The sequence below is a fragment of the Planotetraspora kaengkrachanensis genome, from assembly GCF_016862895.1.
GTDB lineage: Bacteria > Actinomycetota > Actinomycetes > Streptosporangiales > Streptosporangiaceae > Planotetraspora > Planotetraspora kaengkrachanensis.
In genome coordinates this window covers 1-57,671 of sequence record NZ_BONV01000037.1, presented here as the reverse complement: position 1 = coordinate 57,671, position 57,671 = coordinate 1, and the positions used below count along the sequence as shown (strand labels likewise).

45 protein-coding genes (1 of these 45 running past the window's edge) are annotated in these 57,671 nt (G+C 70.4%); 27 read left to right on the top strand and 18 right to left on the bottom strand.

What is annotated here, in order from left to right; translation table 11 throughout:
- The 3 genes in view from Pka01_RS31490 to Pka01_RS31480 are tightly spaced (at most 13 nt apart) and all read left to right on the top strand, a layout consistent with a single transcriptional unit that may run on beyond the window.
- Positions 1 to 1,763 carry the 3' portion of an N-acetylneuraminate synthase family protein gene (locus Pka01_RS31490; RefSeq protein WP_239115639.1) on the top strand. 310 nt of this gene lie to the left of the window's left edge, so only the last 1,763 of its 2,073 coding nucleotides appear in the window; the start codon falls outside the window, past its left edge; it ends in the stop codon at positions 1,761 to 1,763.
- Between the two features lie 13 nt (positions 1,764 to 1,776).
- A complete protein-coding gene (locus tag Pka01_RS31485) occupies positions 1,777 to 2,718 on the top strand; it encodes a glycosyltransferase family 2 protein (protein WP_203886581.1) in 942 nt (313 codons plus the stop codon).
- Positions 2,715 to 4,013: an alpha-2,8-polysialyltransferase family protein gene (locus Pka01_RS31480; protein WP_203886580.1), complete on the top strand. Its 1,299-nt coding sequence runs from the start codon at positions 2,715 to 2,717 to the stop codon at positions 4,011 to 4,013. Before Pka01_RS31485 ends, Pka01_RS31480 begins: the two co-directional genes overlap by 4 nt.
- 97 nt (positions 4,014 to 4,110) lie before the next feature.
- Here Pka01_RS31480 and Pka01_RS31475 read toward each other — a convergent pair whose 3' ends face one another.
- Positions 4,111 to 5,322, bottom strand: a complete 1,212-nt coding sequence (locus Pka01_RS31475) for a DUF6716 putative glycosyltransferase (RefSeq protein ID WP_239115654.1) — start codon at positions 5,320 to 5,322, stop codon at positions 4,111 to 4,113.
- Positions 5,323 to 5,327: 5 nt separating this feature from the next.
- Positions 5,328 to 6,470, bottom strand: coding sequence for a hypothetical protein (locus Pka01_RS31470; RefSeq protein WP_203886578.1), 1,143 nt, complete (start codon positions 6,468 to 6,470; stop codon positions 5,328 to 5,330).
- A 255-nt stretch (positions 6,471 to 6,725) separates the two neighbouring features.
- Between Pka01_RS31470 and Pka01_RS31465 the strand changes: the two genes are divergently transcribed.
- The 6 genes from Pka01_RS31465 (at position 6,726) to Pka01_RS31440 (ending at position 14,536) form a co-directional block, all read left to right on the top strand.
- A complete protein-coding gene (locus tag Pka01_RS31465; RefSeq protein WP_239115637.1) occupies positions 6,726 to 8,222 on the top strand; it encodes a sulfatase family protein in 1,497 nt (498 codons plus the stop codon).
- A 529-nt stretch (positions 8,223 to 8,751) separates the two neighbouring features.
- Positions 8,752 to 10,092 carry an ABC transporter substrate-binding protein gene (locus Pka01_RS31460; protein WP_203886577.1) on the top strand — a complete coding sequence of 447 codons (1,341 nt, stop codon included), beginning with the start codon at positions 8,752 to 8,754 and terminating at the stop codon, positions 10,090 to 10,092.
- Positions 10,093 to 10,179: 87 nt separating this feature from the next.
- Entirely contained in the window at positions 10,180 to 11,154 is a 975-nt protein-coding gene (locus tag Pka01_RS31455) for a carbohydrate ABC transporter permease (protein ID WP_203886576.1), read from the top strand.
- Complete coding sequence (locus Pka01_RS31450; protein WP_239115636.1) at positions 11,151 to 12,041, top strand: carbohydrate ABC transporter permease; 891 nt, start codon at positions 11,151 to 11,153, stop codon at positions 12,039 to 12,041. Before Pka01_RS31455 ends, Pka01_RS31450 begins: the two co-directional genes overlap by 4 nt.
- On the top strand, positions 12,038 to 13,471 hold the full coding sequence (locus Pka01_RS31445; RefSeq protein WP_203886575.1) for a GH1 family beta-glucosidase: 1,434 nt from the start codon (positions 12,038 to 12,040) through the stop codon (positions 13,469 to 13,471). Before Pka01_RS31450 ends, Pka01_RS31445 begins: the two co-directional genes overlap by 4 nt.
- A gap of 45 nt (positions 13,472 to 13,516) precedes the next feature.
- Positions 13,517 to 14,536: a LacI family DNA-binding transcriptional regulator gene (locus Pka01_RS31440; RefSeq protein WP_203886574.1), complete on the top strand. Its 1,020-nt coding sequence runs from the start codon at positions 13,517 to 13,519 to the stop codon at positions 14,534 to 14,536.
- 48 nt (positions 14,537 to 14,584) lie between these two features.
- Here the strand turns inward: Pka01_RS31440 and Pka01_RS31435 are convergent, their stop codons facing one another.
- The gene (locus tag Pka01_RS31435) at positions 14,585 to 15,880 is read right to left on the bottom strand and encodes a condensation domain-containing protein (RefSeq protein WP_203886573.1); all 1,296 of its coding nucleotides are present in this window, start codon (positions 15,878 to 15,880) and stop codon (positions 14,585 to 14,587) included.
- 492 nt (positions 15,881 to 16,372) lie between these two features.
- On the opposite strand from Pka01_RS31435, the gene Pka01_RS31430 reads away from it, so the two are divergent.
- From Pka01_RS31430 to Pka01_RS31405, 6 genes are all read left to right on the top strand, one after another.
- A complete protein-coding gene (locus Pka01_RS31430) occupies positions 16,373 to 17,692 on the top strand; it encodes a GH1 family beta-glucosidase (protein WP_203886572.1) in 1,320 nt (439 codons plus the stop codon).
- A 123-nt stretch (positions 17,693 to 17,815) separates the two neighbouring features.
- Positions 17,816 to 18,706: an aldose 1-epimerase family protein gene (locus Pka01_RS31425; protein WP_239115634.1), complete on the top strand. Its 891-nt coding sequence runs from the start codon at positions 17,816 to 17,818 to the stop codon at positions 18,704 to 18,706.
- 5 nt (positions 18,707 to 18,711) lie between these two features.
- Positions 18,712 to 19,704, top strand: coding sequence for a phosphotransferase family protein (locus Pka01_RS31420; protein ID WP_203886570.1), 993 nt, complete (start codon positions 18,712 to 18,714; stop codon positions 19,702 to 19,704).
- 77 nt (positions 19,705 to 19,781) lie between these two features.
- Entirely contained in the window at positions 19,782 to 20,990 is a 1,209-nt protein-coding gene (locus Pka01_RS31415) for an FAD-dependent oxidoreductase (protein WP_203886569.1), read from the top strand.
- Between the two features lie 59 nt (positions 20,991 to 21,049).
- The gene (locus tag Pka01_RS31410; RefSeq protein ID WP_203886568.1) at positions 21,050 to 22,384 is read left to right on the top strand and encodes a class II 3-deoxy-7-phosphoheptulonate synthase; all 1,335 of its coding nucleotides are present in this window, start codon (positions 21,050 to 21,052) and stop codon (positions 22,382 to 22,384) included.
- Positions 22,385 to 22,443: 59 nt separating this feature from the next.
- Positions 22,444 to 23,238 carry an SAM-dependent methyltransferase gene (locus Pka01_RS31405; protein ID WP_203886567.1) on the top strand — a complete coding sequence of 265 codons (795 nt, stop codon included), beginning with the start codon at positions 22,444 to 22,446 and terminating at the stop codon, positions 23,236 to 23,238.
- Between the two features lie 34 nt (positions 23,239 to 23,272).
- Here the strand turns inward: Pka01_RS31405 and trxA are convergent, their stop codons facing one another.
- Positions 23,273 to 23,641 (bottom strand): thioredoxin, encoded by a 369-nt coding sequence (gene trxA, locus Pka01_RS31400; RefSeq protein WP_203886566.1) that lies wholly within the window; start codon positions 23,639 to 23,641, stop codon positions 23,273 to 23,275.
- A gap of 118 nt (positions 23,642 to 23,759) precedes the next feature.
- Here trxA and ctaD point away from each other — a divergent pair, with 118 nt between their 5' ends.
- The gene (gene ctaD, locus Pka01_RS31395; protein ID WP_203886565.1) at positions 23,760 to 25,442 is read left to right on the top strand and encodes an aa3-type cytochrome oxidase subunit I; all 1,683 of its coding nucleotides are present in this window, start codon (positions 23,760 to 23,762) and stop codon (positions 25,440 to 25,442) included.
- A gap of 10 nt (positions 25,443 to 25,452) precedes the next feature.
- Here the strand turns inward: ctaD and Pka01_RS31390 are convergent, their stop codons facing one another.
- Complete coding sequence (locus Pka01_RS31390; protein WP_239115632.1) at positions 25,453 to 27,828, bottom strand: ExeM/NucH family extracellular endonuclease; 2,376 nt, start codon at positions 27,826 to 27,828, stop codon at positions 25,453 to 25,455.
- 281 nt (positions 27,829 to 28,109) lie between these two features.
- A complete protein-coding gene (locus Pka01_RS31385; protein ID WP_203886563.1) occupies positions 28,110 to 28,565 on the bottom strand; it encodes a universal stress protein in 456 nt (151 codons plus the stop codon).
- Between the two features lie 221 nt (positions 28,566 to 28,786).
- Between Pka01_RS31385 and Pka01_RS31380 the strand changes: the two genes are divergently transcribed.
- Positions 28,787 to 29,563, top strand: coding sequence for a permease prefix domain 1-containing protein (locus Pka01_RS31380; protein ID WP_203886562.1), 777 nt, complete (start codon positions 28,787 to 28,789; stop codon positions 29,561 to 29,563).
- On the opposite strand, the gene Pka01_RS31375 is transcribed toward Pka01_RS31380, so the two are convergent.
- On the bottom strand, positions 29,461 to 29,784 hold the full coding sequence (locus tag Pka01_RS31375; protein WP_203886561.1) for a PadR family transcriptional regulator: 324 nt from the start codon (positions 29,782 to 29,784) through the stop codon (positions 29,461 to 29,463). The two genes, Pka01_RS31380 and Pka01_RS31375, sit on opposite strands and share 103 nt — an antisense overlap.
- An 86-nt stretch (positions 29,785 to 29,870) precedes the next feature.
- Here Pka01_RS31375 and Pka01_RS31370 point away from each other — a divergent pair, with 86 nt between their 5' ends.
- From Pka01_RS31370 to cydC, 4 genes are read left to right on the top strand one after another with little or no spacing between them, the layout of a single operon-like run.
- Complete coding sequence (locus tag Pka01_RS31370) at positions 29,871 to 31,055, top strand: cytochrome ubiquinol oxidase subunit I (protein ID WP_203886560.1); 1,185 nt, start codon at positions 29,871 to 29,873, stop codon at positions 31,053 to 31,055.
- Positions 31,056 to 31,066: 11 nt separating this feature from the next.
- Positions 31,067 to 31,828 carry a cytochrome d ubiquinol oxidase subunit II gene (locus Pka01_RS31365; RefSeq protein WP_203886559.1) on the top strand — a complete coding sequence of 254 codons (762 nt, stop codon included), beginning with the start codon at positions 31,067 to 31,069 and terminating at the stop codon, positions 31,826 to 31,828.
- Between the two features lie 32 nt (positions 31,829 to 31,860).
- Complete coding sequence (gene cydD, locus Pka01_RS31360; protein WP_203886558.1) at positions 31,861 to 33,579, top strand: thiol reductant ABC exporter subunit CydD; 1,719 nt, start codon at positions 31,861 to 31,863, stop codon at positions 33,577 to 33,579.
- Positions 33,576 to 35,276 (top strand): thiol reductant ABC exporter subunit CydC, encoded by a 1,701-nt coding sequence (gene cydC, locus Pka01_RS31355; RefSeq protein ID WP_239115630.1) that lies wholly within the window; start codon positions 33,576 to 33,578, stop codon positions 35,274 to 35,276. The genes cydD and cydC overlap by 4 nt, the downstream gene beginning before the upstream one ends.
- Before the next feature lie 195 nt (positions 35,277 to 35,471).
- Here the strand turns inward: cydC and Pka01_RS31350 are convergent, their stop codons facing one another.
- From Pka01_RS31350 to lon, 3 genes are all read right to left on the bottom strand, one after another.
- The gene (locus Pka01_RS31350; RefSeq protein ID WP_203886557.1) at positions 35,472 to 36,761 is read right to left on the bottom strand and encodes a S1C family serine protease; all 1,290 of its coding nucleotides are present in this window, start codon (positions 36,759 to 36,761) and stop codon (positions 35,472 to 35,474) included.
- A gap of 134 nt (positions 36,762 to 36,895) precedes the next feature.
- Entirely contained in the window at positions 36,896 to 38,431 is a 1,536-nt protein-coding gene (locus Pka01_RS31345) for an acyl-CoA synthetase (RefSeq protein WP_203886556.1), read from the bottom strand.
- A 163-nt stretch (positions 38,432 to 38,594) separates the two neighbouring features.
- Positions 38,595 to 40,958 (bottom strand): endopeptidase La, encoded by a 2,364-nt coding sequence (gene lon / locus Pka01_RS31340; RefSeq protein WP_203886555.1) that lies wholly within the window; start codon positions 40,956 to 40,958, stop codon positions 38,595 to 38,597.
- A gap of 269 nt (positions 40,959 to 41,227) precedes the next feature.
- Here lon and Pka01_RS31335 point away from each other — a divergent pair, with 269 nt between their 5' ends.
- Both Pka01_RS31335 and Pka01_RS31330 read left to right on the top strand, forming a co-directional pair.
- Positions 41,228 to 41,554 (top strand): DUF8820 family protein, encoded by a 327-nt coding sequence (locus tag Pka01_RS31335; protein WP_203886554.1) that lies wholly within the window; start codon positions 41,228 to 41,230, stop codon positions 41,552 to 41,554.
- Positions 41,554 to 42,810, top strand: coding sequence for a DUF6745 domain-containing protein (locus Pka01_RS31330; RefSeq protein WP_203886553.1), 1,257 nt, complete (start codon positions 41,554 to 41,556; stop codon positions 42,808 to 42,810). Before Pka01_RS31335 ends, Pka01_RS31330 begins: the two co-directional genes overlap by 1 nt.
- Here Pka01_RS31330 and Pka01_RS31325 read toward each other — a convergent pair.
- The 5 genes from Pka01_RS31325 to Pka01_RS31305 all read right to left on the bottom strand — a co-directional run bounded on the left by Pka01_RS31325 (position 42,786) and on the right by Pka01_RS31305 (position 48,076).
- Positions 42,786 to 43,676 (bottom strand): STM4011 family radical SAM protein, encoded by an 891-nt coding sequence (locus Pka01_RS31325; RefSeq protein WP_203886552.1) that lies wholly within the window; start codon positions 43,674 to 43,676, stop codon positions 42,786 to 42,788. The two genes, Pka01_RS31330 and Pka01_RS31325, sit on opposite strands and share 25 nt — an antisense overlap.
- A gap of 89 nt (positions 43,677 to 43,765) precedes the next feature.
- Positions 43,766 to 45,076: an STM4012 family radical SAM protein gene (locus tag Pka01_RS31320; protein WP_203886551.1), complete on the bottom strand. Its 1,311-nt coding sequence runs from the start codon at positions 45,074 to 45,076 to the stop codon at positions 43,766 to 43,768.
- Positions 45,073 to 45,927, bottom strand: coding sequence for an STM4013/SEN3800 family hydrolase (locus tag Pka01_RS31315; RefSeq protein ID WP_203886649.1), 855 nt, complete (start codon positions 45,925 to 45,927; stop codon positions 45,073 to 45,075). Before Pka01_RS31315 ends, Pka01_RS31320 begins: the two co-directional genes overlap by 4 nt.
- Positions 45,924 to 47,120 carry an STM4014 family protein gene (locus tag Pka01_RS31310; RefSeq protein WP_203886550.1) on the bottom strand — a complete coding sequence of 399 codons (1,197 nt, stop codon included), beginning with the start codon at positions 47,118 to 47,120 and terminating at the stop codon, positions 45,924 to 45,926. The genes Pka01_RS31315 and Pka01_RS31310 overlap by 4 nt, the downstream gene beginning before the upstream one ends.
- Positions 47,117 to 48,076, bottom strand: a complete 960-nt coding sequence (locus Pka01_RS31305; protein ID WP_239115627.1) for an STM4015 family protein — start codon at positions 48,074 to 48,076, stop codon at positions 47,117 to 47,119. The genes Pka01_RS31310 and Pka01_RS31305 overlap by 4 nt, the downstream gene beginning before the upstream one ends.
- Before the next feature lie 125 nt (positions 48,077 to 48,201).
- Here Pka01_RS31305 and Pka01_RS31300 point away from each other — a divergent pair, with 125 nt between their 5' ends.
- Positions 48,202 to 49,662 (top strand): MFS transporter, encoded by a 1,461-nt coding sequence (locus tag Pka01_RS31300; protein ID WP_239115625.1) that lies wholly within the window; start codon positions 48,202 to 48,204, stop codon positions 49,660 to 49,662.
- A gap of 94 nt (positions 49,663 to 49,756) precedes the next feature.
- Positions 49,757 to 51,343: an FG-GAP repeat protein gene (locus tag Pka01_RS31295; RefSeq protein WP_203886547.1), complete on the top strand. Its 1,587-nt coding sequence runs from the start codon at positions 49,757 to 49,759 to the stop codon at positions 51,341 to 51,343.
- Here the strand turns inward: Pka01_RS31295 and Pka01_RS31290 are convergent.
- The 3 genes from Pka01_RS31290 to Pka01_RS31280 all read right to left on the bottom strand — a co-directional run bounded on the left by Pka01_RS31290 (position 51,328) and on the right by Pka01_RS31280 (position 54,610).
- Complete coding sequence (locus Pka01_RS31290; RefSeq protein WP_203886546.1) at positions 51,328 to 52,884, bottom strand: alkaline phosphatase D family protein; 1,557 nt, start codon at positions 52,882 to 52,884, stop codon at positions 51,328 to 51,330. The two genes, Pka01_RS31295 and Pka01_RS31290, sit on opposite strands and share 16 nt — an antisense overlap.
- Before the next feature lie 275 nt (positions 52,885 to 53,159).
- The gene (locus Pka01_RS31285; RefSeq protein ID WP_203886545.1) at positions 53,160 to 53,735 is read right to left on the bottom strand and encodes an HAD family hydrolase; all 576 of its coding nucleotides are present in this window, start codon (positions 53,733 to 53,735) and stop codon (positions 53,160 to 53,162) included.
- 35 nt (positions 53,736 to 53,770) lie between these two features.
- Positions 53,771 to 54,610, bottom strand: coding sequence for a hypothetical protein (locus tag Pka01_RS31280; protein WP_203886544.1), 840 nt, complete (start codon positions 54,608 to 54,610; stop codon positions 53,771 to 53,773).
- Between the two features lie 325 nt (positions 54,611 to 54,935).
- Here Pka01_RS31280 and arfB point away from each other — a divergent pair, with 325 nt between their 5' ends.
- Together arfB and Pka01_RS40945 are read left to right on the top strand one after the other, a co-directional pair.
- Positions 54,936 to 55,358, top strand: a complete 423-nt coding sequence (gene arfB, locus Pka01_RS31275; protein WP_203886543.1) for an alternative ribosome rescue aminoacyl-tRNA hydrolase ArfB — start codon at positions 54,936 to 54,938, stop codon at positions 55,356 to 55,358.
- Between the two features lie 1,141 nt (positions 55,359 to 56,499).
- Positions 56,500 to 57,671, top strand: a 1,172-nt coding sequence (locus Pka01_RS40945) for a DUF222 domain-containing protein (RefSeq protein WP_239115623.1), incomplete at its 3' end; no start/stop codon positions are given.

The following is a 57,671-nucleotide window of genomic DNA, read 5'->3' as shown; positions in this document are numbered from 1 at the left end:
GCACCAGCGCCTTCATCGACCCGGCGGACCTCGACGCGGCCATCGCGAAGGTCGTCGCGGGCGAGGCGGACTCGGTGTTCTCCGGCACCGAGACCTACGAGTTCGTCTGGACCGGCGACGGCCACGGCGTCAACCACGACCCCGCGATCCGTCCCCGCCGCCAGGACCGCGAGGCCCAGTTCCGCGAGACCGGCGCGTTCTACGTCATGCGCACCGCGGGCCTGCGTGAGCACGGCCACCGCTTCTTCGGCCGGATCGCCGTGCAGCAGGTCCCCGCGGAGCACGCGGTCGAGGTGGACACCCCCGAGGACCTGAAGATCGTCCGGGCCCTCGCCCCCGTCGTGGACAGGCCGCTGCCGATCGACGTCGACGCCGTGGTGACCGACTTCGACGGCGTGCACACCGACGACCGCGCGTTCGTCGACTCCGAGGGCCGCGAGCTCGTCGCCGTCAGCCGCGCCGACGGCATGGGCGTCTCGCTCCTCAAGCGGGCCGGCGTCAAGGTGCTGGTGCTTTCGTCCGAGCAGAACCCCGTGGTCGCCGCCCGCGCCGCCAAGCTCGGCGTACCGGTCGTCCAGGGCCTGACCACCAAGCACGAGGCGCTCAGCGAGTGGATCGCGGCCGAGGGCATCGACCCCGAGCGGGTCGCCTACATCGGCAACGACGTCAACGACCTCGCCGCGATGTCCCTCGTCGGCTGGCCGGTCACGGTTCCCGACGCCCACCCCCGCGCCCGTGCCGCCGCGCGCGTCGTGTTGTCGACCCCCGGTGGGGCCGGAGCCGTCCGCGAGCTGTCGGACCGCGTGCTCGCCGCCCGGCCCGAGGGCGACGCCGCCGCCCCTGCCGCCAGGCCGACCGTCACCGTCTCCTCGGTCGCGTCGCGGCCCCAGCCCGCGCCGGTCCAGATCGGCGACGCGCTGGTCGGCGCCGGCCAGCCGGTCTACATGATCGCCGAGATCGGAATCAACCACAACGGCGACGTCGACATCGCCCGCAGGCTGATCGACGTCGCGGCCGACGCCGGCTGCCAGGCCGTCAAGTTCCAGAAGCGGACTCCCGAGATCTGCGTGCCGATGGAGCAGCGCAGCCAGATCCGGCAGACTCCGTGGGGCGAGATGACCTACATGGAGTACAAGATCCGGACCGAGTTCGGCTACGACGAGTACTCGCAGATCGCCAAGCACTCCGAGGAGCGCGGGCTCGCCTGGTTCGCCTCCCCCTGGGACGTGCCCTCGGTCGAGTTCCTCGAGGCGATGGACGTTCCCACGCACAAGGTCGCGTCCGCGTCGATCACCGACCACGAGCTGCTCCGGGCGCTCGCGAGCACCGGCAAGCCGATCATCCTGTCGACCGGCATGTCGACGCTCGAGGAGATCGACAAGGCGGTGGAGATCCTCGGGACCTCCAAGCTCGTGATGATGCACGCCACCTCGACCTACCCGCTGCCTCCTGAGGAGGCCAACCTCCGCACGATCGTCACCCTCCAGGAGAGGTACGGCGTGCCGGTCGGTTACTCGGGTCACGAGCGCGGCCTGCAGATCTCGCTCGCGGCGGTCACGCTCGGCGCGGTCACCGTCGAGCGGCACATCACGCTCGACCGGACCATGTGGGGTTCGGACCACGCCGCCTCCCTCGAGCCGAGCGGCCTGGAGCACCTGGTCCGGGACATCCGCATCATCGAGAGCGCGCTCGGCGACGGCGTCAAGCGCGTCTTCCCGGGCGAGGAGGCCCCTCGCGCCCGCCTGCGCCGCACCACCGCGTGATCACGGAGGGCTGGTGATCACACTTTCGGTCGTCGTGCCGGTCCGTGACGGGGAACCTTACCTCGCCGACGCACTGACCTCCCTGGTCCGCAACGTGTCGAGCACGTTCAGGACCGAGGTCATCGTCGTCGACGACGGGTCGGCCGACGCCACCCCGGAGGTCATCGAGGACTTCCGGGGCGACCTGCCGGGGCTGGCGGTCATCAGGAACCCGGCTCCTGTCGGCCTCGCCGACGCCAGGAACCGGGGGCTGCAGCTCGCCACCGGCAGGTATGTGACGTTCCTTGACGGCGACGACTGGCTCGCGCCGGGCTACCTGGCCCAGCTGGTGTCGGCCATCGAGGGATTCGGCTGCGACTTCGTCCGGGTGGACCACATCCGGGCGGAGGGCCGCAAGCGGGAGATCTTCCGCGCGCCGGAGGCCCGCAGGAACGTCGTCCTCGACCCGCGGGAGTCCATCCTGCCCGCGGGCGCCAAGACGCTGGTCGACTATCCCTTCGCGTGGGCCGGCATCTACCGCCGCGAGTTGGGCGAGCTGCTCACCTTCCCGAGCGGCCTGCACACGGCCGAGGACCGTCCGTGGATCTGGCGGCTGCACCAGCGGACGCGGTCGTTCGCGATGGTGTCGCTCGCGGGGGTGTTCTACCGCCGGGGGTTGCCCGGCTCCCTCACCCAGGTGGGCGACGACCGGCAACTGCACTTCTTCGATGCTTTCGAGCAGGTCTTCGCTGAGGTCGAGGACAGGTTCCGGCCGAAGGCGATCCGGACGTTCTGCGCGTTGCTCGTCAACCATCTCGAGGCGGGGCAACGGTTCACCCCGGAGACGGCGGCCCGCTTCTCGGCCCGGGCCACGGAGGTGCTCGCCACCCTCCCGGAGAACCTCCTCGCCGAGGCCATCGCGACAAACGAGCCCGAGCGGCAGGCTACGCTGCTGCGCCTGAAGGAGGGCTCATGAACCAGGTGTTCCACGCCTCGCGGTTCTTCGGGGCGATGACCATCGCGGCCGCGATCGACGCGGGCGCGTTCGGCACCGCGGACCGGCGGGTGCTGCTCGTCACCAACAACGCGGACATCCCCGAGGTCGCCCAGTCTCTGGACGAGACGCCTGGTTTCGCCGCGCTGCGGGACAGGTTCGACGAGATACGTTCGTGGAACGAGATCATCGCGCCGCTGCACCCGTCCGAGTGGAAGGCCCGCGCGGTCGAGGCTCCTCTGTTCGCGCGGCTGCTGGAATCCCACCTGGGCGTCGACAGCGTGGACGAGCTGGTCCTGGAGTCGGTCATCGTCTCGCCGGCCCGCACGCTGCCCGGGTTGTTCAAGGACTGCCGGCTGACGGTCTACTCCGACGGCCTGATGGCCCACAGCCCGACCAGGGACCCGCTTCCTGCGGAGATCTCCGCGAGGATCGCCAGGCTCGTCCACCTCGACCTGGTTCCCGGGCTGACTCCGCTGCTGCTCACCGAGCACGGCGTGCCGTCCCAGGCGCTGCCGGTCGAGGCCTTCCGGCAGGTCGTCGCCCAGGTCGCGGCGGCGGAGCCCGACGAACTCCAGGGCGACGCGGTCGTGCTCGGGCAGTATCTGGCGGCCCTCGGCATCGTCACCCCGCAGGAGGAGGCCGAACTGCACGCCTCCATGTTGCGGGCACTGGTCGCCAGGGGACACGAGCGGATCGTGTTCAAACCGCACCCGGCCGCGGGGCGGCGGCAGAGCATGCAGCTCAAGCGGATCGCGGCGGACGTCGGCGCGCACCTGGTCCTCGCGGGTGAGCACACCCCCGCCGAGGTCCTGTTCGCCAGGGTTCGCCCGGCGCTCGTCGTCAGCTGCTTCTCCACGGCGCTGATGACGGCGCGGAAGTTCTTCGGCCTGCCCGTGGCGTCGACGGGCACCGATCTGCTGCTGGAGCGGCTCAAGCCGTTCGAGAACAGCAACAGGATCCCGGTCACCATCGTCGACGCGAGTGTTCCCAGGCTGGCGGCGGACGGGTCCCTGTCCGAGCCTCCGCCCGTCGACCTCGGCGGACTGGTCGGCGCGGTCGCGTACTGCATGCAGAGTGACCGTCACCCGGAGCTGCGCGAGACCGCGCGGGCGTACGTCGAGGCGAACGGGCATGCGCGGTACTTCAAGAAGCGCAGGCTGGAGGTGCTGGACCTGCTGCCGGAGCCTGAGCCCGTCCCCGAACGCGAGCCGGAGCCTGAGCCCGCGGCGGCGCCGGCGCCTGCGTCACGGCTGCGCCGCCTCATCGGGCGGTAGACCCCGGAAGGCGCTGAAAGAATCCCGGAAAGCAACCCTGGAGAACAAAAAATGCCCGCCGCTGCCCATGCGGCGGGCATTCGCGTTCTTCAGTCCGTCAGAACGCCTTGAGGTAGCGGCGCATCCGGCGCTTGGCGCGATAGCCGTACTTGAGCACCTTGGGCGGGACCTCGAGACGGAGCCGGGCCCGGCGGCGGGCCGTGGCGTGTTCGGGCCCGTCGAGGACGGAGCGGGCCGCGACGAGGGCGCCCGCCTGGGCCGCCGCCACGAGCCCCGACACCCGGTCGACCCAGTCGCTGGCCGAGGCGTCGTGGAAGTAGTTGGCCTGGCACCACGCTTCCGTCGGCATGCGGAAGTCGGCCTTGGCCAGTTCCTCCATCGTGCCGAGGCAGCCGCTGCCCTCGAAGACGAGGTTGATCATCTCCGCGCTGACCCCGAAGTCGGACAGCACGAGCAGCGGCACCCGCTGGGCGATCGCCTCGAGCGCGGCCGTCGAGCTGACGGTGACGAAGCCCGCGGCGTGGGTGAGGTGCTCGTGCATCGGGCCCGCGGCGAAGCGCACGGCATCCTCGCGCACCCGGCCCTCCGCCGCCATCGCCGTCCAGAGCCGCTCGTAGTGATGGCGCTCGTTGTGCGTCTGACGCTCCGAGTCGCGGGCCCGCAACTTCACCACGACGTCGAGGTCGGGCCGGTTCGCGGCGAGTTCGGCGAGGGCGAGCAGCACCTGCTCGCGCTCCTCGCGGCGCCGCGGCACCTTGGCCTGGGTCGCGAAGATCACGCGATCGCGGGCCCCCTGCGGTGCGGGGGCGCCGAGGTCGAGGTACGGCAGGCGCGCCAGCGCGACTCCGCCGCCTCCGCCGAGCTCACGGCCGATCGCGGAGAACTCGGCGACCTCGCGGCCGCTGTGGACGACGAACAGGTCGCAGCCGCTGCGGAACAGCCAGGCCTTCTCCGTGGCGGGGACCGAGATGCCGGGCAGTCCCGACACGAACACCGGCCGGGGCCGCAGGTCGGCGAGGATCTCCGCGGCGAGGACGTCGACGACGGGGCCGGTGCAGGCGAGCAGGATGACGTCGGGGCGGAACCGTTCGGCGGTCTTGCGCAACTGCCTGGACGACATGACCGCGGGGAGCCGGTCATGTCCGGCGCCGGCGATTCTGGTGCCGCTCACGGCGGCGGCGATCTGGCTCTCCGAGGGGGCGATGGGCGTCCGGACGACCGCCATTTCCGTCGGCCATGACGCCGGGAGCGTGTCGAGCAGGCCCGCGGCCCACTTCAGATAGGAATCAGCGTCGGCGACGGCGAGCACGCGGGTCAAGAAGCAACCTTTCCGGGGTCCGGGGTCGTCCCCGGATGAACACTGCCGGGGTCCGTGGTCGCCCCCGGATGAACACTGCCGGGGTTCGAGATCGCCCCCGGATGAACACTGCCGGCGCCGGGGGTCGCCCCGGTCCGGCCTGCGCCGGAGCCCGGCTCGGCTTCCGGCGAGGTGTGGTGGGCGAACTGCTGCAGGTGAGTGCGCAGCGAGGGTCCGGCCGAGGCGGTCCACCAGTCGTCGGGGACCTCGACGGTCTCGACGGGGACGCCGCGGGCGGCGAGCAGCACGCGCAAGGAGGTCACCGCGGTGGAGGGCATGCTCAGCACGCGCTGGTCGGGGCGGAGGTCCCGCAAAGTCATCTCAACGGGGATGCCGACGTCGTTGATGGTGAGACCGGGGATTTCGCTGACCCGCTCGAGGTCACGGGGGTCCTCACGCCGGTGCGGGTAGTAGGCCACCGGCTCTCCGAGGCCCTCCAGCCAGTTCAGGTAACGGTCCCGGTGGACCAGGCCGTTCCTGACGAGGGAGGTGCCGAGCACGATCGTGCGCTCCTGCGGCGGACGCTCGCTGGGTTGGGACCGCAACCAGGCGAAGTCGTGCATGACGAGCCGGGTGCCGGTCTTCCGCACGCCTGCGGCGAGGTCCTCGGGCACGGGTAACGCGGTGAAGACGGTGAGCCTGCGGCCGCGGAGGCGGAAGCCGGCGGTCGCGCCGAGCACCGACCGGCCGAAGCCCGGCTTGCCCCTGGCCCGCAGGAGCGGACGGCGGGAGCTGAGCAACTGCAGCAGATGAATGGTGGCGAGGCCGTCGTCGACCAGGATCGTGCGGCCGGGGATCGAGGTGACGAGCGCGAACTGGACCCGCCCGGAGAAGGCGTCGCCCACCGCCCAGGTGCGGCCCGGGCGCGGCATGCGCCCTGACGGCTCCTCGAAGGAGAGCCCTGCGGGGAGGCGCAGGCCGTTGAGAGCCTTACGGGTGAGCCTCAGCGCGGGCAGCCCGGCGCGCGGCACGACCCGGGTCTCAGCCCCGAGGAGCCCCGCGTGGTGGGCTTCCACCACGCACAGGAGCTGCAGTGGGGACTCCACCCACGCGACGGCCGACCCTTGTTCATCGACGTGGTTGCGACCCTCGATATCCACGCCCCGTAATGACCCATTCACGACCTGTCCAGAATAGCCAGCTAAGGCTACAGCGGCAGGAACATGCGGTGAACACAGGTTGAAAGGATCTTCGTTCCTCGCAGGCCATACCCGGTGGGCATGACTCGCCGCCGCCCCTCCCTCGTCGCGCCGCATTCCGAATAATACGGTTTGTCCGTATATGCGAACCTTGTGTACTCATTCGATTACAGGCCGTGTGTTTTTCCTGGTGAGCGGTTGGCAATGTTCTACGCCGTGCCCCTATCGAAGAGATCCAGAGGATGGTGGCCCTGGCTCGCCGGTGCACTCGTCTTGTGCACGGCGTTCTCCAGCGCGGCGCACGGCGAACCAGCACCGGCCCAGAGGCCGAACATCGTCTTCATTCTGACCGATGACCTGAACACCACCGATCTGCAGAGATTTCCCAACATCTGGAATCTGCTCGCCCGGCAGGGGGCGTCGTTCTCGCACTTCTTCGTCACCAACCCGTGGTGCTGCCCGTCGCGGTCCTCGATTCTCCGCTCGCAATACGTGCACAGCCACGGAGTGGTGAGCAACCGGCCGCCGACGGGCGGCTTTCCCAGGTTCCGGCCGATGGAGGAATCCACGCTCGGCACCTGGATGCACGACGCGGGATATCGCACCGGCCTGATGGGCAAGTACCTCAACCAATATCCGATGGGCGCCGCCTGGTCGTACGTCCCGCCCGGCTGGGACCAGTGGGCGGTGCCGGTCACCCGTCTCTACCAGGAGTACGGCTACGCCCTCAACGAGAACGGGACGATCTTCCAGTACGGCAACACCGCCGAGGACTACCTGGAAGACGTGATCAGCGCGAAGGCGGACAGGTTCGTCTCGCAGCGCGGCACTGATCCCTTCTTCCTGTACCTCGCGCCGGTCGCCCCCCACCTGCCGGCCAACCACTCGCCCAGGCACGAGTTCGCATTCGCCGGCGAACCCGCGCCCCGGACGCTCTCGTTCGACCAGCAGGATCTGTCGGCCGAGCCGATGTGGCTGCAGCAGCGGCCGCCGCTCACCGCCAGGGCCGTGCGCCGGATCGACACCATCTACCAGAACCGCGCACGCGCCATGCTCGGTGTGGACGACATGGTCGGCAGGCTCGTCTCGTCGCTCCAGCAGTCGGGACAGCTCGACAACACCTACATCTTCTTCGCCTCGGACAACGGCTTCCATCTCGGCCAGCATCGGCTGGAGCCCGGCAAGACGACGCCGTTCGAGGAGGACATCCGGATCCCCATGATCGTCAGGGGTCCGGGCATCGCTCCCGGCAGCACGATCGACCAGATCTCGTCGACCGTCGACCTCTCCCCCACGTTCGCCGAGTTGGGGCGCGCCTCCACCCCGGGGTTCACGGAGGGCCGTTCGCTCGTCCCGCTGCTGCAGGGCCGCAAGGTCCCGTGGCGCGACGCCGCGCTGATCGAGTTCGTGCACGCGGCCTACTCGCCGCTGTGCCCGCCCACCTACAACGCGCTGCGGACCGCGCAGTACGCCTACGTGGAGTACGAGACCGGGGAGCGACAGCTCTACGACCTGTACGCCGACCCGAACGAGATGCACAACATCGCGGCGACCGCCGATCCGCAACTGGTCGCCACCCTGTCGGCACGACTGGCCGCGCTGCACGCGTGCAGCGGGGCGAGCTGCCGCATAGCCGACTCCACTCTTCCGTCCGAGGTACGCCTGGCGAGGGCGCCCCCCGCGAGGGGCGGGGGCGCCCCGCCCTTCGCTTGACCGGCCGCGAGAGCATCCGCGCGACCAGTCCGTGACCGTCCGCGACCAGTCCGTCTGAACACGGCATCAGCGGCCATCGCCCGCGCGGGCGGTGGCCGCTCACCGTCTGTGCACCCGCTCATGGTCTCCGCGGTCGCATGGGCTCGCCTCCGTGACCGCATCACCCGACGACCACCCCGGTCGCATCGCCCGGCCCCGCGGGCGGGCACCCCGCCCCGCGACCTCCCCCGTCGGACGGCACAGCCCGCCTCAGGGGTGACTACGCGTGCCCAGAGGGACACCGTACGCCTTCTCTCATGGTTTTCGCCCAGATGAGACTGGGAGCGCTCCCACTCCCCATTATGCCTGGATATACGCATTTGAGATGATCAACTTCGGCTCGGTGTAACGGTTATGTTTCGGCATATTGACGCTGACGTCGCTGATGGACGACTCTTCGTGGGAGCGCTCCCATAGTGCTGTGGTCGGGGATCGGCCATGGGATGCCACCTCCCACGAGATTCGGGATACCACCTGAGAGGGGTCCGGAATGATTGACAGATCGCGCCGCGGCAGGATGCTCGCGGTCGCAACGGCCACGGCCCTCGCCCTCAGCGTCACGGCGGCGTGCGGCGGTGACGCCGACGAGGCGCCGTCGGGCGGTTCCTCGGCTGCGGCGCCGGTCACCATCAAGGTCCAGACGTTCGGCGGCGGCAAGAACTTCGGGTACAAGGAGGCGATCGACAAGTGGAACGCCTCCCACACCGACATCAAGATCCAGGAAGAGCACCTCACCGACCAGTTCGAGCAGGTCTACTGGCCGCAGATGATCCAGTGGCTGCAGTCCGGCTCAGGAGCAGGTGACGTCGTCGGCATCGACGAGGGCGGCATGGGCCTGGCCAAGGCGCACCCCGAGTGGTGGGCCGACCTCGGCGAGTACGGCCTGTCGAGCCGCCAGGGCGACTTCGCCCCGTGGAAGTGGGACGGCGGGCTCACGGCGGACGGCAAGCTCTTCGGCCTGGGCACCGACCTCGGCGGCATGAGCCTGTGTTACCGGCGCGACCTGTTCGAGAAGGCGGGCCTGCCCGCCGACCGCGACGAGGTCGGCAAGCTCTGGCCCACCTGGGACGACTTCATCAAGGTCGGCCAGGAGTTCCAGTCGAAGGTGAAGGACACCAAGTTCGTCGACGGCACCAACACGCTCTACAACGTGGTCCTGGTGCAGGAGGCCGCCAAGAACGGGGGCGTGTCCTACTTCGACAAGAGCAACAACCTCATCGTCGACAAGAACCCCGCGATCAAGACCGCCTACGACTTCGCAGTGAAGATCAGCCAGGACGGCCTGACGGCCAAGCTTCGCAACTTCACCCCCGAGTGGAACACCGGCATGAAGAAGTCGCAGTTCGCGACGCTCGGCTGCCCCTCGTGGATGCTCGGCGCGGTCAGCGGTGACGACGGCGCGGGACCGGAGTTCTCCGGCAAGTGGGACGTCGCGGCGGTGCCGGGCGGCGGCGGCAACTGGGGCGGCTCCTGGCTCGCGGTGCCCAAGCAGTCGAAACACCCGAAGGAGGCGGCCGCGGTCGCCGACTACCTGACGGGCAAGGAAGGCGAGATCAGCGTGTTCACCTACAGCGGGAACATGCCGAGCAATACGCAGGCCCAGCAGGACCCGGCCGTTCAGGGCGCCAAGAACGAGTACTTCAACGACGCCCCGGTCGGCGACATCTTCGCCAAGTCGGCGTCCGCGCTCCAGCCCGTCTTCCTCGGAGTCAAGCACGCTCAGGTGAAGAACGCGGTGGAGTCGGTCATCTCGGCGCTGGACGACGGCTCGGTGCCGTACGACCAGGCGTGGCAGAAGCTGCTCGACGACGCGGTCAAGGCAGCGGGCTGATCCACCCGCCCGTCAAATGAGCACCGGCCCGCCCCGGAGGCACACCGCAGGGCGGGCCGGTCGCCTGCTTCCGCTGAAAGGTGACCCATGAGCCTGCACGTCGACTCGGGACCGTCCACTCGGGCGCCGGTCCCGCCTTCGAGAAGGCACGGGCGACCGCGGCCGGGGCGGACCTTCCTGTCCTGGCTGGATCTGAAGGCCGCTCCGTACCTCCTCATCTCGCCGTACTATCTGCTGTTCCTCCTGTTCGGGATCTTCCCGCTCGGCTTCACCCTGTGGTACTCGCTCTACGACTACGACCTCGCGGGGACGGTGGAGTGGACCGGGCTGGGGAACTACACCGCGCTCCTGGCCGACTCGGCGTTCTGGAACGCGGTCGTCAACACGCTCGGGATGTTCGTCATCGCGACCGTCCCGCAGATCCTCCTGGCGCTGCTCCTCGCCAACGCGCTGAACAAGCGGATCAGGGGCCGGTTGTTCGTCCGGCTGGGCGTCCTGCTCCCCCTGGTCACCTCGGTCGTCGCGGTGGCCGTGGTGTTCACCCAGCTGTACGGACGCGACTGGGGACTTTTCAACTGGATCCTGGGATCAGTGGGCGTCGATCCGGTCGACTGGAAGGCCGAGCGGCTGCCGTCCTGGCTGGCGATCTCCACCATGATCGACTGGCGGTGGACCGGCTACAACGCGATCATCTTCCTGGCCGCGATGCAGACGATCCCGAAGGACCTCTATGAGGCCGCCGCCATCGACGGCGCCTCACGCCGCCGGCAGTTCTGGCAGATCACCATCCCGATGTTGCGGCCGACCATGATCTTCGTGGTGCTGAACTCCACGATCGGCGGCCTGACGCTGTTCGCGGAGCCCACCACCTTCTACGGAGGCAACGTCCACGGCGGCAGCAACAGCCAGTTCCAGACCGTGTCGATGTTCATCGTCGAACAGGGCTTCCGGGAGTTCGACTACGGCTACGCGGCGGGTGCGGCGTGGCTGCTCTTCCTCATGATCCTCATTGGATCTCTCATCAACTTCCTGCTCATCCGCCGGATCGGGGGTAGAAAGTGACCACGCTCTCAGCGCCGGCCGAGACTCGGAAGCCCCGGGTGAAGCGGACCGGCGGCTCCGACCTCTGGAAGGCCACGCCGCTCACGAGGATCGTGCTGATCGTCACGATCGTCATCTCGGCCTTCCCGCTGTACTGGATGGTCGTCATCGCCTCGCGGTCCAACCGAGAGGCCACCGACATCCCGCCGCCCTTCCTGCCCGGCGGCAACCTCGGCCAGAACATCCAGCGGGTGCTCACCAACGAGGACGCCCACTACCTGGCCGGCCTGACCAACTCGGTGATCATCGCGTCGACCGTGACGATCTCCGTGGTGCTGATCTCCACCTTCGCGGGCTTCGCCTTCGCCCGGCTGCGCTTCAAGGGCGGCCGGATCCTCCTGCTGCTCGTGCTGGTGACGATGATGGTCCCGCTGCAGCAGATGGGCATGGTCCCGCTCTACCGGATGATGGTCAGCCTCGAATGGATCGGCACGCTCAAGGCCGTGATCCTGCCGTACCTGCTGAACGGCTTCGGCGTCTTCCTCATGACGCAGTACACCGAGCAGGCGGTGCCGAACGAACTGGTCGAGGCCGCCCGCGTCGACGGCGCGTCGACCCTGCGGATCTGGTGGAACGTCATCCTGCCCGCCGTACGGCCGGGCATGGCGGTGCTGGGGATCAACACGTTCATGCTGACGTGGAACGACTTCCTGTGGCCGCTGATCGTGCTGACTCCGGACAACCCGACGGTCCAGGTCGCCATCAACTCCCTCAACGCCAAGTACGGCACGGACTACGTCCTCATCTTCAGCGGGACCGCGATGTCCGTCCTCCCCCTCATCGTCGTTTTCGTCGTGTTCGGCCGACAGATCATCGGCGGACTCATGGAAGGTGCAGTCAAAGCGTGACCACGCAAGGTACACGAGCAGAAGCCGAGGCGGCAGGGCTGACGTTCCCCACCGGGTTCGTCTGGGGCGCCGCGACCTCGGCCTACCAGATCGAGGGCTCGGTCACCGCCGACGGGCGCGGGCCCTCCGTCTGGGACACCTTCTGCCGCCGGCCGGGCAGCATCGTGGGAGGCCAGAACGCCGACATCGCGATCGACCACTACAACCGCCACCAGGAGGACGTCGCGCTGATGGCCGGCCTCGGCCTCACGGCGTACCGCTTCTCCGTCTCGTGGCCGCGCGTCCAGCCGGACGGCGCGGGCGCGATCAACGCCAGGGGCCTCGACTTCTACAAGCGACTGGTCGACGAACTGCTCGGCCGCGGCATCGACCCCTGGCTCACGCTCTACCACTGGGACCTCCCCCAGGCCCTCGAGGACGCGGGAGGCTGGCCCGCGCGTGACACGTCGAAGCGCTTCGCCGACTACGCGGCCGCCGTGCACGCCGCGTTGAGCGACCGGGTTCGGAACTGGAGCACAGTCAACGAGCCCTGGTGCGCGGCCTTCCTGGGTTACGCCTCGGGCGAGCACGCCCCCGGGCGCCGCGACCCGGCGGCCGCGATCCGGGCCGCGCACCACCTGAACCTCGCGCACGGCCTGGCCACGCGGGCGATGCGGGCCCAGAACCCGGCCTCGCGGATCGGCGGATGCGTGAACCTCTACGCGATCTCCCCGGCCACCGGGAGCGAGGCCGACCTGGACGCGGCCCGCCGCATCGACGGCCTGCAGAACCGGTTCTTCCTCGACGCGCTGCTGAAGGGCGCCTACCCGGAGGACGTGCTGGCCGACGTCGCCCACCTGACCGATGGCGGGTTCGTCGAGGACGGCGACCTGGCCACGATCTCCGCGCCGCTGGACATGCTGCTGATCAACTACTACAGCCGGTTCACCGTGTCCGGGGCGCCCGGAGGCGCGACGTCGGCCGCCGCGGCTCCGACCGACTCGGGCTCCCCGTGGGTGGGCAGCGAGCACGTGGGGTTCGTGAACGGGGGCCGCCCCGTCACCGGCATGGGCTGGGAGATCGACGACGCCGGGCTGTACGAGATCCTCACCCGGGTGCACGAGGAGTATCCGGCGATCCCGATGGTGATCTCGGAGAACGGCGCCGCCTTCGACGACGTGGTCGTCGACGGCTCGGTCCACGACCCCGAGCGGACGGCCTACATCGAGGCGCACCTGCGGGTCTGCCACGCCGCGATCGAGGCGGGGCTGCCACTCCAGGGATACTTCGCGTGGTCGCTGATGGACAACTTCGAGTGGGCGTGGGGGTACGGCAAGCGGTTCGGGCTCGTGCACGTGGACTACGAGACCCAGGTCAGGACGCCCAAGTCCAGCGCGTTGTGGTATGCCGACACCATCAGGCGCGGTGGTCTGCCGAGTCCGGCAGAATAAACGCGTTCGCGATCAGCGGTACGTGCAGATGAGGGGGCGCCGGAGATGAACGGGGACCGTCGCGTGGGAGGGCGCCCAACCCTGGAGGCCGTCGCCGCTCGCGCCGGCGTGGGCAGGGGCACCGTCTCGCGGGTCGTCAACGGCTCGTCGAAGGTGAGCGACAAGGCCAGGGACGCCGTCCTGCTCGCGATCGAAGAGCTCGGGTACGTGCCCAACCGCGCGGCCCGCACCCTCGTGACCAACCGGACCGACACCATCGCCCTCGTGGTGTCGGAGTCGGAGCAGCGCGTCTTCGACGAGCCCTACTTCGCGGGGCTGATCCGCGGGATCGGATCGGCCCTGTCGGAGACCGGGCTGCAGCTGATCCTCACGATGGCGCAGAACCGGCAGGAGCACGACCGGCTGGAGGGCTACCTGACCGGGCAGCACGTCGACGGCGTCCTGCTGACGTCGGTTCACGGGGCCGATCCGTTACCTGGCCGGCTGGAGGAGCTGGGCGTGCCGACCGTACTCGGCGGCCGCCCGGTGGGGCTGAACCCGTACAGCTACGTCGACATGGACAACCGGGCCGGTGCCAGGCAGGCGGTGAAGTACCTGGTCTCCAACGGGAGGACCGACATCGCCACCATCGCCGGCCCCCAGGACATGGGCGTGGGCGTGGACAGGCTGGCCGGCTACCGTGACGCGCTGCTCGCCACCGGCATGCCGGAACTGGTCTCCTACGGCGACTTCTCCGAGGAGAGCGGCGAGGCGGCGATGCGGGAACTGCTGGAGCGGCATCCCGGTCTCGACGCCGTCTTCACCGCCTCGGATCCGATGGCCGCCGGGGCGCTGCGGGTGTTGCGCGAGCGCGGCAGGTCGGTCCCGGGAGACGTGGCGATCATCGGATTCGAGGACTCGAAGGTCGCTCTGCACACCGATCCGCCGCTCACGAGCGTGCACCAGCCGACGGAGGCCATGGGCAGGCAGATGGTGAAGCTGCTGATCGCCCGGATCAACGGAGAGGCCCTGGAGCAGCCCGTCGTCATCCTCGACACGCACCTGGTGCTCCGCGCCTCCGCCTGAGCAGCCCCGGCCCGGCGCTCACGACGGGTCGACCAGGGACTCCATCGCTCACACTCCCCCGACGACCAGGGACTCCATCCCCAGGAGGAACGTCTCCAGGTCGCGGGGGGCGACATGCCGGGAGTCCGCCGTGACCATGACGCTGAGCCGGTCGGGCTCCCCGGTCACGTGGACGCAGAACCTGCAGTTGAGCTCGTCGAGCCCGCTCTGGGGGACGATCTCCGTGCGCGGGAGGGCCGCGCTGATCTCGGCGCCGCCCGGCACCTCCCCCACCGGTGTGACGGCCTCCACCGGCCGCTGGTCGTTGAAGCAGCAGAGCGGATCGGCCCCGGCCAGCCGCCGGTTCAGCTCGGCCTGGTCGTAGTACGCGTGCCGGTAGGCGCGCAGTGCCGCCGCCCGCGCGGCCACCATGAGCTCGTGGAAACCGGCGCGCCCGCCCTCTCCGCGCTCGTGCCCGGGCGGGAGCGCGAACAGGCCGAGCTGCGCGAGCGAGGTCACCACGTCCTGGTCCTTCCGGCGGAACCGGTTGTTGACCAGCGGGGTCATCGCGGCGGACGGCCGTCCCGCGATGCGCGCGGCCTCCACGCAGGCGGCGGCGAGCAGCACGGTCGAGGTGCTCACGCCGTACCGTGCGGAAAGGACCTGGCCGGCCCGGTCGAGCGCCGGCGAGACCATCGTGAGCCGCTGGTAGCGAGGGGCGGCGGACGGCTCCCGCCGCGTCGGCTCGAACACGGGTCCCCCGAGCTCGGCCATGCCGCGTTCCCAGAACGCGACCGAGCGCGCACCGCGGGCGGCGTCGTGGCCCTCCTGCCTGCCGACGAGATCCCGCAGTTGCTCGGACCTGCCGGGCAGCGTGCCTCTGAGCAGGGCCACGCGCAGATCGCGCGCGACGACGTCGCCCGCGTAGCCGTCCGCTGCCGTGTGGCAGAACGCGAGGATCACCTGCTCCACGACGCCGTCGCGGGTGACCAGACCCGCGCGGACCGGCCAGTCCTCCGCCGGGTCGAACCTCTTCTCCGCCACGGTCCGCGCGTCGAGATCCGCGCCCATCCGGGCCTCGATGCCGCCGCCGACCCCCACGACCTGGTACGGCTCGCCGTCCGCGCCGACCCTGACCCGGGTGCGCAGCGAGTCGTGCCGTTCCACGACCATGGCCAGCGCGCGGGCGACCCGCTCCGGGCCGGGTGATCTCGCGCCGCGGGGCACGGTGACCGTCCGCGTGAAGTTGAAGTAGCGGTCGCCGGGAGCGCCGACGAGCCGCATCGCCTCCCAGATGGACCGCTGTCCCCAGGCGAGGGGACCCGTCCACTCGCGATCGGCCGCGCGGAACGCCACCTGGATCATCGCGCCCCCCGGCCGGCGTCCCGCCCGCGAAAGCGCTCTCGCGCCCGGATGGTATGAGTAGGCCGCACAGATGCCGAGTCGTCGTGAGCCATTCGTCCGATAACTCCCCGTCAGGCGATGATTCGTGATCGACGTCCATCCGCCGCGTATCTCGCGCGTATCTCACCGGCCGGCCGCGCCGCGTCCCCTGCCGCGCGACATCCCATGACCGATGAGGAAACACCGAGGTGGTACGGCCCGGCGGGCCCGTGGACGCCGGCCGGATGGGCGGTTCATGCGCGATCAGGCTAAGGATTATGACTGGTTGGCGTCAAGATATTCAGCTTATTCTCCTGACATATACGACTTTGCGGATCGCCATTTTCGAAAATGCCTCCAATACTCTTCCGCCGGTCGCGCCATTGACGATTGCGGGTGAATTCTGTACGCTCCTGGGAGCGCTCCCATCAGATGGTCCCGAGGCCCAAGGGGGCGGCCTCGACGAGGAGAGACATGGACGGCCTGCGGTTCCCTGACGGTTTCGTGTGGGGGGCGGCCACCTCGGCCTACCAGGTGGAGGGGGCGACCACGGAGGACGGGCGGGGCAGATCCGTCTGGGACACCTTCGCCGCCGTCCCCGGAAACGTCGAGTTCGGCGAGACCGGCGATCCCGGCGCCGGCCACTACCACCGCTACGTCGAGGACCTCGACCTGATGGCCGACCTCGGGCTGCACAGCTACCGCTTCTCGATCGCCTGGCCGCGGATCCAGCCGTCAGGATCGGGCGCGCCCGACCAGAGGGGCCTCGACTTCTACCGCCGTCTGATCGAGGGCCTGGCCGAGCGCGGCATCCGCCCGATGGCCACGCTGTTCCACTGGGACCTGCCCCAGGACCTCCAGGACCGGGGCGGCTGGGAGAACAGGGACACCGCGTCGCGGTTCGCCGACTACGCCTCGATCGTCTTCGAGGCCCTCGAGATCGGCGACTGGCTGACGATCAACGAACCGAAGACGGTGGTCGAGAGCGGCTACCGATACGGGGTGCACGCGCCGGGCATCAAGGACGACGCGCGCGCCTACGTCGCCTGCCACCACCTGCTGCTCGCCCACGGCATGGCCACCCGGGCCCTGCGCGCCCTGCGCCCGGACGCGCGGATCGGCCCCGCCCTGAACCTGCACCCCACCTACCCCGCGGACGACACCGCCGAGGCACGGGAGGCCGCCCGGCACCGCGACGGCCTGGAGAACCGCCTCTACCTCGACCCGATCTTCAAGGGCCGCTACCCGGAGGACACCCTGGACTGGCTGGCCGCGCGCGGGCCGATCAGGGACCACATCCTCGACGGCGACCTCGCGATCATCAGCACGCCCGTCGACCTGCTCGGCGTGCAGTACTACACGCCCGTCTTCGTGGACGGCGCGGGAGAGCGGGTGTTCCTGCATTCCAGGGCGCAGGCCGAGTGGCTGGAGATCTACCCGGAGGGCTTCCACGACATCCTCGTGCGGCTGAGGGACGACATCCCCGGCGTGCCCCTGGTCGTCACCGAGAACGGGATGCCGGCCCTCGGCCAGCCCGGCCCCGGCGGGCGGGTCCGCGACGACGACCGCATCGCCTTCCTGCGCGACCATCTCGCCGCCATGCACCGCGCGATCGAGGAGGGGGCCCGCGTCGAGGGCTACCACGTCTGGTCGCTGCTCGACAACTTCGAGTGGGCCGAGGGATACGGCCAGCGCTTCGGCATCGTGTACGTCGACTACCCGACCCTGCGCAGGCATCCCAAGGACAGCGCGCTCTGGTACCGCGACGTCATCAAGAACGGCGAGCTGCGCTGACCCGGGCGGGGCGCCCCTCCGCTCCCCCCGATTCTGGATCAAGCCTTCCGAACTGGGATGATTGCCAGCATACGATTACGTGACCAGGTTGATGTTGACGTGGCGTCAGCGAGAGGACTCCCCGTGCCCGAGTACACCATCATCGGCGGCGGCTACGAAGCGGTGATCAGCGAAAGGGGCGGGGCGGTCCGCGTCCTGCGCCACCAGGGCCGCGACCTCGTGACGAGCTGGCCCGCCGAGGGGCCGATCCCCTACTTCAGCGGGACCGTCCTCGCCCCCTGGCCTAACCGGGTCGTCGGGAGCGTCTACACCTTCGAAGGCGTCCGCCACGATCTGCCCATCACCGAGCCCGCCCGCGGGCACGCCCTGCACGGCCTGGTCAGCGACCAGCTCTGGACCCGCGCCGAGGATCCCGACGTGGACGGCGACCACGGCCTCGTCCGGCTGACGCACACGATCGAGCCGACCGACGGCTACCCGTTCAGGATCGCGCTCGAGGTCCGCCACGCCGTGTCCGGCCGGGGCCTCACGACGACGCTGACCGCCCGCAACACGGGTGAGGAGGCCGCCCCCTACGGCTGCGGACCGCACCCGTGGCTGCTCGCCGGACCCCGGGTTCAGGAGTACGAGCTGGACCTGCCCGCCGGCCAGGTCCTGCTCACCGACGAGGTGCTCGCCCCCCGCGCCCTGGAGGACGTGGCCGCGACGCCGTACGACTTCAGGACGCCCCGCGTGGTGGAGGACACCGCGATCGACCACGCCTTCACCGGCCTCACCGAGGGGCGGGTACGCCTGCGCGGGCCCGACGGCGGGGTGGACGTCTCCTGGGACCCGGCCGCGATGCCCTGGGTCCAGATCTGCACCGGCTCGGCGCTCGACCACCACGGGCTGGCGATCGAGCCGATGACCTGCCCGCCCGACGCGTTCAACTCGGGCACCGACCTGATCGTGCTGAAGCCGGGAGACACCCACGAGGCGAGCTGGACCATCGCCGCCTCGGGCCCGCAGGGGTAGGGCCGGTGGACAGCCGGACCAAGCGGCGGTTGTCGGACGCCCAGCTCGACGCGACCCTCCGGGGCGCGCTGGGCGCGGGCGTCCTGTCGGCGGAGGAGCTGGAGGACGGCTTCGCCAACGCCGTGTACCGGCTCGGCCTCGAGGACGGCCGCCGGGTCGTACTCAAGGTCGGCCCTCCCCCCGGCCTGCGGCTGCTGACCTACGAACGGCACCTGCTGCGCACCGAGGCCATGGTGTACCGGCTGGCCGAGCCGGCGGGGCTCCCGCTGCCTTCCCTGCTGCACGCGGCGTTCGACGATCCCGCCCTCGGCGGGGACTACCTCGTCCTGTCGGCTCTCGACGGCGTGCCGTGGAACCAGGCCGCGCTCGGTCCCGGCGAGGACGCCTCGCTCAGGCACGAACTCGGCCGCCACCTGGCCCGTCTGCACACGATCCCCGGCACCGGTGTCTTCGGCTATCCCTTCGCCGGGCTCACCGGGGACGGCTGGCGGGAGGCGTTCCTCGTCATCGTCGGCGCGCTGCTCGACGACGCGGTCCACTACGGGACCCCGCTGCCTGCGCCGGTCGCGGAGATCTCCGCGCTGGTCGGCGCCGCCGCGCACACCCTGGACGAAGTCGTCACGCCCTCGCTCGTCCACTTCGACATCTGGCCGGGCAACGTGTTCCTGACCGGAGAGGGCCCGGGCAGGCGGATCCAGGCGCTGATCGACCACGAGCGGGCCTTCTGGGGCGACCCGCTGGCCGACTTCATCACGCCGACCATCTTCGGCGAGATCAGGGAGGACGACCCGCTGGTCGCCGGCTACCGCGAGGCCGGCGGGGCGATCCTGCTGACCCCGGCCGCACGGGTGCGCGCCGACCTCTACCGCACGTACCTGTACCTGATCCTCCTCGTGGAGAACGGTCCCCGGCAGTATCCCGAGGAGGCCTACGCACGGCTTCGCGACCTCGCCACCTCTTCCCTCGGGCGGAGCCTGGACGCGCTGCGCGTCCTGTAGCCCCGGGGCTCACCGGGAACCCCGACGACTGGAGCCGGGCCCGGGTGCCGTGCGACAATTTCATGGGGTGATGAATTATGCGGACGACATGTGCGATCGCAGGCGGGGGCCCGGCGGGGGCCGTACTCGCCCTCCTCCTGGCCCGAGCGGGCGTCGACGTCACACTGCTCGAAAAGCACGGCGACTTCCTCCGCGACTTCCGCGGGGACACCATCCACCCGTCGACCCTCCAGATCCTCGACGAGCTCGGTCTCGCCGAGAAGTTCCACCGGCTCCCCCATCGCAAGGTGCACTCCCTGTCGATGGTCACCGACGACGGCGCCGTGCCCATGGCGGACCTGAGCCGGCTGCCCGGCAGGTACAAGTACATCGCCTTCGTGCCGCAGTGGGACTTCCTCAACCTCATCACGGCGGAGGCTTCCAAGCACCCGAACTTCCACCTGCTGATGGACTCCACGGTCACCGACCTCATCCGGGGGGACGGCGCGATCCGCGGGCTCCGCTACCGCGACGAGGCGGGCCGGGAGCACGAGATCCACGCGACGCTGACCGTGGGCGCGGACGGGCGGGGCTCCGACGTCCGCCGGGCCGCGGGCCTGGCCCCCCGGGAGTTCGGCGCGCCGATGGACGTCGTCTGGTTCCGCCTGCCGCGGGAGGAGGGCGACCCCGGCGAGCCCTTCCTGCGCGCGTCGGCGGGCCATCTCATGGTGTCGATCAACCGGGGGACGTACTGGCAGCTCGCCTATGTGATCCCGAAGGGCGGCTTCGACGAGCTGAAGTCCGAGGGCGTCGAGTCCCTGCGCGCCACCGTCGCGCGGCTCCTGCCGTACCTCGCCGGGCGGGTGGCGGGGCTCGGCGGCTTCGACGAGGTGAGCGTCCTGCGGGTGGCGCTGAACCGGCTGCGCCGGTGGCATCTGCCCGGGCTGCTGTTCATCGGCGACGCGGCCCACGCCATGTCCCCGGTCTTCGGCGTGGGGATCAACCTCGCCGTCCAGGACGCCGTGGCCACGGCCAACATCGTGGGTCCGGCCCTGCTCCGCGGGGAGGCGCCGCGGGCGCTGCTGGCCAGGGTGGAGCGCCGCAGGAGGATCCCCACCGTGATCACCCAGGCCGCCCAGCGGACGGTGCAGAACCGCCTCATCGGCCCCACGCTGGCCGCCAGGCCCGTCTCCATGCCCCGCGGCCTGTCCCGTCTGCCGGTCCTCGGCGGGCTCGCCCGCCGCTTCATCGGCCTCGGCGTCCTTCCCGAGCACGTACGGCTGTCGCCAACGAGCGGCCAAAAGTGATCTCAATGGGCGGACGCCGAACAGGTCGCAGCCCACCGGGTGGCATAACCTAGTGTGTCGTGAGCGCTAATCACCTCGATACGTGGCGTGACCTGCCCGTGGCCCAGCAGCCGGACTGGCCCGACCGCGGCGAGCTCGTGCGGGTCGTCGACGAGCTCAAGGGCCTGCCGCCCCTGGTCTTCGCGGGCGAGTGCGACCAGCTGAAGCAGAGCCTCGCGGCCGTCGCCAGGGGCGAGGCCTTCGTGCTCCAGGGCGGCGACTGCGCGGAGACCTTCGCGGGCGCGACGGCGGAGAACGTCCGCAACAAGCTGAAGACGCTGCTGCAGATGGCGATCGTGCTCACCTATGCCGGCCGCGTCCCCGTGGTCAAGATCGGCCGGGTCGCCGGCCAGTTCGCCAAGCCCCGCTCCAAGGACACCGAGACCCGCGACGGCGTGGAGTTGCCCGCCTACCGCGGTGACATGGTCAACGGGTTCGACTTCACCCCCGAGGCGCGCCGCCCCGACCCCGCCCGCCTGCTGCGGGCCTACCACTCATCGGCGGTCACGCTGAACCTCGCCCGGGCCTTCACCAAGGGCGGCTACGCCGACCTGCGGCAGGTGCACGCCTGGAACCAGGACTTCGTCGCCGAGTCGCCGGCGGGCCGCCGTTACGAGAAGCTGGCCAGGGAGATCGACCAGGCGCTCGCCTTCATGCGCGCCTGCGGGGCCGAGCCCGAGGAGTTCCACACCGTCGAGTTCTACTCCTCGCACGAGGCGCTGATCCTCGACTACGACCGGGCGCTCACGCGGATCGACTCCCGGACCGGCCAGCCGTACGACGTGTCGGCCCACATGGTCTGGATCGGCGAGCGCACGCGGCAGCTCGACGGCGCGCACGTGGAGTTCTTCAGCAAGATCCGCAATCCCATCGGCGTGAAGCTCGGCCCGACCACGACGCCCGAAGAGGCGATCGCGCTGATCGACAAGCTCAACCCGGACAACGAGCCGGGCCGGCTGACGTTCATCAGCCGCATGGGCGCTGGCCGGGTCCGCGACGCGCTTCCGACGCTCGTCGAGAAGGTGCGGGCGAGCGGCGCCACGGTGGCGTGGATCTGCGACCCCATGCACGGCAACACCTTCGAGGCGCCGAGCGGGCACAAGACCCGCCGGGTCGACGACGTGCTCGACGAGGTGGCGGGCTTCTTCGAGGTCCATCACGCCCTGGGGACGCACCCGGGCGGGGTCCACATCGAGTTCACCGGCGACGACGTCACCGAGTGCGTCGGCGGCGGGCACGAGATCGCGGAAGAGGATCTCGCGCTGCGCTACGAGACGGCGTGTGATCCACGCCTCAACCGCGGTCAGTCCCTGGATCTGGCGTTCCGGGTGGCCGAGCTCTACCGTTCCACCTGACGCGCAGAACGCCGCGCTACCCCCCCACGCGACGCCCGCGAGCCCTGAAAGAGACGAAGATGACGGATCCCCGGCCCGCCCCCGAGGGCGTGGACCCGAACACCCCCAACGTCGCCCGGATGTACGACTACTTCCTGGGCGGGAAGAACAACTTCGCCGCGGACAGGGCGGCCGCCGAGAGCATCCTGGCGACGTTCCCCGACACCCGGTCGTCGGCCATCGAGGGCCGTGCCTTCCTGGCCAGGGCCGTGCGGACGCTCGTGGACGCCGGCGTCCGCCAGATCGTCGACATCGGCTCCGGCCTGCCCACGCAGGGCAACGTGCACGAGATCGCGCACGTGACGGCGCCGGACACGCGGGTGACCTACGTCGACTACGACCCGGTGGTGTGCTCGCACGCCCGGGCCCTGCTCGGCGGCGACCCACACGTGTCCGTCGTGCGGGCGGACTTCCGTGAGCCGGACGACCTGATCCGCCGGCTCGAGGGGCTGGTCGACTTCGACCGGCCGGTCGCCTTCCTGATGTTCGCCATACTCCATTTCATCCCCGACTCGGCGAAGCCGTACGAGGTGGTGGGGCGGCTGCGCGATCTGAGCGCCCCGGGGAGCTACCTGGCGATCTCCCATGCGCGCGACGCGCGCCCCGAGCTCACGCCCGAGGCCCTGGAGATCTACAACCGGGCGACGGCGTCGCTCGCGCTGCGGACGCACGAGGAGATCACCCGGTTCTTCGAGGGATACGAGCTGCTGGAGCCGGGGCTCGTCTACCCGGAGGACTGGCGACCCGACCCCGACGAGCCCCGGCTCGAGCAGGCGCCCTCGGCCGGTTTCAGCGCCGTCGGCCGCAAACCCTGAACCCCCCGGCGCGGGGCGGGCCGCCCGTCCCGCGTCAGTTCTGCTGGCCGGCCTCCGCCGCGATCTCGGCGCGGATGGCGTCCATGTCGAGCGCGCGCAGCTGGGTGATCAGGTCCGTCAGTGCGGGCGCGGGGAGCGCGCCGGGCTGCGAGAACACCACGATGCCGTCCCGGATGGCCATGATCGTGGGGATCGCCGTGATCTCGAATCCCTGGGACAGCGCCGGCTGAGCCTCGGTGTCGATCTTGCCGAACGTGATGTCGCCGTGCTCCTGGGACGCCTTCTCGAAAATCGGCGCGAACGTGCGGCAGGGGCCGCACCACGACGCCCAGAAGTCCAGCAGGACGATGCCGCTGTCGGCGATTTCGTTGAAGTTCTGCTCGGTCACCTCAATGGTCGCCACGGGGCGACTCCTTTCATCCGTTCCGTCACTTGCACAACCACACCTGCGATCTCAGCATTCCACCGCACGGCACCGGGTATCAGCACACGGGACCTCCTTCTCGAAAAGGAGTAACCGCATGACCACTGAAGTCGTGAGACCCGTTCCCGAACAACGGCGGCTGGGCACGGTCCTGGCCGCCTGGTTGTCGAGCACCGACCACAAGGTCATCGGGCACCTCTATCTGATCACCACGTTCGGCTTCTTCCTGGTCGGCGGCCTCATGGCGATGGTGATCAGGGCCGAGCTGCTCGAGCCGGGCCTGCAGTTCGTCAGCCTGCAGCGCTACAACGAGATGTTCACCCTCCACGGCACGATCATGCTGCTGCTGTTCGCCACGCCACTGTTCGCCGGGTTCGCCAACGAGATCATGCCGCTCCAGATCGGCGCGCCCGACGTGGCGTTCCCCCGGCTCAACATGGTCAGCTACTGGATGTTCCTGTTCGGCGGTCTCATGGTGCTCGGCAGCTTCGTGGTGGGGGGCGCGCCCGCCTTCGGCTGGACGGCCTACTCCCCCCTGTCCGGGCGGGAGTTCAGCCCCTCACCGGGCGGCGACCTGTGGATCATGGGCCTGGCGCTGTCCGGCCTCGGCACGATCCTCGGGTCCGTCAACTTCATCACCACGATCATCACGATGCGGGCGCCGGGCATGCACATGTTCCGGATGCCGATCTTCACGTGGAACGTTCTGTTCACGTCGATCCTGGTGCTGCTGGCCTTCCCCGTGCTGGCGGCGGCGCTGCTGGTGCTGGAGGCTGACCGAAAGCTCGGTGCGCGCGTCTTCGACGCCGAGACCGGCGGGGCGATGATCTGGCAGCACCTGTTCTGGTTCTTCGGGCATCCCGAGGTCTACATCATCGCGGTGCCGTTCTTCGGCATCATCACCGAGATCATCCCGGTGTTCAGCCGCAAGCCGCTGTTCGGCTACATCGGCATGGTCGGCGCGACGATCGCCATCACCGCGCTGTCGGCGACCGTGTGGGCGCACCACATGTTCGCCACCGGCCAGGTGCTCCTGCCGTTCTTCTCGGTCATGACGTTCCTGATCGCGGTGCCGACCGGGGTGAAGTTCTTCAACTGGACCGGCACGATGTGGCGAGGCCACCTCAGCTTCGAGACTCCCATGTTGTGGGCGGTCGGGTTCCTCGTCACGTTCCTGCTCGGCGGACTCACCGGCGTGATCCTCGCGTCGCCGCCGCTCGACTTCCACGTGACCGACAGCTACTTCGTCGTCGCGCACTTCCATTACGTGGTGTTCGGCACCGTGGTGTTCGCGATGTTCGGCGGGTTCTACTTCTGGTGGCCCAAGTTCACCGGCACGATGCTGAACGAGACCCTCGGGAAGATCCACTTCTGGATGCTCTTCATCGGGTTCCACCTGACGTTCCTGATTCAGCACTGGATCGGCGTGATCGGGATGCCGCGGCGCTACGGCGACTACTCCGCCGCCGATGGCTTCACGGAATTCAACGTGATCTCCAGCGCGGGGGCGTTCCTGCTGGGCGCCTCGACGCTGCCGTTCATGTACAACGTCTGGCGCACGTGGAGGCGCGGCGAGCGGGTCACCGTCAACGACCCCTGGGGCTCTGGCAATTCGCTGGAGTGGGTCACCACGTGCCCGCCGCCGCGCCACAACTTCACTCATCTCCCGCCGATCAGGTCGGAACGGCCGGCCTTCGACCTGCGCTATCCGAAAACCGGGGGGATGCCGGGAGAGCCCCCCGCCGGGAAGCGCGACGCGATCGACCCGGCGGGGGGCTAGCAGACCTGCCTCAGCCCAGGTCGAGCCCGAACAGAAGCGGATCGTGGTCCGACGAGCGGAACGCGCCCGGCGAGTACAGCGACGGCGGGTTGAACTCGGTGTTGTAGTCCATGAACCGGCCTTCGTCGGCGTTGATGTGCCAGATCGTCGCCCCGGTCACCCGCTTGAGCAGCTGCTTGCCGACCATCACGTGGTCCAGCTCGCCCGACAGGCTGTCGAAGACGTAGCTGTAGCGGTCCTGCTTGTCGATGAACTTCTTGCTCAGGCTCGTGAGCTTCCCGGCCTCCAGCGTGTGGATCGGGTCCTCCTCGCCGTAGGCGTTGAGGTCGCCGGCCACGACGGGGTTGGGCAGGTGGAAGGTGTCGATCAACCCGAGCACGGCCTGCGCCTGGCGGACGCGCTCGGCGTTGAAGCAGCTCTGGCCGTCGCCCTGGTCGAGGTCGGCTCCGGTCGCGCCGTCGCAGCCCTTCGACTTGAAGTGGTTGACGATCATGGTGAAGATCCGGCCGTCGTCGTCGTCCCTGGTGCGCTGGAACATCTGGATCAGCGGCGGGCGGCGGAACACCGGGTCGGTGGAGGACTGCGGGGCTCCCACGGGCTTCACCACGGCAGGCTTGTAGATCAGGGCCACCTGGATCTCGTCGGTTCCGGGAACCGGGGAGGTGATGCCCTTGTACGTGCCCGCGCCGACCTCGGCGTTGAGCGCGTCCACCAGGGCGTTCAGCGCGGTGGCGCCGTTGTTCTCGACCTCCATGAGGCCGGCCACGTCCGGGTCCAGGCCCTTCAGCGTCGCGACCAGCTTGGCGAGCTGGCGCTGCCGCTCCTCGTCGGTGTTGGCGCCGCGCTTGTTCAGCGTCGTGAACCAGTTGAGCGTGTTGAGGCTCGCCACCTGGACGTCGCCGCCCACCTTGGCCGGCTTGGCCGGACGGGGGTTGTCGGCGGCGAAGACCACCGGCGTGGTCGGCTCCACCCGGTAGAGGTCGAAGCCGTAGGTCAGGATGCCGGTCAGCCCGGTGGTCCCGTCACCCACGCGTACCGTGTTCAGGCCGTTCGTGTGGTATGGCAGGACCGGGGGGTTCTGCACGTTGGACGCGTCGTCCAGCAGGATCCGGCGGGCCTGGTTGGCGGCGGGGTCGACGTTGTCGCGGTCGGTCGGCTGGAAGAGCCGGCCGTTCGCGGACAGGGTGACCTCACCGAAGCGGCCCAGGTTGTAGACCTCGGAGACGGTGAGCTCCTGGGGGAAGGTGACGAGCACGCCTTCCAGCGATTCGAGGGTCCTGTCGGAGGCGAGCGGCAGCCTCACCGTGGCGGTCTTGACCTTCCCGGTGCCGCAGACGTCCACGGCGGAGACCGGGGACAGCTCCGTGAGGCCGTTGAACTCGACGACGGTGCCGGTGACCCGCACCCGGTCACCGATGGCGGCGGGCCTCGGGGTGAACACGAACACCGCGTCGGAGGTGGCCGGGTTCGCGTCCGGCGTCGGGTCCTGGACGTAGAAGCCGCTCAGCTGGTTCGTGCCCTGGAAGTCCGCGGTCACCACACCCTCGATGCGGACCGCCTGGCCGACGAGGGGCGAGGCGTCGCCCGCGCCCTGGACGTCGGCGATCTGGTGGGTCACCGGCACGGCGCACGAGGAGGGAGCCGTGGGGGTCGGGGTGGGAGTCGGGGTCGGCGTGTCCGACGGAGTGGGGGTCGGCGTCGGAGTGTCCGAGGGGGTTGGGCTCGGAGTGGTCCCCCCGCACGGCGCGGCGGCCGTCGCGCTGTTGCGCGGCGCGGGGGCGCCGGCGTCGAAGTCCGCGGCGTTGCTGTCGGTGTCGGCGCAGCCGCCGTCCTTGCGGATCGCGGCGGTGGTGTTGGTCAGCGCCGGCGCTGCGGCGCCCTCGAAGTAGTTGGCCGAGCCGTAGCCGACGAGGTCGGCGATGTCGGCGGCCTGCTCGGGGGTGCACGGGATGGAGCCGCCGTTGCAGGCCAGGCCCGTGGCGGACCGGACCAGCGCGACCTTTCCCGCCGTGCCGCTCAGGGCGAGGTTCCCCGTGGTGTCAGGGGCCGGGAGCGCTCCACTCGGAGTGGTGCCCGCCCCGAGCTGGACGAGGTGGTAGCGCCCCGGAGCCAGGGAGCCCGCGAGGTCCACCTTGTTGGAGGAGAAGGGGCCGGTGCCGGTGGCGCTGGCGTACTGGACCGACCAGCCGTCCAGGGAGACCGTCGCGGCGCTGCGGTTGAACAGCTCGACGTAGTCGTTGGTCAGCGGGGCGCCGGTGTTGCCTCCTCCGCCGTACACCTGGCTGATCACCACGGTGCCGGGCTCCGCCGATGCCGGGGTCAACGACAGTGTGGTGACGCCGGCCACCACGACGCCGACGGCCACGAATGCGGCGGCGGCACGCACGGCCTTTCTCGGCGTGGACCTGAGACGACCACGGACATGGTCATAAGCACGGGATAAAGGGAGCATGACCCGGACTTTATGAGGATATGACCGGGTCAGTCGGTCCTATAGGTGACTACAGAATGAAATCGTATGAACTTGCCAATCAGTGAAGTCTCAGGCCGTACGGGTCCTGCCGTTGCGTTCCGTTCCGATTTCCGACGTGATCTTCCGACGGCACCCGGCAAACGGAAAGGCGCACGCGACCGGGAAAAATCCCCGGCGGAAATCGTCGTCCGGGACTAGGAAACGCTCCCTGCGAGCATCTCCCCCGTGGAACGGCCGTGCAGCATCCCCGGCAGCACGACCACGACCGGGCAGTTCGCCCGGAGCAGGCAGGCGGCCACGACGGGATTGATCACCGGGTACCGCTCCGCGTCGGCGTCGTCGGCTCCGAGCACCAGCAGGTCGGCGTCGGCGGCCGCCTCCAGCAGGACCCGTGCGGGCGGCCCCTCCACGACGGCCGACTCCACATGGTCCTCGCCGAGCTCGTCCACGGCCCGCATGGCCAGTTCGGCCGCGGCACGACGCTCGTCGTCACGCGAACTCCGGCCGGCCAGCGGCGCGTAGGGGGCGTGCAGCCCGCCGGACCACTCCCAGGCGTACACCGCCTCGACGTCGGCGCCGCGCAGGCGGCCCTCCGCCGCCGCCCAGCGCAGTGCGGCCGACGAGGCCGCCGAGCCGTTGATACCAACCACGATCTTCGCCTGATGCACTGTCCCGCCTCGCTCTCCCCCCGAAGTATCTCCTACCAGGATTAATCAGGTGTTGCTGGCGCGAAACGTCAGAAAGACAAAATCGTCGACGGAAAGAGCTCCGGGGTCGGGTCAGGGTTCCCCCTGATGGCGAGTCATGAGAACGGCCAATACCCTGGCGGCGATCCTGTCATGTCCGGAAATCCACGCGGGGAGGGCCGACGGTGCCGACGAGTCCGATCGACGACTACGTGGCCGGGCTCCGCCGACTTCTCCACGGCCCGGTCCGGGCCAGGCGGGACCTGCTCGCCGAGGCGCGGGACGGGCTGCTCGACGCGGCCGAGGCGTACGAGGCCGAGGGACACACCAGAGCCGAGGCCGAGCGCCTGGCGATCGAGGACTTCGGACATCCGGCGGAGATCGCCCCGGGCTACCAGGAGGAACTGGCGGTGGGCCAGGCCCGCAGGACCGCCGCGCTGCTGTTCGTGAGCGTGCCGCTCACCACGCTGATGTGGAGCGTGATCTGGCGGTTCTATCCGCTGCCGGCCTCGGCTGCCACTCCGCCCGAGTGGTTCTGGACGGTCAGCAGGCTTCTCGACTACATACAGCTCGCGACCGGGGTCGCGGGAGGCTTCGCCCTGGTCGCCTTCGGCCGGGGGTTGCGGGTGGTGCGGCGGCCCCTGCCCCTCGCTCGCGCACTCGGCCTGCTCGTGCTGCTCCAGATCCCGGTGAGGATCGTGATGGGCATCGCCCTCGTGCGGGGCGCCGACGGCCCCCCGGGGTTCGAGGACTTCACGCCGGGCGTGGCCGTCTCCGTCATCACCTATGTGCTGGGCGCGTGGCAGCTGCTCAGCGCGGCCCTCTGCCTCCTTCACAGCCGCGTCCCCCACAGCCCCGTTCACCGCGACGGGTCGAGCACGCTCCCGATGGCCGTCGTGAACGACTTCCACGCCGACCGCTCCCCCGCGAGCGCCGCGCGGCCCGAGTCCGTCAGGCGGTAGGTGCGCCGCTTGCGCCCGCCGGCCACGGCCCACTCCCCCGCCAGGTAGCCGGCCCGCTCCAGCCTGCGCAGCGCCGGATAGACCGTCCCCGTCGGAACGTCGAGCGCGCCGTCGCTGCGCTCGCGCAGCGCCTCGATGATGGCGTATCCGTGCAGGGGCTCGCGCTCCACCACGGAGAGCAGCAGGGCGTCCATGTGCCCTCGCAGCGTGTCGGGGTTCACGGCCGCAGCTTATCCCGGTTCCACATGTAGCGAGTCTACATGTAGCCTGTCTATATGTAGACGGTCTATTTATTGAGGAGCCCCCCGTGGACGTCGTCGACCTCGCGCGGACGCAGTTCGCCGTGACCGGCAGCCTGCACTTCCTGTTCGTCGTGCTGACCCTCGGCCTCGCCCCGCTCGTGGCGATCATGCATACGCGCTACGCGGTCACCGGCGATCCCCTCCACGAGCGGATGACCCGCTTCTGGGGGCAGATCTATGTGATCAACTACGCGCTCGGCATCTTCACCGGGCTGGTCATGGAGTTCCAGTTCGGGCTGAGCTGGAGCGGCCTGTCGCGATACGCGGGCGACGTCTTCGGCGCGCCGCTCGCCATCGAGACGCTCGTGGCCTTCTTCCTCGAGTCCACGTTCCTCGGCTTGTGGATCTTCGGCTGGCATCGGCTGCCCCGGGCACTTCACGTGACCTGCATCTGGCTGGTGACGCTGACCGCCTATGCATCGGCCTTCTGGATCATGGTGGCGAACTCGTTCCTCCAGCACCCCGTCGGCTCCGTCGAACAGGGCGGCCGCCTGGTGCTGCGCGACTTCGGAGCGCTGCTCACCAATCCGAACCTCGTCTTCGCACTCCCCCATGTGATCAGCGCCGGTCTGTGGACCGGCGGGTTCGTCCTCATGGGAGCCAGCGCCTACCACCTGTTCCGGCGCACGGCCGAGCGTGAGTTCTTCACCCGGTCGCTCCGGATCGGCGTGGTCACCGCGACCATCGGCTCCGCGCTCACCGTCGGGTTCGGATACGCCCAGTTCGGCGTGATCGAGGCCACCCAGCCCGGCAAGTTCGACGCCGCCCCGGAGTCCGCGCTCGGTCTCATGATCGGGATCGGGCAACTTCTCCAGTTCGGGGTGATGTTCGTCCTGTTGCCCCTGCTGATCAGGAACCTGCTCGCCCGGTGGCGGTGGCTGCATCCGCTCCTGATGCTCATCACGCCTCTGCCGTTCGTCGCGGCGATCGCCGGATGGCTCGTGCGCGAGATGGGCCGCCAGCCGTGGCTGGTGTACGGAAAGCTCTCCGTCGCCGACGCCATGACGCCGGGACTCTCCAAGGCCGCGATCACCGGGTCGTTCATCGGCTTCGCCGGCGTGCTCGGACTGCTCGCCCTCATCGACTACCTGCTGATCGCCCGTGCCGTACGCCGTGGTCCCGGTCAGGTGTCCCTCGGCATGCCGGACCGGCCGGCCGACCCCGTTCCCCAGCCCGCCCACTCGCTCTGAGGACCACGACCATGGAGATCATCTGGTTCGGCGCCCTCGCCGTCCTCTTACTCGGCTACTTCGCCCTGGAGGGCTTCGACATCGGACTCGGCATTCTGCTGCCCGTACTCGGCAGGTCTCAGGGCGACCGGGACCGGCTCGTCGGGGCCATGGCGCCGTTCGTGCTCGCGGGCGAGGTCTGGCTCGTCGCGCTGGTCGGCGTCCTGTTCGGCGCCTTCTCCACCCTGGAAGGCGAGGTGCTCAGCGGCCTCTATCCCCTGGTGGTCGCGCTCCTCCTGACGTGGATCACACGCGACGCCGGCCTGTGGTTCCGCCGTCGCGCCGACGGCGCCGCCTGGCGGAGGGTGTGGGACGGCGCCATCAGCCTCGGCTCGGCCGGGCTGGCCCTCACCTGGGGCATGTCGCTGGTGGCGCTGGCGCGCGGGCTCTCGGCTCCCCTGCTCACCCTGGAGGGCGTCGGCGGCGGGATCGTGGTCGCGCTGGCGTTCTGCCTCCACGGCTGGACCTTCGCGGCGTGGCGGCTGCCCGGCGACCCCGTGGTCCGCGGCGCGCGGCGCACCGGGCGAGGCCTGGCGCTGACGGCTCTCGCTGCCGCGATCCCCGCCGGGCTCACCGTCGCCGTCGTGGCCTCCGCTCTCATCGAGCACGCCGCCCCGCCCGAGACACTGACCACCATGGGTGCGATCGTGTTGCCGTGCGTCCCGATCCTCATCGGCGCGCAGGCGTGGGTGTGGCGCACCTTCAGCAGGGGCCCACTGCCCACGTTCTTCTGACCGCCTGCTGACCACGTCCGATTGGGCCCGCGTTGCACAAGGATCTTCTGCGGCTCGCACGATCCGAACCGACCGTGCGGCCGCACCTCGCCGCCTGCCTGGCCGCGGCCGTGGCGGCGGGCCTCCTCGTCCTCGTGCAGGCGGAACTGCTGGCGGGCGTGCTCTCCGGCCGGTTCACCACGGCCGTCCTGATTCCGCTCGCACTCGTCGTCGCGGCGCGCGGACTGCTCGGCTGGGCACGCGGCGTCTTCGCCGGCCGCACGGCCGTCGCGGTGAAGTCGCAGCTGCGCCGGCGGCTGCTGTCACGTTTCCAGGAGCAGGACGCGGGATCCGCGCGGTCCGGCGAACTCGTCACGCTCGCCGGGCGCGGCCTCGACGCGCTGGACGCCTACCTCACCGGCTACCTGCCCGCCGTGGCCGTTGCCGGCGTCATCCCGATCGCGGTCGTCGTACGGCTCTTCGCCGCCGACCTCGGGACCGCCGTCATCGTTCTGCTCACCCTGCCGCTCATCCCGATCTTCGGGGCACTGGTCGGCTGGACCACCCGGGCGGTGACGCGGCAGCAACTGGAGGCCCTCACCCGGCTGGGCGGCCACTTCCTCGACGTCGTCCGCGGCCTTCCGACCCTGCGGGCCTTCGGCCGCGCCCGTCACCAGGCCTCGGTGATCGAGCAGGTCGCCGCGGCCCATCGGACCGCGACGATGCGGACGCTGCGGGTCGCGTTCCTGTCGTCGCTCGTGCTGGAACTCGTGGCCTCGCTGTCCCTCGCCCTGGTCGCCGTCCCCGTCGGCCTGCGCCTGCTGTCGGGCTCGCTCGACCTGCACACGGCGTTGCTGGTGCTCCTCCTGGCCCCCGAGGCCTACCTCCCCCTCCGGGCGATGGGCACCACCTTCCATGCCGCCATGGAAGGAGTCGCCGCCGCCGACCAGGCCTTCTCCCTCATCACCCCCACCCCTGGACGTGACCCTGGGCGTGATCATGCACAGATTCGCGTGCACGCCCCTGACCAGCCCACTCCTCCCCGTGATCATGCACAGATTCGGATTCAAGCCGCTGACCTGCGAATATCCGGCCGTGATCATGCACCGCCGGCGATCCGGCTCGAAGGTGTCACCGTCCGGTACCCCGGCCGCGGCGAGGACGCGCTCGACGACGTCACGCTGGAGATCGCGCCGGGCGAGAAGGTGGCCGTCATCGGCCCCAGCGGCGCGGGCAAGAGCACGCTGCTCCACGTCCTGCTCGGGTTCGTCACCCCGTCCCGTGGCCGGGTCCTGATCGACGGCGCCGACCTCGCCGGTCTGGACCTCGAGGAGTGGCGACGACGGCTCGCCTTCGTGCCCCAGCGCCCCCATCTGTTCGCCGCGACCGTCGCGGACAACATCTCCCTGGGAGCGGACGTGTCGCCGGACGAGGTCCGTACGGCTGCCGCCGCCGCGCAGGCGGCCGAGTTCGTGGAGGCCCTGCCGTACGGCTACGAGACGGAACTCGGCGAGCGCGGGGCGAACCTGTCGGCGGGCCAGCGTCAGCGGGTGGCGCTCGCCCGGGCGTTCTGCCGGCCGTCGGCGGAGGTGCTCCTGCTCGACGAGCCGACGGCGCGCCTTGACGGCCGGAGCGAGGCCGCGGTCGTCGCGGCCACGCGCACGCTCGCCGAGGGCAGGACCGCGATCATCGTCGCCCACCGCCCCGCCATGATCGAACTGGCCGACCGCGTCATCCGCCTGGGTGACCACGCCGAGAGGGGGGCCGCATGACCGGCACGCCGCTCCGGCTTCTCACGCCCGGGATGCCGCGCAGGCTCGTGCTCGCGACGCTCGCCGGGGCGGCCGCCGACCTCGCCGGAATCGCACTGATCGCGGCGGCCGCCTGGATGATCACGAGGGCGGCCGAGCAGCCTCCCCTCGCCGCACTGTCCGTCGCCATCGTGGCGGTGCGGGCCTTCGCCACCACCCGCGGGCTCTTCCGGTACGGCGAGCGTCTCGCCGGGCACGACGTCGCCCTCCGCGCCCAGGCGGGCACGCGCGAACGCCTGTACCAGGCGCTCGTCCCCGCAGGACCGCTGCCGCGCCGCGGCGCCGACCTGCTCAGCCGGATGGTCGACGACACCGACGCCGTGCAGGATCTGCTCGTCCGCTGCCTGCTGCCCGCCGTCGCCGCGCTGCTCGCCGGGACCGCCGCCGTGGTCCTCGCCGCGTTCGTCCTGCCCGCCGCGGCGCTCCTGCTCGCCGCCGGCCTGCTGGTGGCGGGCGTGGCCCTGCCGGCCGCCACGGCCGTGGCCGCCCGGAGGCGGTCGGCGCGGATCGCCCCGGCCAGGGCCGAACTCGCGGCGCGCGTGGCCGACCTCGTCCACGGCGCGGCCGACCTCGCGGCGTACGGCGCCCGCGACCGGGCCCTGTCGGCCGGAATGGAGGCGGACGCACGCCTCGCGCTGCTCGAGCGCGGCCGGTCACGGGTCGACGCCGCGGCGCTGGGGCTGGGCGTGCTCGTTCAGGGGCTGACGGTGGTGGCCGTCGTGCTCGCGGCCAGCTCAGCCGACCTGGACGGCGTCGCGACCGCCGTGCTCGCCCTGACCGCGCTGGTCTCCTTCGAGCCCGTGCTGCCGCTCGGCGCGGCGGGCGAACGCCTCGCCGGCGTGCTGGCCGCCCTGCGGAGGCTGCGGGAGATCGGCGCGACGCCAGCGGCGGTGACCGAGCCCGGAACTCCCCTGCCGTTGCCGGACGAGCCGCCGGCCCTTGAGATCGAGGATCTGGTGGTCCGCCATGGGGACCGGGCGCCCGCGCTCAACGGCGTCAGCCTGAGCATCGCGCCCGGCGACAGGGTCGCGATCGTCGGGCCGAGCGGCGCGGGGAAGAGCACCCTGCTGGCCGCGCTCATGCGGACCGTGGACATCGAGTCCGGAAACATCATGCTCAACGGGGTGGACATCCGGCGGTTCGCCTCCGACGACGTCCGCACCCGGATGACCGGGCTCATCCAGGACCCCTACGTCTTCCAGGCCACCCTGCGCGACAACCTCCGGCTCGCCGGCCCCGACGCCTCCGACGACGACCTCGCCCGTGCCGTACGGCAGGCCCGCCTGGACGACTGGACGGGCCGCACCGGATGGGACACGACGCTCGGGGAGGACGGGCGGACGGTGTCCGGCGGGCAACTCCAGCGTCTCGCCCTGGCCCGCGCCCTGCTGTACGACCCTCAGGTGCTCCTGCTTGACGAGCCCGCTGAGGCCGTCGACGAGGAGACGGCGGACGCCCTGCTCGCCGACCTGCTCGACGCCACGCGGGGCCGTACGACGCTGCTGGTCACCCACCGGCTGCGCGGGCTGGAGCAGGTGGACGAGATCGTCGTGCTGGAGGACGGGCGGGTCGTGCAGCGCGGCCCGCACCACGCCCTGGTCTCCGTGCCCGGCTACTACCGGGACCTGTGGGAGTCCGAGGCGCTCACCCGCCGCTGACACGGCTCCCACACTCCGGTGGCTCGAACGGCGCTCGAAACGGCGACGGGCCGACGGCCGCTGAGGGCCGCCGGCCGGGGACGGTCGCGAGGACGCTTCCTGGGGCCTGCCGGGGGTGTTCCGGGGAGTTCCTGGGACGTGCCGGGGACTTCCTGGGACGTGCCGGGGACTTCCTGGGACGTGCCGGTGGTGACGTCAGCTCGTCGCCGACTGCTCCGCGAGCGTGATCGAAACCGTGGACACCTTGCCGTTGCGCGAGTAGGTGATGGTGACCTTGTCGCCGGGACGGGAGCTGCGGATCTCGCCGACGAGCGTCTCCGCGCTGTCGACCACCTTCTCGTTCACCTTGGTGACCAGGTCGCCGTCCTGGAGGCCGGCCTTGGCGGCCGGGCTCCCGGCCGTGATCGAGCTGATCACGGCGCCTTCCGCGTCACCGGTGGCGTCGGCCAGGCTCACCCCGAGGAAGGCGTGGGTCGCCTTGCCCGTCTTGATGAGCTGGTCGGCGACCTGACGGGCGGTGTTGATCGGGATCGCGAAGCCCACGCCGATGTTGCCCGAGCTCTGCCCGGAGGTCGCGATGGCGGTGTTGATGCCGATGACCTGGCCGGCCGCGTTGACGAGGGCGCCGCCCGAGTTGCCCGGGTTGATCGCCGCGTCCGTCTGGACCATGCCGCCGATCGTCGTTCCCGGCTCCTGCTGCCGCTGCTGCCCGAACGGGAAGGGCTGCTGCGGCTCGTCCCCGCCCTCGGTGAGGGTGCGGTCGAGCGCGCTCACGATGCCGGACGTGACCGAGCCCTCCAGGCCCAGCGGGCTGCCGATCGCGAGCACCGCGTCGCCGACCTGGAGCTTGTCGCTGTCGCCGAGCGAGGCCGGCGTCAGGCCGGACACGCCCTGCGCCTGGATCACGGCGAGGTCGGTCGTCGGGTCCGTGCCCTTGACCGTGGCCGAGGCCGTCTTGCCGTCGCTGAACTTGACGGTGACGTCTCCGCCGCCCTGGCCCAGCTCCGCGACCACGTGATTGTTGGTCAGGATCAGGCCGTCGGCCGAGAGGATCACACCCGATCCCTCCCCGCCGCCGTTCTGCGTCGTGATCCTGATCGACACCACCGAAGGCTGGATGGCCTTGGCCACCTCGGCGATGGTGTTGACCGTGGTGTTCGACGCGGGATTCACGAGCGGGCTGGAGATCACGGTCTGGCCGTCGCTCGTGGCGTTGGCGACGAGGGCCCCCGTGACCCCACCGCCGATCGCCACGGCGGCGAGCGCGAGACCGGTGAACACCTTCTGCCTGCCGGTCATGCCGGTCTTCTGCCTCGGCGGCGGCACCGGCCCTCCGTACGGCGCGGTGTCGTACGGCCCCGGGCCGCCGTAGGCGCCGTAGGCGCCGTACTGGCCCTGCTGGGGCGGAGTCCTGCCGAACTGGCTCCAGCCGTGACCGGGGAGTACCTCGGTGTCGTTGCCGCGACCCTGCTCCTCCGAGCTCATCGCCATCCCCCTCATTTGGATCTGCCGGTGATCCGGCTCTCCGCCGGTACAACCACTACGATGGCAAATCCTCGATAAGGTCACGCTAAGCGATCAGCGGTTCCCACCGGCGGATGCCGCACGCGGCTCTTATATCACGACGTCGCGGGCCAGTATTCATCGCGCAGCAGGCGCTTGTACAACTTGCCCGTCGGATGTCTCGGAAGTTCGTCGCGGAAATCCACCGACTTCGGGCACTTGTAGTGGGCCAGCCGCGCCCGGCAGTACTCCATGAGCTCGTCGGCGAGCGCCGGCCCGGCCTCCTCCGGGTCGACCGGCTGGACGACGGCCTTAACCTGCTCGCCCATCTCCTCGTCCGGGACGCCGAAGACGGCGACGTCGGCCACCTTGGGGTGGACGGACAACACGTTCTCGGCCTCCTGGGGATAGACGTTCACCCCACCAGAGATGATCATGTAGGAGCGGCGGTCGGTGAGGTAGAGGAAGCCCTCCTCGTCGACGTATCCGATGTCACCGAGCGTCGTCCAGCCCCTGCCGAGCGGGTCCTGCGCCGAACGGGTCTTGTCCGGGTCTCCGTGATAGACGAACCGGGGGCCGTCGGCGAAGTAGACCGTCCCGTGCTCGCCCGCGGGCAGCTCGGCGCCCTGCTCGTCGCAGATGTGGACGACGCCGAGCAGCGGCCTGCCTACCGTTCCCCGGTGCTTCAGCCAGTCCTGCGAGCCGACGTAGAGGAAGCCGTTGCCCTCGGTGCCCGCGTAGTACTCGTGGATGATCGGGCCCCACCACTCGATCATCTGCTCCTTGACGGGGACGGGGCAGGGGGCGGCGGCGTGGATGGCGCACGTCAGCGAGGACAGGTCGTAGCGCTCCCGGACCTCGGGCGGCAGCTTCAGCATCTTGATGAACATCGTCGGCACCCACTGGGAATGCGTGACGCCGTACCTCTCGATGAGCTGGAGCGCCTCCTCGGGGTCGAACCTCTCCATCACGACGATGGTCGCCCCGGCCCGCTGGAAGTTCATGCAGTACCGCAGGGGGGCCGCGTGATAGAGCGGGGCCGGCGACAGGTAGACGCTGCCGGGGGTGGGGGCGAACAGGAACTGGATCAGCTGCAGGAGCGGCCCCGCAGAGTCGAGCGGCATCTTGCTCAGCGTGGGCTTGACCCCCTTCGGCCGCCCGGTGGTGCCCGACGAGTAGAGCATGTCGACGCCCTGGCACTCGTCCGCGATGGGCGTCACCGGCTGCGCGGCCGTCGCCTCCTCGTAGGACGTGAAGCCGGGCGCCGTGCCGTCGAGCATCAGCCGCACCTCGACGCCGGGCGTATCACCGGTCACGGAGGTGGCGACGGCGGCCAGCTTCGCCGAGGAGATGAACACCCGGGCGCCGCAGTTGTTCAGGACGTAGGCGAGTTCCTCCGACTGGAGGCGGGAGCTGATCGCGGTGTAGTAGAGGCCGGCGCGGTGGGCGGCCCAGGCGATGGTCAGGAAGTGCGGATGGTTCTCCAGCATGAAGGCGACGTGGTCGCCCGGCTGGAGCCCGGTGGCCCGGAACAGTTGGGCCAGGCGGTTGGACTCCTCGTCGAGTTCCCGATACGTGACCACGCGGCCGGAGCCCGCCATGATCACCGCCGGCTTGTCTGGCGTCTCGGCCGCGATGGCTCCCGGATGCATGACAGAACATTACTCGGGCGCTCGCGCCCGGCGAAAGATCTTCCCGGCCGCCTCCGCCCGGCCGGTGCGCGGGCCTTGCGAACGCCTGCGGCCCGAAAGGCCGGCCCGGGAACGCGTACGGCTCGCGCCTCGGGAAACGAGGGCGCGAGCCGTACGTGGTGGGTCAGGCGGCCGCCGTCTGGGCCACCGTCGCCGGGGTGAGGGCCAGGTCGAGGACCTCACGGACGTCGCTCACCGGGTGAACGGTGAGGTCGGCGAGCACGTCGGCCGGGACGTCGTCCAGGTCGGGCTCGTTGCGCGCCGGGATGAGCACGGTCGTGATCCCGGCCCGGTGGGCGGCGAGCAGCTTCTGCTTCACGCCGCCGATCGGGAGGACGCGCCCCGTCAGGGACACCTCCCCGGTCATCGCCACGTCGCCGCGGACCGGACGGCCTGACAGGAGCGAGGCGAGGGCGGTCGTCATGGTGACGCCCGCAGAAGGCCCGTCCTTCGGCACCGCGCCCGCCGGCACGTGGATGTGGACCTGGCGGTCCTTGAGCGACCCGACCGGCAGCTCAAGCTCCACGCCGCGTGAGCGCAGGTAGGACAGCGCGATCTGGGCCGACTCCTTCATCACGTCGCCGAGCTGGCCGGTGAGGGACACACCGGTCGAGCCCGTCTCCGGGTCGGCCAGCGAGGCCTCCACGTAGAGCACGTCGCCGCCCGCCCCCGTGACCGCGAGACCGGTGGCCACGCCCGGCACCGCCGTACGCTGCCTGGCCTCGGGGAGCGAGGACTCGGGCACGTGCCTCGGACGGCCGAGGTAGGGCACCAGGTCGTCGGCCGTGACCGCGACGGGGAGTTCGGCCTGGCCGAGCGAGACGTTGGCCGTGACCTTGCGCAGGATGCGCGCGACCGACCGCTCCAGCGACCGGACGCCCGCCTCGTGGGTGTACTCCCCCGCGAGCCGGCGCAGCGCGCCCTCGTCGATCGTCACGTCGTCGGCCGTGAGGCCCGCCTTCTCCAGCTGGCGCGGGAGCAGGTGGTCACGGGCGATGGCGACCTTCTCGTCCTCGGTGTAGCCGTCGAGCGTGACGATCTCCATGCGGTCGAGCAGCGGCCCGGGGACCTGCTCGAGCACGTTGGCCGTCGCGAGGAACAGCACGTCGCTCAGGTCGAGCTCGACCTCCAGGTAGTGGTCGCGGAACGTGTGGTTCTGCGCCGGGTCGAGCACCTCGAGCAGCGCCGCCGTGGGGTCGCCGCGGTAGTCGGAGCCCACCTTGTCGATCTCGTCGAGCAGCACGACGGGGTTCATCGAGCCCGCCTCGCGGATGGCCCGCACGATCCGGCCGGGCAGCGCGCCCACGTAGGTGCGCCGGTGCCCGCGGACCTCGGCCTCGTCCCGGATGCCGCCTAGCGCGACACGGACGAACTTGCGGCCCATCGCCCGCGCGACCGACTCGCCCAGGGAGGTCTTGCCCACTCCGGGCGGGCCCGCCAGCGCCAGGACGGCGCCGCTGCGACGTCCGCCGACGACCCCGAGCCCCTGGTCGGCCCGGCGCTTGCGGACCGCGAGGTACTCGATGATGCGGTCCTTCACGTCGGCGAGCCCCGTGTGGTCGGCGTCGAGCACCGCGCGTGCGCCGGCGATGTCGTACTCGTCGGTCGTGTGCGTGTTCCACGGGATGTCGAGGACCGTGTCCAGCCAGGTCCGGATCCAGCCCGTCTCCGGCGACTGGTCCGAGGTGCGCTCGAGCTTGTCGACCTCCTTGAGGGCGGCCTCGCGGACCTTCTCGGGCAGCTCGGCCGCCTCGATGCGGGACCGGTAGTCCTGCTCCTCGTCGGCCGGCTCGCCGTTCAGCTCGGCCAGCTCCTTGCGGACCGCGGCCAGCTGCTGGCGCAGCAGGAACTCGCGCTGCTGCTTCTCCATGCCCTCCTGGACGTCCTTGCGGATGGTCTCCGCCACGTCCAGCTCGGCGAGGTGGTCACGCGCCCAGCCGACCAGCTTCTCCAGCCGCTCGGTGGGGTCCGCGGTCTCCAGGAGGAACTGCTTCTGGGGCGTCGTCAGCCACGGCGCGTAGCCCGAGCTGTCGGCCAGCACCGAGGGATCGTCGATCTTGTTGACCGCGTCGACGACCTGCCAGGCTCCGCGCTTCTGCAGGATCGTCGTGGTGAGGGACTTGTACTCCTTGGCGAGCTCGTCGGCCCTCGGCCCGGTGGCGATCGCCTCGATCACCGTCGCCTCGACCCACAACGCCGCTCCGGGGCCCGTAGTCCCGATGCCGACACGCATCCGGTTCACACCGCGGACCACGGCCGCCGGCTCCCCTCCGGGAAGCCGCCCGACCTGCTCCACCACAGCGGACACACCGGCCGCGCCGTAATGGCCGTCCACACGCGGCACCAAGAGCACCTGGCTCTCGCCACCGCTGGCCCGTGCCGCGTCGATGGCCGCCCGGACCTCGGAATCCGACAGGTCGAGGGGGACCACCATGCCGGGCAGGACGACCTCGTCGTCCAGGGGCAGGACGGGAAGTATCTGTGTCATGCGCACTCCCAAGGTTGAGTTATGCCGACTCAACTAACAGGAGCCCGAGTGTGTTCCCACATTTGCGCGTGTTCGCTGCGAGCGATCGTAATTCTGTAATCAGGCTGATCAGAGCCTTGGCTCGTGCACGGAACGAAGGAGCCTCCGCGCGGCGGCCGCGTGAGGAACCTCCCGGCTTCGCCGCGGAACCGGCCCCTGCGGTCGCAGGCGCACTCCGGGAAATGTCGGTGGCGGCCGATAACTTCCCGATCAGGTCGGAGAGGAGTGCGATGTACCGCCAGGGAGACATCCTGATCGTGCCGGTGCCGGAAGAGAGTGTGCCCGCGGCCGCTCGGACGGGCCCGCCGGAGCCGCGTGACGCGCGGGGCCGCCTCGTGCTGGCCCTGGGAGAGGCCACCGGTCACGCCCATGCGATCGCCGGCCCGGGGACGCTGCTGCTCGATCGGGATCCGAGCCGCCCGGGCTTCCTGCACCTGCCGTCCGGCGGGCGCCTGGTCCACGAGGAGCACGCCGCGATCTCGCTGCCGAAGGGGTGGTATCGGGTGGTCCGCCAGCGTGAGTACGTTCCCGGCGCCTTCCGGGTGGTGGCCGACTGATGACCGCCACACTGAGCTCTCCGCCCGGGCCCGGCACCCTGCCGCTGGGCTCGGATCCCGGTTCCTGGCAGGAGACGGCGCTCGCCACGGGCCCCGCCGACCGCGCCGCGGCCGAAGAGGGGGTGCGGCAGGCCTACTGGGACGCCGGCCTGACCATGCCGGAGCGGATCGTCTGGCTCGGCTCCCCCTTACGCGGCGCCGTCGCGGCCCTGCTGCTCGCTGACCCCGCGAGCGCGGAGACGCTCGAGCGGGCGGGTCTCGGCGGGCTCGCCGAGGAGGTGCTGCTCCAGCTTGAGGCACCGGACTCACCGACGGGCCCGGCTGTGGACCCGGTGGCCGGCCGGGCGCCGAGGCCTGATGACGGCCCGGCGGTGAACTCGCCGGCCGACGGGGCGACGGGCGCAGCAGGCGCGTCGGTGCGCACGGCTATCCGCACACTTCCGTGGGAGCGGGCGAGGGCCGCCGTCCACGCCTCGCTCGGCCCGGCAGGCTGGGCCGACGCGTGGGCGGGCAGCGGCGGGCGGCTCTGGCAGCCGGTGAACAGGACGGTCTCCGACATACGGCGCCGGATGGCGGAGATGGGAGGCGAGACCGCGGGCGAGCTTCTGCGTGGGGCGACGCTCGACGCGGTCCTCGGTCAGCACGACGCCGCCTGGTTGTGCGTCTTCGACCCGGCCTCCGGGGTACGGGCGGGCGTCGCCGAGGCACAGCGCGCGGCCCTCGGAGGTCTGGCCGCGGTCGCGCGAACGGCAGGCTGGTGGTGGCCGTTCGAGCGGATCGCACTCATCTGCGAGCGCCCGATGGAGGCGCACCGCGACGAGGCCGGGCGGCTCCATCGGGCCGACGGGCCGGCGATGTCCTTCCCCGACGGGTTCGCGCTCCACGCCTGGCACGGCATGCCGGTGCCCGACGGGTTCGGCGCCACGATGGCCTCGGTCGACGCCGAGCGGATCCGGGCCGAGGAGAACGCCGAGCTGCGCCGGGTGATGCTGGAGCACTACGGCTTCGAGCGTTACCTCAAAGAGTCCAACGCGTCTCCCATGCACCGGGACGAGACGGGCACGTTGTGGCGCCTCGCCCTGCCCGGCGACGAGGATCTCGTGATGGTCCAGGTCGTCAACTCCACGCCGGAGCCCGACGGCAGCCGCCGCACCTACTTCCTCCGGGTGCCGCCGTCGACCTCGCGAGCACGGGAGGGAGTCGCCTGGACCTTCGGGGTGCCCGAGGCCGACTACCGCCCCGAGAAGGAGACCTGACCGGGAGGATCGGCGGGCCGGGCCGGCACACGCTCGAGGATTCCCCCGGCGAAGACGTCGTAGAGGCCCAGCGGCTCCAGGTGCACGTACCCGATGTGGCAGTCGCAGGCCGCCGCCGGGCACGGCCGGGGTCGCAGGGCCTCGCGGAAGGACCCGTCGTAGAGATTGCCGAGTTCGGCGGGGATGAAATGACACCGCCTGACCATGCCGTCGCCGTTCACCGAGATCACCGTCTCACCCGTACGGCACGGCAGGCCGGCGCTCAGATGCGGGCGGCGGCTGTACCCGAAGAGCGGATCGATCGCGGTCCACTCGGCCGCTTCCGCGTCGGTGTAGCGGCGCCCCTCCTCGGCGTTCACCCACAGGTAGGTCGGCTCGGGGAGGTCCGCCCGAAGCCGGCGGGCAGGGGCGAGGTGGTCCGGATGGCCCACGATGCCGACGCTGTGCCGTACGCCTAACCGGTCCAGATCGCGGCATTTGGCGAGAAAGCGGTCGTAAGCGACCTGACTCGGGTGGTACGTACACCACAACGCGAGGCTGCCCAGATCGGCCTCGGCGAGCCAGCCGGTGCGGCAGCTCAGGTTCGTCTGGATCGCCACCGTGCGGACGTGACCGAGGCGGCTGAGCCCGATCATCGCCTCGCGGTACCACGAGCGCACGAGCCCCTCACCCCACGGCGTGAACAACACCGAGATCGGGTGGTCCTGCTCCGCGACCCACGTGGTGAATCGCTTCAGCGCGGCCCGGTCGGCGCGCAGCCGGTCGGGGTCGTCCCGCCGCTTGGCGAACGGGCAGTAGGCGCAGTCGTAGTCGCAACTCGCCAGCGGACCGCGGTAGAGGATCGACAGGTGCCCGTCCGCTGTCATCAACGCTCCTCGTACGCCCGCATCAGTGCTCCTCGCACGCCCGCTCAACGCTCCTTGCACGCCTGCATCAGTGCTCCTCGCACGCCCGCTCAACGCTCCTCGTACGCCTGCATCAGTGCCTCCACCCGGCTGGAGAACAGGGCCGGGCCGATGGCGTCGGAGTAGGCCAGTCCCTCCGCGGTCAGCCGTACCAGGTCGCGGTCGCTCTCCAGCCACCCCAGCGCGGCGTACCGGGACAGTTCCGCGGCGAAGTCGTCCATGACGTCGGCGCCGAAGCGTTCGCGGTAGCCCGCGCGCGCCATTCCGCAAGCCTGCAGCAGGGACTGGATCAGATGACGGCGCCTCCTGTCCTCGTCGTCGAGGCGGAAGCCCACGTTCGCCACCGCGAACTCGCCGGCAGGCAGGCGGACGAACTCATCGATGATCGCCCGCACGTGCCTCGCCGCCACGGCGTACTCGTAGGAGTAGTGCAGGGTCTCCGTGTACGACCGGGCGCCGCAACCCAGACCGACCATCCCGTCGGTCTGGCAGCAGTACTCGGTCGCCCCGCCCGAGCCCGGCAGGCGGAACATCCGCATCGACACCTGCTCGTAGCCCGCCTCGAGCAGATGGTCGCGGCCCACGCGGTAGAGGTCGAGCCGCTGGTCGTCCCACTCGCGGTCCCTGCGGCCCAGGCCGGTGAGCGGCCGCACGTACAGCGGATAGAGGTACAACTCCTCCGGACGCCATGCGAGCGCGGAGTCCAGGGAGTACACCCAGGACCGCGGCGTCTGGCCGTCGATGCCGTAGATCAGGTCGATGTTGAGGACCTCGAAGGCGGCGTCCCTGATCCGGCCGAGTGCCGCCTCGACCTCCGACCGCCGCTGCGGCCGCACGGCGGCCCGGGCCTCGGCGTCGACGAAGCTCTGCACGCCGATGGAGACGCGGGTCGCGCGCCGGCCGGCGAGCACGGCGAGGCGGTCCGCCGTCGCCGTCGCGGGCGACGTCTCCACGGACAGCGGGATCGCGCGAAGGTCGGCTCCGAGAACGTCCTCCGCGAGGTCGAAGAGCCGGTTCAGCTCCGCCGGGCTCAGGTAGGTCGGCGTGCCGCCGCCGACCGCGGCCGTCGCGAAGCGCGGATCCGGCAGGGCCTCCCGCAGGGCGACGGCCTGCCGCTCCAGTGCGTCGAGGTAGGCGCCGACCAGTTCCTCCGGGGCGCCCGTCCGCGTGAACAGGTTGCAGAAGCCGCAGCGCATCTCACAGAAGGGGATGTGCAGGTACAGGAAGAGCGCGTCGGTCCGTTCACCCGACCAGACGTCACGCAGAGCAGGACGTGGCTCTAACGGCCGATAAGCCGTCTTATGCGGATAGGCATAGATATAGCCGTTGTACGGGCTGATTGCGGTGTCGGTCTCTGTCATCCCCTGATCCGATCCCATGCGCGCGCACGCCCCCACTGTGGGCGTGGCCTGGCCGGCGTCCGCTCCAGCACGAACTCGGCGTACGGCACCGTCCAGACCACCTCGTGGCCGATCCGGTGACCGGTGTGGCCGCTCTCCCCGTACGCCGTGCCGTGGTCGGAGCAGATGATCGTGAAGCACGGCCTGTTCCTGGTCATGAGGGCGAACAGGCGGTCGATGCGCCTGTCGACGTACTCCAGGGCGGCCGCGTGGCTCTCCAGCGTGTCGCCGTCCTCCTGCGCGGCGTCCGCCAGGTGGAACCAGTTGGGCTGGTGGAGGGCCGAGACGTTGACGAACAGGAAGACCGGCTCATCCCGGTCGCGCAGCGCCAGTTCGGCCCGGTCGATCTGCCGTTCCAGGGAATGCCGAGAGGTGACGCCGAACTCGGGCGCCCAGTGGCTCTCCGCGAACAGGCCCGGCAGGGCGGATCCGAGCGGGCTCTGCTTGTTGAAGAAGCCGACGCCTCCCACGCAGACGGTGTGGTACCCCGCCTTCGCGAGACCGGTGGGCAGGTCCGGCGCGTCGAACACCCAGGTGCCGTCGCCGGTCGTCTCGCTTCCCGGGAACCTGGCCGCGAACGGCCGCGCGTGCACACCGGGTTCGGCGGGGGTGGGGAGGAAGCCCGCGAACATCGCCGCGTGGGCCGCGTAGGTGAAACTCCCGGGGCTGTGCCGGCGCTCCCATCTCCCCTGCGGCAACACGCGGGCCAGGTTCGGCAGCCTTCCGGCCGCCACGAGCCGGGCGGCCACGTCGTAACGCAACGTGTCCAGCGTCACCAGCAGGATGTCGTGGCTGCCCACGACGGTGTTCATGTCACGCACGACGTGTCTCCCTCGCCTCGGATGTCCCGGGACTGCATGCCCTGCCGCCATCCCCGCGACACCGCCGCGATCTGTGCGGCATAGGTGTCCAGGCCCTCGCCCGGGCCCGCGGGCAGGCCGGTCAGGCCGGGGAGCAGGTCGCCGAAGGCGTTGACCTCCGCGACCGCGGTGGATCGCCAGTCCGCGCCGATCATCAGGTCGACTCCGATCGCCAGGCTTCCCGGGAAGCACGCCGCAGCGCGGGCGCACACGTCGAGCGCGCCCTGCCATCCCACCGTCCCGAGGCGCCGCCGCACCCGGCCGAGATCACCGCGAACGCCTCCGAGGTGCAGGTTCGTCATCGGCGTGCGGCCGACTCTGACGACGACGTGGGTGGGCACCCCCGCGACGACGACGACGCGCAGGTCGAAGGCCCGGCCGTCCATGGACGCCTTGGGAAACCACCGCTCGACGTGCAACCCGTCGGGCGCGAGCGCGTCGACGACCGCCGCCACGTCCGCCTCGTTCTCGTAGGTCCGCACCCGCAGCGAGTTGTACATCGCGGCGCTGCCCTCCCCGCCCGGTCGACCACCACCCGCGTCGTGGTCAGCCTCAGCGTGGCCGTCCGGCAACGCGGCCGACGTCACCGCCCTCACGCGGGCGCCCAGCGCCTGGAAGGCGATCACTCCCGAAGCGGACGATCCGTGGGCGGGCTTGACGAACACGCGGGGCCAGCCGTGGCCGGCCATCAGCTCCCGCAACTCCCGATAGGAGGCGACCGGCCCCTGGAGCGCCGGCGGCACGGGGACGCCGGCCGCACGCAGCCGCTCATGACACACCCGCTTGTCGAACATCACGGCGATCTCGTCGACATCGCCGAGCAGCACCGTGCCCGGTGAGGCCTCGACGGCATCGGCGAGATTCCGCAGCCCGCCGCGGAAGGCCGCGTGCCAGGCCGCGCCGCCCCCTGCCCGTGCCGGATCGCCTAGTCCCCGGAGCAGGGCGTCCACCTCGGCGTCCTCACCGGGAGAGTCGACCCGTACGGCACTGCCCGGCGGGATCGGCGCGCCGCCGGCCAGCACGTCACGCCAGGAGATCACGTGCGGGTCGGGCAGGCCGGCCCGGGCCGCCGCCGCGCGGAAGAGGGCGACCCGCCGGTTGCCCGGGACGCCGACGACGGCGAACCGCGTGTTCGTCGTGGTCACTCGTCGACGGCGACGTAGCGCCACTCGTCTTCCTCGTCCTCCTGCTCGGACAGGTCGACCTGGACTCCCGGCAGCGCGTCCTGGATGCGCTTGATCATCGGGTCCGTCAGGAAGTGATGATGGAGGTCGAGCTCACGCAGATGGGTGAGCGGCTGCCCGCTCAGCAGCGCCTCCGCCCCCAGGTCGGTGAGGGTGCCCATGGACAGGCTCAGCGTCTCGAGCCGGGCGACGACCGGGGCCGAGGCGACGGCGGCGGCGATCTCGTCCTGAATCTCGCTGTCCTGCACGCCCAGGTGCCGCAGCGCCGGGAACCGCTCACCGGACATGATCGCGTCCAGGTCGGCCACCGCGGTGTTGCCGCCGTAGTTCTCGACGCCGAGCCAGAGGTCCAGCTCCTCCAGGGCGGGAAGATCGCACTGCCCGACCGCGCGGACGACGTCGGCGGGCAGGCCGCCGGACTCGAAGCGGAGGATCCGCAGGGCGTCGTGCCGGACGGCGGTGAACTCCAGTTCTGTTCCTCCCCGGACCTCCAGCCGCTCCAGCCGCGGGAAGGCCTTGAGCAGCGGGGTCACGTCCGACTGCTGGATCCAGGAGATCTCGCATTCCTCGGACTGCAGGGCTGCGACGAAGAGGGCGCGCAGGCCGGGGAAACGCCCTGCGTTATCCACCAGGGGCCCGATCGCCACCTCCGAGCCCACCTCGTAGGGGTTCTCCCAGCCGCCCACGACGATCGCCCGGACCGCCGAGGTGTCCACCTGCTCCAGGAAGCGGGCGAACAGCGCCGCGAAGGCTCCCTCCGCCGCGTCGTACGGCTCCGCCGACAGCCGCCAGGCCACCGAGCCGGCCTCGGGCAGTTTCCCGGGGTCGCCTTCGCCGGTGAACTCGGCGACGGGAAGATCGGCGTAGCGATCCCGGTAGCCGCAGACGTGTCTGCGCGGATTCTCGTGCTCGGTCACTGACGTGCTCCTCGCCTGGGGGGACTGGCGGATCATGTCTTACCAGAGACAGGCGACGCTTCGATGGCGTCCGTTCAGTCGACCTACCGATGCCACGCCGGAGGCCACGGACCATGATGGCCCGTATGGAATCAGGCCAGATCAGGCTCAGCTCGGCCCCGGGCCGCTGGGTCCTCGTCACGACGGTCCTCGGGTCCGGCATGGCGATGCTGGACAGCACCGTGGTCAACGTGGCGTTGCCCGCCCTCGCCCGCGATCTCCACACCGGCATGTCGGGACTGCAGTGGACGATCAACGCGTACACGCTGACGCTCGCCGGGCTGATCCTGCTCGGGGGTTCGCTCGGCGACCGCTACGGCAGGCGCAAGATCTTCATGATCGGCGTCGTGTGGTTCGCGTCCGCCTCCGCGCTGTGCGGTCTCGCCCCGAACATCGAGGTCCTCATCCTCGCCCGCGCACTGCAGGGCATCGGCGGGGCGCTGCTCACCCCAGGATCGCTGGCGATCATCCAGGCGAGCTTCGCCCACGACGACCGTCCCCGCGCCGTGGGCGCCTGGTCGGGGCTCGGCGGCGTCGCGTCGGCGATCGGGCCTCTGCTGGGCGGATGGCTGGTGGAGACGGCGGGCTGGCGCTGGGTCTTCCTGCTCAACCTCCCCCTCGCGGTCGTCGTCCTCGCGGTGGCCGCACGGCATGTGCCGGAGACCAGGGACACCTCGGTGCACGGCAGGTTCGACGTGCTCGGGTCCGCACTGGCCGCGCTCGCTCTGGCCGGCGTCACGTACGGCCTGATCCTCGGGGGCGCCGGGGTCTTCCCCCTCGTCGCGGGCCTGGTGCTGGCCGCGTCCTTCGTCGCCGTCGAGATACGGCGCTCCCCCGACGCGCTCGTGCCCGTGGGGATCTTCTCGTCCCGGGTCTTCACCGCGGTCAACGTCGTGACGCTGATCATGTATGCGGCGATGGGCGTCGTGTTCTTCCTGCTCGTCGTCCAACTCCAGGTGTCGGCCGGGTTCTCCCCGATCGCCGCCGGCTCGGCGATGCTCCCGGTGACGATCCTGATGCTGCTGCTGTCGGCCCGGGCGGGAGAGCTCGCCAAACGCATCGGCCCCAGGATCCCCATGACAGGCGGGATCCTCGGCTGCGCGGCCGGCCTCGTCCTCATGAGCAGGATCGGGCCCGGCGCCTCCTACGTCGTCGACGTCCTGCCCGCGGCGGTCGTCTTCGGCCTGGGCCTGAGCACCGCCGTCGCCCCTCTGACGGCGACGGTGCTGGCCACGGCGGAGGAGCGCTACGCGGGGGTGGCGAGCGGGGTCAACAACGCCCTCGCCAGGACCGGCAGCCTGCTCGCCGTCGCCGCCGTCCCGCCTCTCGCGGGCCTCACCGGCGAGGCGTACAACTCGCCGGCCGCGTTCACCCACGGGTTCCACACGGCGATGCTGGTCAGCGCCGCCATGCTCGCCGTGTCGGCTCTCGTCGCCTTCTTCACGATCAGGACCAACGTGCTGGTCGAGGCCCCCGAGCCGGAGCGCAAGGTCCACTGCTCGCTCGACGCGCCGCCCATCGAGGGTGACGTCACCCATGAGGCCTGAACCGTGAGGCTGACAGTGCCGAGTTTAGGCAGCCGACGTGGGCGGTTCATGTGCTGGTGGGCCTCATGTCCAGATAGCCGGAGACGATCCGGCCATGAGTGTTTCACGCACGTCCGCCCTGCTCGCGGTGGCTGTGGCCACTCCCGTGGTGGCGTTCGCCTCCCTTCTGGCTCCCTCCCCCGCCTCCGCCGTCGCCGTACCGGGAACCGCGCCCGGCACGGTTCCCGGAGCGGTCCCCGCGGCGGTTCCCGGAGCGGTTCCTGGGGCGGTTCCCGGAGCGGTTCCTGGGGCGGTTCCTGGGGCGGTTCCCGGAGCGGTTCCCGGAGCGGTTCCTGGGGCGGTTCCTGGGGCGGCGAAGGGCTGCCCGTCGTTCGTCGCCGTGGCCTCGCCGTACGCGACGGTGAACGGGAAGGCGCGCGCGGGGTCGGTCACCCTCTACGGGAGCGCGCGAAACGGTCTCAAGCCGGTGAAGACGCTGCACCAGGGCGCAGACGGCATCGGCGGGGCTCCCGAGGTCAACGACTCGTTCGGATCGGCTGTCGCCAGGGGCGACTTCAACGGGGACGGCTGCGGCGATCTGGCCATCGGAGTCTCCGAGGAGTTCTTCGGGGCCCGGGTCCTCGACGCCGACGGGCACGGCGTGGTCCACATCCTCTTCGGGTCGCCCGGCGGCCTGACCACGGTCAGGTCGGTCGACGTCACCCACCTGGGCCGCAGGCACGGCACCGACAGGTTCGGAGCGGCCCTCGCCGCCGGCGACCTCGACGGGGACGGCGACGACGAACTGATCGTCGGAGCCCCGGGAATGAAGGGCGGCGGTGGCGTCGGCGTCTTCGGCATGAGCCGCCGTTCGCCGTACGGCACGGGCACGCTGATCACTCAGGCCACGAAATGGGTCCACCAGGGCCAGGGACAGACCGACCTGTTCGGAGAGGCGCTGGCGACGGGCGACTTCAACCGGGACGGCAAGGCCGAGATCGCGATCGGGGCGCCGGGCGACGGCGGGGAGAAGGCGTCCTCGGGAGTCGTCACGATCGTCGATCTCCGCAAGCGGCACGCCAAGGCCTACACGCAGAACACCGGCGGCGTACTCGGCGCGGTGGAGAAGTGGGACGACTTCGGCGCCACCCTCGCCACCGGCGACTTCAACGCCGACGGGCGCGACGACCTCGCGATCGGCGTCCCGGGCGAGGACGTGTCGTCCAAGCTCACCCGCGGGATGGACTACGGCGACGGCGCGGTCAACGTCCTGTACGGCTCGGCCGGCGGCCTGACCACCGCCCGCAGCGAGATGTGGACCCAGTCGATCCTGGCCGGAACGCCGCGCTACTACGACCGTTTCGGCGCGTCGCTGGCCACGGGAGACCTCAACGGCGACAAGGACGACGAGCTGATTGTGGGTGCGCCGGGAGAGGGCGCCGTACAGGTGATCGCGGGGACCCGCACCGGAGGTCTCACCCGCAACCACAATCTGCTGCTCACCGGCGACCGGACGGGGGCCTTCGGGTCCGCGGTCCTGGCCGAGGGCGGGAAGCTGCTCGTCGCGTCCCCGGGATCCGGCCGGCTGACCGTGGTGGGCACGAAGGTGAAGAAGGGCTCCTACCCCGGAGCCGTCCCCGGGACCGCCCGCGTGGTGCGCACGGGCGATCCTGACGACCTGTACGGCTACGCGCTGAGCTGAGCGTGGCCCGAGGGGATCGTGAAGCGGGCCGAGGTCTTGGCGGGCGCGCCGCGCCTGGTGATGTAGTCGAGCGTGCGGAACTCGGCCCGCATCTCTTCCGGTGACACCGAGCAGACGATGTAGCCGCGGCGCTGGTCGATGTAGGAGAAGTGCGGGTTCTCCCGCATGGTCTCCGCGATGCCGGCCGCGTCGCGGTACCCGTCACCGTCGCTCGAGATCGACGACGTGACGAGCTCGACGGCCACGTGGGGCGAGTCGGGGTCGGCGAAGTCCGGCTTCAGGGTGGCGGCGTAGTGGGTGTGGGCGTCGCCGGTCAGCACGACGGGGTTGGCCGCGCCGGACGCCTTGATCCCCTCGAGGAGCCGGGTCCGGTCGGCCGCGTAGCCGTCCCAGGTGTCCATGTTGACGTCCACGCCTGGGCCGGTCTTGAAGTCCCGCTGCGCCATGATGATCTGCTGCCCGATCAGGTTCCACCGGGCCTGCGACCTGTTCAGCCCGTCGAGGATCCAGCCGCGCTGGTCCGCGCCGAGGATCGTGCGCCCGGCGTCGAGCCGCTCGTCGCAGCCGGCGCGGTCGCCGTCGTCGCACGCCTGGTCGTCGCGGAACTGGCGGGTGTCGAGCAGGTGGAAGGTCGCCAGTGTGCCCCACGAGATCCGCCTGTTGATCCGGATCGAGCCGCCCTTCTGCAGGGTGCCCCGGCGCAACGGCATGTTCTCGTAGTACGCCCGGAACGCGGCGGCCTTCCGCTGGGCGAACGCGGCGGCGTCGGTGCTCGAGAACGGGCCGGCCCAGTTGTTCTCCACCTCGTGGTCGTCGAAGACGACGAGCCACGGGGCGACCTGGTGGGCGGCCTGGAGGTCGGGGTCGCTCTTGTACTGGGCGAGCCTGAGCCGGTAGTCGCCCAGCGACTGGCACTTCCTGCCCGCGTGGCGGCGGACGATCCCGGTCGGGGCGGTGTACCCGCCGGACTCGTACTCGTAGATGTAGTCCCCGAGGTGCACGACGAGGTCGGGGTCCTGCTCGGAGATCCGCCGGTAGGCCGTGTAGTAGCCGTGCTCCCACTGGGCGCAGGCGGCCATGGCGAACGTCAGCGGCGACAGTCCCGTGGGGGCGGTTCGGGTACGGCCCACTGGGGACACGTGGCCGTCGACGCGGAACCGGTAGAAGTACTCCCGTCCCGGCTCGAGCCCGTTCACCTCGACATGGACGCTGTGCCCCTGCGCGACGCCGGCCGTTGCCGTACCGGATTTGACGATCTTCGAGAAGCGTTCGTCGGCGGCCAGCTGCCAGTCGACGTCGAACGAGCCGCTGGGCATCCCGCCGAGGCCGTCGGGCGCCGTGGGTTCGAGCGCGAGGCGGGTCCACAACACGATGCCGTCGGCGGTGGGGTCGCCGGAGGCGACGCCGAGGGTGAAGGGGTCCCTCTTGAGCGCCCCGCCGTACGGCAGCCGCGACGGGAGGGCGGACCCGGACAGGAGCATGCCGCCCGCCCCGGCGACCGCAGCGGACAGGAACACTCTTCGGGACGCATTCGTCTGCACGACGCCAGTCCAGCCGCCACGGTTAACGCGTGTCCTTTACACCCGTGGCGGGCGGAAAAACCCATGATGAACAGTGCTTTTGACTGCCCAACTTTGCTGAACGGCACCTGAATCGGAGGGCTCGGACGCGTTAATCGCCGTTCATCTCCGCATCAGGACCGGCGCGGGCCGTCACGGAACGGGCTTCAGTTCGCCGTTCAGAGGACGAGCTTGGGATCGCAGTTCACGGGACGAACTTGAGATCGCCTTTCACAGGGCGGGCCTGGGATCGCCGTTTACAGGACGAGCTTGAGATCATCGCGCAGTGTCGCGGCGTCACGGAAGTGCACGCCGGTCATGCCCGCCCGCTCGGCCCCCTCGATGTTCTCGAGCCGGTCGTCGACGAAGACCATGTCGCCGGGAGCGACGCCCATGCTGTCGGCGGTGCGGAGATAGATCTCGAGGTCCGGCTTCACCAGGCCCATGCGGCCGCTGAAGAACCGCGGCCGGATCGGAGCCATGAAGGGCAGCAGGTCGACACCGTCGGCGATGCTCGCGGGGGCGTTGGACAACAACGCCATCGGGACTCCCTGAGCCGCGAGCTCGTCGACGATCGCCAGCGTCTCCTCGTTGGGGTGCGACCAGCTGGCGACGTCGAGCGCGAGGGCCTGGTCGAGTTCGGCGCCGGCGATCGGCCTGCCGTACACGGCCGACCAGTACGCGGTGTCGTCCAGCGTGCCGCGGTCGTACTCGAGGCGGAGCTCCCAGTACCGCTCCTCGAATCCGGGGACGCCCTGGGCGAGCCTTGCGGCGTCCGCGTCGGACTGGGGGAGGCAGATGACGTTGCCGTAATCGAAAAGAACATGTCTCATGATTGAACGAGCATAGAGGATGTTCGTTACGGACGTCAGGCGAGGTAGGGCTTGAGGTACTCGTTCGCCGCGCCACAGCCCAGATAGTTGCGGACCGTGTGGAAGTCGAGCCAGTCGATGTTGCAGGCGACGTCGCGCTCGATTCCCACGAAGAAGGCTTGAAGATCGGGCGGAATCGCCGCGATGTCGTCCTTGTCGGCGATGTTGATCCAGCGCTTCACGCCCGGCGGCCGCGCGCCGCGCCCGTGGACGGGAACCGGCGACAGCCGTTCGAACACGACGTCCCGCATGCCGAGAGGGCTGCCGAGCGTGACGAGCAACTCGGTGGACAGGTCGGAATGTGCCCAGAACGCCTCATAGGCGACCACGCTGCCGAGGGAGTGGGCGATCACGACACGGGGCTGCCGCCTGCGGATCACGTCCGCCACCGTGTCGCGGGCGCGGACACGCGGATCGCCTCCGCCGAGGTAGGTCGCGACCTCGGGGCAGAAGTCCTGCGCGAACTTCACGGCGTTGGGGCCGAGCCTGGCCAGCAACCATTCGGCGAGCCGATGGGCGATGCCCGTCAGCGACTCGCCCGCGGCGCTGCGAATGCGCCCGTCGAGTTGGGCCGCCCAGTCGGCGAACACCAGCTTGGCCGGGGGCTCCATCTGCTTGGGTGGCCGTGGCGGCCCCGAGTGCAGATGGTGGGCGTAGTAGGCGATCTCGGCGAAGTAGTCCTGGACGCCACCAGGCGCCGCGGCGCCGGCCAGCCCCTTGTGCAGGTAGCCGTTCCACTTGAGCCGCATGGTCTCCGCGGCGCGGCCGGGCGAGCCGCCGGACTCCTCGTAATAGTGGTACTTGCCGATGCCGTGGACTCCGACGATCGTCGTCATGGCCGGATAGCCCGCCTCCACTCGGTAGAACCCCTGTACGACCCTCTGCGCGACCCGGCGGCCCGGGCCGGCGTTGTGTGAGAGTGTCGTTGGCCGCGGCCACTCCCCGAGACACTGTGCATGAGGGGGTGGATCGTGACAAGGAGGCGCCTGATTTGCGGCGATAAATCAGTTGATCGGGAATCGGGGGCGATGGCTACGCTTTAAGGGGTACGGAAGTCTCGTCGCTGATGGACGCCACCGTGCGGCGCCCGGAACCGCGGCGACGAGTCACGGCGGCACGTCGCATGAGTAGGCGGCAATTCGTTTTAGAGGAGAGAACACCATGTCAGGCCCGTTGCACATCCGCGACTCGGTCGTCGTACCCGAGGCGGAGCTCGGCTGGCGGTTCTCCCGCTCTTCAGGCCCGGGCGGCCAGGGCGTCAACACGACCGACAGCCGGGTCGAACTCAGCTACAACGTCGTGACCACGACCGCGCTCGGACCCGAGTTGAAGTCCCGGGCCATCGAACGCCTCGGCTCCCGACTCGTCGACGGTGTGATCACCATCGCGGCGTCCGAGTTCCGGTCTCAGCTTCGCAATCGCGAGGCGGCCGAGATGCGGCTGGCTCAGCTGATCCGTGAAGCCATCGCGCCGCCGCCCAGGAAGCGCCGTCCGACCAAGCCTTCACGAGGAGCCGTCGAGAGGCGCCTGACGGCGAAGAAGCAGCGCTCCGATCTCAAACGCACGCGCCGCATCGAGGACTGATACAGCGAGGCCGTCTACCACGCCTGTCGCTTGATCAATTCCTCCTAGGCCGTTTGGTCGCCAACGTCGCCGCCTCCTGGACTGGGCGACGCGGAGCGCTCATGGTGCGAACGACGCCACGCAACGATCTCCTCCGGCGACGCGCGCCCCTCCCTTGGAGAGCCACGCCACACAGCGCCATCCCCCGACCACCCGAGACCCTCCCCCGGCGAACCACGCCACACAGCGCCATCCCCCGATGGCCCGAGATCCTCACCCCGAGAACGACGCCACGCAACGATCTCCTCCGGCGACGCGCGTCCGTCCCCCCGCCAACCCCGCGCCGCAACGCCGTCCCCTGACCACCCGAGACCCTCCCCCGGCGAACCACACCACGCAGCGCCATCCCCTGACGACCCGGGATCCTCGTCTGGCCACTCGAGGTCCTCGTCCTCTCCCTCCAACGGGAAATCCTCGTCCAGGAGCCCCCAGGGCCCGGCACCCTCGTACGGCACAGACGCCAAAGTGGGGTCACAGCGCACGTCCAGCCAACGCAAGACCGCGCTCAGAACCTCTTCCCGCTCCGCGTACGTACAGAGGCGACGCCCCTCTCCGTGCACTCGATATTCGATCGCGTAGATGTCGTCGACGACGGACACCGTTGCGCACCAGGCGGGAGAGGCTCCGTCCGGCCGGATGACGACGAAGGCGTTGTCGGCGGGATGCAGTTCGTCGATCAGTACGGCGATCGCTTCCGGTGAGGGATCATCGATCCGGTAGCCGTCGTCAGTGTCGGCACCGTAACGCTCAGCAGGCATCGCCGTTTCCTTTCTCCTCCGCCTTCACGGGTTACACGATCCCAGAATTCAGTTGGAGCCCCGACCCTTTCGCAGTTATTGGCGCTCAGCATCTTTCGGCAGTCACGATCGGCGGGCGAACAATACGGCAGCATCCTCACCATTGATGGATAAGCCGGGCATCTTCACATGCGCCGCATGTGCTCTGAGCTGGTACGAAACAGGCATAGCCATCCTGGGCTACATGCGGTCGGCGAATTGCACATCGCATCCACATCCAGCCTGTCTGGCCATTCGGGCATTTCTCTCCGGCATGGACCTGTCTTCATCTATTTCCCATTAATGAACCATCCAGACCGGCCGTCATGAGCGGAAATCTGCTGCGAATTTCGCTCGATAGACGTGGTGACGCGACTACGGAGTGTGACATAATTCAAACAGGCTTTCGAATCTGGGGGTGTGTGGTGGCGGGTTCGCGGGTGCGGCGTTCCTCGTCTGGGGCGGGGGGCTTGCCGTGTGGGCCGCAGTGGTGGGCGGAGGTGACCGCCCGGGCGGGGGTGTGGTCGTCGGATGGTTCGTCGGCGTTGAAGCCCCCGCCGTGTGGTGAGGGTGACTTCGCCGGGGACGCGGGCGATGCGGACGGCCCCGTGGGTGCCGGTTCTGGGGGTGTCGGGCCGGAAGATTCGCCTTCGGCCGCCGGGGCGTCTGCGGAGTCGTCTGCGGAGCCGGGTTTCGGTGATGGTGCGGGGGTGTCGTCGTGGGGGTTGGTGGTTGCGGTGGAGGCGGCGGTGTCGGGGTTGGTGGGGGGTGGGGTGCCGGGGTCGGCGGCTGATTGTGCGGCGGAGGTTGAGGTGTTGGTGGGGGCGCGGGATCGGTTGGTCGCGGCGATCGCGGCGCGGGTGGGGGTGGTGCATCGGGGTGGTGAGGCCAAGGCGCGGGGGCATGGGAGTACGCGGTCGTGGTTGCGGGGTGGGTGTGGGCTGGATGGGGGTTCGGCGGGGCGGGTTTTGGGGTTGGCGGTGGAGTTGGCGCGGTTGCCGGTGGTGGCGGCACGGTTCGCTGCGGGGGAGTTGTCGGAGGGGGTGGTGGCGGCGATTTGTGTGGCGGTCAGTGGGTTGAGTGATGCGCAGGTGCGGGTGGCGGAGCCGATTTTGGTGGAGTTGGCGGAGCGGGCGGGCCCGGCGGAGGTGGCGCGGGCGGGCCGGTATTTGCGGGAGATTTTGGATCCGGGGGTGTCGGATCGGGAGTCTGAGGCTGATCAGGGGCGGCGGTTTTTGCGGGTGCGGCCGATGGGGTCGGGTGGGGTGGAGGGGGAGTTTCGGTTGCCGCGGGAGGCGGGGGCGCGGTTGCGGGCGTGGTTGGATGCGTATGCGCGGCCGGGGGTGGTGGGTGATGATCGGCCGTTGCGGGTGCGGAACGCGGATGCGTTGATCGCGTTGCTGGGCAGCAAGGTGACGACCGAGTTGCTGGTGTTGGTCCCGGCCGAGTCGCTGCCCGACGACCACCCCGCCAACCCCGCCAATGCTGCCAACAGCGG

Bases quoted from the DNA above. Each gene is read 5' to 3' on its own strand.
- Pka01_RS31280 (WP_203886544.1), bottom strand. From the start codon at position 54,610: ATGACGACGATCGTCGGAGTCCACGGCATCGGCAAGTACCACTATTAC.
- Pka01_RS31295 (WP_203886547.1), top strand. From the start codon at position 49,757: ATGAGTGTTTCACGCACGTCCGCCCTGCTCGCGGTGGCTGTGGCCACT.
- Pka01_RS31350 (WP_203886557.1), bottom strand. From the start codon at position 36,761: ATGAGCTCGGAGGAGCAGGGTCGCGGCAACGACACCGAGGTACTCCCC.
- Pka01_RS31480 (WP_203886580.1), top strand. From the start codon at position 2,715: ATGAACCAGGTGTTCCACGCCTCGCGGTTCTTCGGGGCGATGACCATC.
- Pka01_RS31430 (WP_203886572.1), top strand. From the start codon at position 16,373: ATGGACGGCCTGCGGTTCCCTGACGGTTTCGTGTGGGGGGCGGCCACC.
- Pka01_RS31320 (WP_203886551.1), bottom strand. From the start codon at position 45,076: ATGACAGAGACCGACACCGCAATCAGCCCGTACAACGGCTATATCTAT.
- lon (WP_203886555.1), bottom strand. From the start codon at position 40,958: ATGACACAGATACTTCCCGTCCTGCCCCTGGACGACGAGGTCGTCCTG.
- Pka01_RS31335 (WP_203886554.1), top strand. From the start codon at position 41,228: ATGTACCGCCAGGGAGACATCCTGATCGTGCCGGTGCCGGAAGAGAGT.
- Pka01_RS31300 (WP_239115625.1), top strand. From the start codon at position 48,202: ATGGAATCAGGCCAGATCAGGCTCAGCTCGGCCCCGGGCCGCTGGGTC.
- Pka01_RS31405 (WP_203886567.1), top strand. From the start codon at position 22,444: ATGACGGATCCCCGGCCCGCCCCCGAGGGCGTGGACCCGAACACCCCC.
- Pka01_RS31285 (WP_203886545.1), bottom strand. From the start codon at position 53,735: ATGAGACATGTTCTTTTCGATTACGGCAACGTCATCTGCCTCCCCCAG.
- Pka01_RS31365 (WP_203886559.1), top strand. From the start codon at position 31,067: ATGGAGATCATCTGGTTCGGCGCCCTCGCCGTCCTCTTACTCGGCTAC.
- Pka01_RS31415 (WP_203886569.1), top strand. From the start codon at position 19,782: ATGCGGACGACATGTGCGATCGCAGGCGGGGGCCCGGCGGGGGCCGTA.
- Pka01_RS31325 (WP_203886552.1), bottom strand. From the start codon at position 43,676: ATGACAGCGGACGGGCACCTGTCGATCCTCTACCGCGGTCCGCTGGCG.
- Pka01_RS31455 (WP_203886576.1), top strand. From the start codon at position 10,180: ATGAGCCTGCACGTCGACTCGGGACCGTCCACTCGGGCGCCGGTCCCG.
- Pka01_RS31345 (WP_203886556.1), bottom strand. From the start codon at position 38,431: ATGCATCCGGGAGCCATCGCGGCCGAGACGCCAGACAAGCCGGCGGTG.
- Pka01_RS31315 (WP_203886649.1), bottom strand. From the start codon at position 45,927: ATGAACACCGTCGTGGGCAGCCACGACATCCTGCTGGTGACGCTGGAC.
- Pka01_RS31330 (WP_203886553.1), top strand. From the start codon at position 41,554: ATGACCGCCACACTGAGCTCTCCGCCCGGGCCCGGCACCCTGCCGCTG.
- cydC (WP_239115630.1), top strand. From the start codon at position 33,576: ATGACCGGCACGCCGCTCCGGCTTCTCACGCCCGGGATGCCGCGCAGG.
- Pka01_RS31460 (WP_203886577.1), top strand. From the start codon at position 8,752: ATGATTGACAGATCGCGCCGCGGCAGGATGCTCGCGGTCGCAACGGCC.
- ctaD (WP_203886565.1), top strand. From the start codon at position 23,760: ATGACCACTGAAGTCGTGAGACCCGTTCCCGAACAACGGCGGCTGGGC.
- Pka01_RS31440 (WP_203886574.1), top strand. From the start codon at position 13,517: ATGAACGGGGACCGTCGCGTGGGAGGGCGCCCAACCCTGGAGGCCGTC.
- Pka01_RS31435 (WP_203886573.1), bottom strand. From the start codon at position 15,880: ATGATCCAGGTGGCGTTCCGCGCGGCCGATCGCGAGTGGACGGGTCCC.
- arfB (WP_203886543.1), top strand. From the start codon at position 54,936: ATGTCAGGCCCGTTGCACATCCGCGACTCGGTCGTCGTACCCGAGGCG.